The 57,671-nt window shown below is 40.6% G+C and carries 45 protein-coding genes, 3 tRNA genes, 3 rRNA genes, 3 pseudogenes and 1 riboswitch (1 of these 55 running past the window's edge); of the genes and pseudogenes, 47 read left to right on the plus strand and 7 right to left on the minus strand.

The window, feature by feature from the left end:
* The first annotated feature begins 15 nt into the window (after positions 1 to 15).
* The 4 genes from AC3XNE_RS07420 to cydC are packed head-to-tail and all read left to right on the plus strand — an operon-like array spanning position 16 to position 6,000.
* Positions 16 to 1,443 carry a cytochrome ubiquinol oxidase subunit I gene (locus AC3XNE_RS07420; protein ID WP_489831463.1) on the plus strand — a complete coding sequence of 476 codons (1,428 nt, stop codon included), beginning with the start codon at positions 16 to 18 and terminating at the stop codon, positions 1,441 to 1,443.
* Positions 1,443 to 2,468: a cytochrome d ubiquinol oxidase subunit II gene (gene cydB / locus AC3XNE_RS07425; RefSeq protein ID WP_489831464.1), complete on the plus strand. Its 1,026-nt coding sequence runs from the start codon at positions 1,443 to 1,445 to the stop codon at positions 2,466 to 2,468. The genes AC3XNE_RS07420 and cydB overlap by 1 nt, the downstream gene beginning before the upstream one ends.
* A gap of 40 nt (positions 2,469 to 2,508) precedes the next feature.
* Positions 2,509 to 4,221: a thiol reductant ABC exporter subunit CydD gene (cydD, locus tag AC3XNE_RS07430; RefSeq protein WP_489831465.1), complete on the plus strand. Its 1,713-nt coding sequence runs from the start codon at positions 2,509 to 2,511 to the stop codon at positions 4,219 to 4,221.
* Positions 4,222 to 6,000, plus strand: coding sequence for a thiol reductant ABC exporter subunit CydC (gene cydC, locus AC3XNE_RS07435; RefSeq protein WP_489831466.1), 1,779 nt, complete (start codon positions 4,222 to 4,224; stop codon positions 5,998 to 6,000).
* Positions 6,001 to 6,114: 114 nt separating this feature from the next.
* On the opposite strand, the gene AC3XNE_RS07440 is transcribed toward cydC, so the two are convergent.
* Complete coding sequence (locus AC3XNE_RS07440; RefSeq protein ID WP_489831467.1) at positions 6,115 to 7,095, minus strand: polyprenyl synthetase family protein; 981 nt, start codon at positions 7,093 to 7,095, stop codon at positions 6,115 to 6,117.
* A gap of 190 nt (positions 7,096 to 7,285) precedes the next feature.
* Between AC3XNE_RS07440 and AC3XNE_RS07445 the strand changes: the two genes are divergently transcribed.
* The 23 genes and pseudogenes from AC3XNE_RS07445 (at position 7,286) to AC3XNE_RS07555 (ending at position 29,702) form a co-directional block, all read left to right on the plus strand.
* A complete protein-coding gene (locus AC3XNE_RS07445) occupies positions 7,286 to 8,194 on the plus strand; it encodes a prenyltransferase (protein ID WP_489831468.1) in 909 nt (302 codons plus the stop codon).
* 12 nt (positions 8,195 to 8,206) lie between these two features.
* Positions 8,207 to 9,418: an NAD(P)/FAD-dependent oxidoreductase gene (locus AC3XNE_RS07450; protein WP_489831469.1), complete on the plus strand. Its 1,212-nt coding sequence runs from the start codon at positions 8,207 to 8,209 to the stop codon at positions 9,416 to 9,418.
* Between the two features lie 219 nt (positions 9,419 to 9,637).
* Positions 9,638 to 10,591 carry a D-2-hydroxyacid dehydrogenase gene (locus tag AC3XNE_RS07455; protein WP_489831470.1) on the plus strand — a complete coding sequence of 318 codons (954 nt, stop codon included), beginning with the start codon at positions 9,638 to 9,640 and terminating at the stop codon, positions 10,589 to 10,591.
* Positions 10,592 to 10,716: 125 nt separating this feature from the next.
* On the plus strand, positions 10,717 to 11,394 hold the full coding sequence (locus tag AC3XNE_RS07460; RefSeq protein ID WP_489831471.1) for a metal-dependent hydrolase: 678 nt from the start codon (positions 10,717 to 10,719) through the stop codon (positions 11,392 to 11,394).
* 156 nt (positions 11,395 to 11,550) lie between these two features.
* Positions 11,551 to 12,764 (plus strand): annotated as a pseudogene (locus AC3XNE_RS07465) (MFS transporter).
* 238 nt (positions 12,765 to 13,002) lie between these two features.
* Positions 13,003 to 13,677, plus strand: a complete 675-nt coding sequence (locus tag AC3XNE_RS07470) for a hypothetical protein (protein WP_489831472.1) — start codon at positions 13,003 to 13,005, stop codon at positions 13,675 to 13,677.
* Positions 13,678 to 13,834: 157 nt separating this feature from the next.
* Positions 13,835 to 14,791 (plus strand): Dyp-type peroxidase, encoded by a 957-nt coding sequence (locus AC3XNE_RS07475; protein WP_489831473.1) that lies wholly within the window; start codon positions 13,835 to 13,837, stop codon positions 14,789 to 14,791.
* A gap of 85 nt (positions 14,792 to 14,876) precedes the next feature.
* The gene (locus tag AC3XNE_RS07480) at positions 14,877 to 15,236 is read left to right on the plus strand and encodes an iron-sulfur cluster biosynthesis family protein (RefSeq protein WP_489831474.1); all 360 of its coding nucleotides are present in this window, start codon (positions 14,877 to 14,879) and stop codon (positions 15,234 to 15,236) included.
* Positions 15,237 to 15,454: 218 nt separating this feature from the next.
* Positions 15,455 to 16,642 carry an aminotransferase-like domain-containing protein gene (locus AC3XNE_RS07485; RefSeq protein ID WP_489831475.1) on the plus strand — a complete coding sequence of 396 codons (1,188 nt, stop codon included), beginning with the start codon at positions 15,455 to 15,457 and terminating at the stop codon, positions 16,640 to 16,642.
* A 265-nt stretch (positions 16,643 to 16,907) separates the two neighbouring features.
* On the plus strand, positions 16,908 to 17,732 hold the full coding sequence (locus AC3XNE_RS07490; RefSeq protein ID WP_489831476.1) for a hypothetical protein: 825 nt from the start codon (positions 16,908 to 16,910) through the stop codon (positions 17,730 to 17,732).
* Between the two features lie 623 nt (positions 17,733 to 18,355).
* On the plus strand, positions 18,356 to 19,573 hold the full coding sequence (locus AC3XNE_RS07495; protein WP_489831477.1) for a betaine/proline/choline family ABC transporter ATP-binding protein: 1,218 nt from the start codon (positions 18,356 to 18,358) through the stop codon (positions 19,571 to 19,573).
* A gap of 5 nt (positions 19,574 to 19,578) precedes the next feature.
* Positions 19,579 to 20,205 carry an ABC transporter permease gene (locus AC3XNE_RS07500; protein ID WP_489831478.1) on the plus strand — a complete coding sequence of 209 codons (627 nt, stop codon included), beginning with the start codon at positions 19,579 to 19,581 and terminating at the stop codon, positions 20,203 to 20,205.
* A gap of 11 nt (positions 20,206 to 20,216) precedes the next feature.
* Positions 20,217 to 21,164, plus strand: a complete 948-nt coding sequence (locus tag AC3XNE_RS07505; protein ID WP_489831479.1) for an osmoprotectant ABC transporter substrate-binding protein — start codon at positions 20,217 to 20,219, stop codon at positions 21,162 to 21,164.
* A complete protein-coding gene (locus AC3XNE_RS07510; RefSeq protein ID WP_489831480.1) occupies positions 21,164 to 21,820 on the plus strand; it encodes an ABC transporter permease in 657 nt (218 codons plus the stop codon). The genes AC3XNE_RS07505 and AC3XNE_RS07510 overlap by 1 nt, the downstream gene beginning before the upstream one ends.
* A 62-nt stretch (positions 21,821 to 21,882) precedes the next feature.
* The gene (locus AC3XNE_RS07515; protein WP_489831481.1) at positions 21,883 to 22,767 is read left to right on the plus strand and encodes a glycosyltransferase family 8 protein; all 885 of its coding nucleotides are present in this window, start codon (positions 21,883 to 21,885) and stop codon (positions 22,765 to 22,767) included.
* Positions 22,767 to 23,498 (plus strand): SAM-dependent methyltransferase, encoded by a 732-nt coding sequence (locus tag AC3XNE_RS07520; RefSeq protein ID WP_489831482.1) that lies wholly within the window; start codon positions 22,767 to 22,769, stop codon positions 23,496 to 23,498. Before AC3XNE_RS07515 ends, AC3XNE_RS07520 begins: the two co-directional genes overlap by 1 nt.
* Positions 23,499 to 23,908: 410 nt before the next feature.
* Positions 23,909 to 24,598: a response regulator transcription factor CroR gene (croR, locus tag AC3XNE_RS07525; protein WP_489831483.1), complete on the plus strand. Its 690-nt coding sequence runs from the start codon at positions 23,909 to 23,911 to the stop codon at positions 24,596 to 24,598.
* Between the two features lie 21 nt (positions 24,599 to 24,619).
* Positions 24,620 to 25,801: a sensor histidine kinase gene (locus AC3XNE_RS07530; RefSeq protein ID WP_489831484.1), complete on the plus strand. Its 1,182-nt coding sequence runs from the start codon at positions 24,620 to 24,622 to the stop codon at positions 25,799 to 25,801.
* 257 nt (positions 25,802 to 26,058) lie between these two features.
* The gene (locus AC3XNE_RS07535; protein ID WP_489831485.1) at positions 26,059 to 27,108 is read left to right on the plus strand and encodes a serine hydrolase; all 1,050 of its coding nucleotides are present in this window, start codon (positions 26,059 to 26,061) and stop codon (positions 27,106 to 27,108) included.
* Positions 27,109 to 27,137: 29 nt separating this feature from the next.
* Positions 27,138 to 27,401, plus strand: a pseudogene (locus tag AC3XNE_RS07540) (serine hydrolase); the annotation flags it as partial.
* A 204-nt stretch (positions 27,402 to 27,605) separates the two neighbouring features.
* The gene (locus AC3XNE_RS07545; RefSeq protein WP_489831486.1) at positions 27,606 to 28,373 is read left to right on the plus strand and encodes an AzlC family ABC transporter permease; all 768 of its coding nucleotides are present in this window, start codon (positions 27,606 to 27,608) and stop codon (positions 28,371 to 28,373) included.
* A gap of 3 nt (positions 28,374 to 28,376) precedes the next feature.
* Positions 28,377 to 28,721, plus strand: coding sequence for an AzlD domain-containing protein (locus tag AC3XNE_RS07550; protein ID WP_489831488.1), 345 nt, complete (start codon positions 28,377 to 28,379; stop codon positions 28,719 to 28,721).
* A gap of 156 nt (positions 28,722 to 28,877) precedes the next feature.
* Positions 28,878 to 29,702, plus strand: coding sequence for an alpha/beta hydrolase (locus AC3XNE_RS07555; RefSeq protein ID WP_489831489.1), 825 nt, complete (start codon positions 28,878 to 28,880; stop codon positions 29,700 to 29,702).
* Between the two features lie 123 nt (positions 29,703 to 29,825).
* Here AC3XNE_RS07555 and AC3XNE_RS07560 read toward each other — a convergent pair whose 3' ends face one another.
* Positions 29,826 to 30,467, minus strand: coding sequence for a phosphatase PAP2 family protein (locus tag AC3XNE_RS07560; RefSeq protein WP_489831490.1), 642 nt, complete (start codon positions 30,465 to 30,467; stop codon positions 29,826 to 29,828).
* Positions 30,468 to 30,643: 176 nt separating this feature from the next.
* Here AC3XNE_RS07560 and AC3XNE_RS07565 point away from each other — a divergent pair, with 176 nt between their 5' ends.
* The 4 genes from AC3XNE_RS07565 (at position 30,644) to AC3XNE_RS07580 (ending at position 33,587) form a co-directional block, all read left to right on the plus strand.
* The gene (locus AC3XNE_RS07565) at positions 30,644 to 31,537 is read left to right on the plus strand and encodes a hypothetical protein (RefSeq protein ID WP_489831491.1); all 894 of its coding nucleotides are present in this window, start codon (positions 30,644 to 30,646) and stop codon (positions 31,535 to 31,537) included.
* Between the two features lie 93 nt (positions 31,538 to 31,630).
* Complete coding sequence (locus tag AC3XNE_RS07570) at positions 31,631 to 32,536, plus strand: RluA family pseudouridine synthase (protein WP_489831492.1); 906 nt, start codon at positions 31,631 to 31,633, stop codon at positions 32,534 to 32,536.
* 43 nt (positions 32,537 to 32,579) lie between these two features.
* Positions 32,580 to 33,227 (plus strand): metal-dependent transcriptional regulator, encoded by a 648-nt coding sequence (locus AC3XNE_RS07575; RefSeq protein ID WP_489831493.1) that lies wholly within the window; start codon positions 32,580 to 32,582, stop codon positions 33,225 to 33,227.
* Between the two features lie 159 nt (positions 33,228 to 33,386).
* Positions 33,387 to 33,587: a cold-shock protein gene (locus AC3XNE_RS07580; protein ID WP_206463917.1), complete on the plus strand. Its 201-nt coding sequence runs from the start codon at positions 33,387 to 33,389 to the stop codon at positions 33,585 to 33,587.
* Between the two features lie 155 nt (positions 33,588 to 33,742).
* Here the strand turns inward: AC3XNE_RS07580 and AC3XNE_RS07585 are convergent.
* Positions 33,743 to 34,805, minus strand: a pseudogene (locus AC3XNE_RS07585) (LCP family protein).
* 421 nt (positions 34,806 to 35,226) lie between these two features.
* Here AC3XNE_RS07585 and AC3XNE_RS07590 point away from each other — a divergent pair.
* The 12 genes from AC3XNE_RS07590 (at position 35,227) to AC3XNE_RS07645 (ending at position 48,856) form a co-directional block, all read left to right on the plus strand.
* Positions 35,227 to 36,003 (plus strand): DUF805 domain-containing protein, encoded by a 777-nt coding sequence (locus AC3XNE_RS07590; protein WP_489831494.1) that lies wholly within the window; start codon positions 35,227 to 35,229, stop codon positions 36,001 to 36,003.
* 68 nt (positions 36,004 to 36,071) lie between these two features.
* Complete coding sequence (locus tag AC3XNE_RS07595; RefSeq protein ID WP_489831495.1) at positions 36,072 to 36,605, plus strand: GNAT family N-acetyltransferase; 534 nt, start codon at positions 36,072 to 36,074, stop codon at positions 36,603 to 36,605.
* Between the two features lie 4 nt (positions 36,606 to 36,609).
* Entirely contained in the window at positions 36,610 to 37,104 is a 495-nt protein-coding gene (locus AC3XNE_RS07600; protein ID WP_489831496.1) for an Rrf2 family transcriptional regulator, read from the plus strand.
* Positions 37,105 to 37,188: 84 nt separating this feature from the next.
* Positions 37,189 to 38,874 carry an acetolactate synthase AlsS gene (gene alsS, locus AC3XNE_RS07605; protein ID WP_489831497.1) on the plus strand — a complete coding sequence of 562 codons (1,686 nt, stop codon included), beginning with the start codon at positions 37,189 to 37,191 and terminating at the stop codon, positions 38,872 to 38,874.
* A gap of 47 nt (positions 38,875 to 38,921) precedes the next feature.
* Positions 38,922 to 39,641: an acetolactate decarboxylase gene (gene budA / locus AC3XNE_RS07610; protein WP_489831498.1), complete on the plus strand. Its 720-nt coding sequence runs from the start codon at positions 38,922 to 38,924 to the stop codon at positions 39,639 to 39,641.
* Between the two features lie 111 nt (positions 39,642 to 39,752).
* A riboswitch (Lysine riboswitch) is annotated at positions 39,753 to 39,933 on the plus strand.
* A 206-nt stretch (positions 39,934 to 40,139) separates the two neighbouring features.
* The gene (locus AC3XNE_RS07615; RefSeq protein WP_489833392.1) at positions 40,140 to 41,585 is read left to right on the plus strand and encodes an amino acid permease; all 1,446 of its coding nucleotides are present in this window, start codon (positions 40,140 to 40,142) and stop codon (positions 41,583 to 41,585) included.
* A gap of 302 nt (positions 41,586 to 41,887) precedes the next feature.
* Positions 41,888 to 43,159 carry a serine--tRNA ligase gene (serS, locus tag AC3XNE_RS07620; RefSeq protein ID WP_489831499.1) on the plus strand — a complete coding sequence of 424 codons (1,272 nt, stop codon included), beginning with the start codon at positions 41,888 to 41,890 and terminating at the stop codon, positions 43,157 to 43,159.
* A gap of 559 nt (positions 43,160 to 43,718) precedes the next feature.
* Positions 43,719 to 45,283, plus strand: a 16S ribosomal RNA gene (locus AC3XNE_RS07625).
* Between the two features lie 221 nt (positions 45,284 to 45,504).
* Positions 45,505 to 48,428, plus strand: a 23S ribosomal RNA gene (locus tag AC3XNE_RS07630).
* A 90-nt stretch (positions 48,429 to 48,518) separates the two neighbouring features.
* Positions 48,519 to 48,635, plus strand: a 5S ribosomal RNA gene (gene rrf, locus AC3XNE_RS07635).
* The 16S, 23S and 5S rRNA genes sit together here with 2 tRNA genes alongside, the layout of an rRNA operon.
* 37 nt (positions 48,636 to 48,672) lie before the next feature.
* Positions 48,673 to 48,744 (plus strand) — tRNA-Gly (locus AC3XNE_RS07640).
* 38 nt (positions 48,745 to 48,782) lie between these two features.
* Positions 48,783 to 48,856: transfer RNA gene (locus tag AC3XNE_RS07645), tRNA-Arg, on the plus strand.
* A 336-nt stretch (positions 48,857 to 49,192) separates the two neighbouring features.
* Here the strand turns inward: AC3XNE_RS07645 and AC3XNE_RS07650 are convergent.
* The 3 genes from AC3XNE_RS07650 to helD form a co-directional block, all read right to left on the minus strand.
* A complete protein-coding gene (locus tag AC3XNE_RS07650) occupies positions 49,193 to 49,792 on the minus strand; it encodes a sigma-70 family RNA polymerase sigma factor (protein ID WP_489831500.1) in 600 nt (199 codons plus the stop codon).
* 179 nt (positions 49,793 to 49,971) lie between these two features.
* Positions 49,972 to 50,044 (minus strand) — tRNA-Thr (locus AC3XNE_RS07655).
* A 93-nt stretch (positions 50,045 to 50,137) separates the two neighbouring features.
* Complete coding sequence (gene helD / locus AC3XNE_RS07660; RefSeq protein WP_489831502.1) at positions 50,138 to 52,408, minus strand: RNA polymerase recycling motor HelD; 2,271 nt, start codon at positions 52,406 to 52,408, stop codon at positions 50,138 to 50,140.
* A gap of 477 nt (positions 52,409 to 52,885) precedes the next feature.
* Between helD and trpS the strand changes: the two genes are divergently transcribed.
* Positions 52,886 to 53,902, plus strand: a complete 1,017-nt coding sequence (gene trpS / locus AC3XNE_RS07665) for a tryptophan--tRNA ligase (RefSeq protein WP_489831504.1) — start codon at positions 52,886 to 52,888, stop codon at positions 53,900 to 53,902.
* Between the two features lie 60 nt (positions 53,903 to 53,962).
* Positions 53,963 to 54,889, plus strand: a complete 927-nt coding sequence (locus AC3XNE_RS07670) for a Ppx/GppA phosphatase family protein (protein ID WP_489831505.1) — start codon at positions 53,963 to 53,965, stop codon at positions 54,887 to 54,889.
* Between the two features lie 39 nt (positions 54,890 to 54,928).
* Here AC3XNE_RS07670 and AC3XNE_RS07675 read toward each other — a convergent pair whose 3' ends face one another.
* Positions 54,929 to 55,738, minus strand: a complete 810-nt coding sequence (locus AC3XNE_RS07675) for a substrate-binding periplasmic protein (RefSeq protein ID WP_489831507.1) — start codon at positions 55,736 to 55,738, stop codon at positions 54,929 to 54,931.
* 208 nt (positions 55,739 to 55,946) lie between these two features.
* Here AC3XNE_RS07675 and AC3XNE_RS07680 point away from each other — a divergent pair, with 208 nt between their 5' ends.
* Together AC3XNE_RS07680 and AC3XNE_RS07685 are read left to right on the plus strand one after the other, a co-directional pair.
* On the plus strand, positions 55,947 to 57,221 hold the full coding sequence (locus AC3XNE_RS07680) for a hydroxymethylglutaryl-CoA reductase, degradative (RefSeq protein ID WP_489831508.1): 1,275 nt from the start codon (positions 55,947 to 55,949) through the stop codon (positions 57,219 to 57,221).
* On the plus strand, positions 57,214 to 57,671 hold the 5' end (the start) of the coding sequence (locus AC3XNE_RS07685) for an IpaB/EvcA family protein (protein ID WP_489831509.1). It continues 496 nt past the right edge of the window; 458 of the gene's 954 nt are visible here — the first part of the coding sequence; the start codon lies at positions 57,214 to 57,216; the stop codon falls past the right edge of the window. The genes AC3XNE_RS07680 and AC3XNE_RS07685 overlap by 8 nt, the downstream gene beginning before the upstream one ends.

Raw genomic sequence — 57,671 nt, forward strand, 5'->3', positions numbered from 1 at the left:
AAGGAGGGGTTGTGAATGGATTTTGTGAGTTTGGCACGCTTTCAATTTGGGATGACAACGATCTTCCACTTTTTTTTCGTACCTTTTTCAATTGGTACAGGACTTGTAGTTGCTATTATGGAAACAATGTGGGTTCGGACCAAAGATAAGATGTATCTACGCATGACTAAGTTCTGGGGAAATATTTTCTTACTTAGTTTTGCAGTTGGCGTGGTCACAGGTATCATTCAAGAATTCCAGTTTGGGATGAATTGGTCAGATTATTCGCGGTTTATGGGTGATATTTTCGGTGCTCCGCTTGCTATTGAAGCCTTGTTGGCGTTTTTTATGGAGTCAACATTTCTTGGTTTGTGGATGTTTACGTGGAAGATGGTCAAGCCATGGCTGCACGCAACTTTTATGTGGTTGGTAACGATAGCTTCCATGCTATCAGCCTTCTGGATCATTACGGCTAATGCTTTTATGCAGCATCCTACAGGTTATGCGATCAAGGGCGGACGTGCTGTGATGACTAGTTTCCCTAAACTGATCACCAATTCGCAAGCCTGGTATGAATTTGCGCATGTTCTTGCTGGTGCGATCGCCATGGGCGGTTTTTTGATCGCCGGCATGTCTGCCTTCAAACTTTTGAATAAAAAGTTAAAAGAAACGGACTTTTTCAAACGGTCTTTAAAATTAGGTTTACTCGTTGGTTTAGTCGGTTCGCTCGCTGTTTTTGAAGCCGGTGATCTGCAAATGCAGGCTTTGATCAAAGATCAGCCGATGAAATTTGCTGCAACTGAAGGTGAAAAGGAGGATACTCCTGATCCTGCCCCTTGGAAACTGGTTGACTTTATGAATACTAAAGATCATACGGATAAGTTTAGTATTAAGATCCCATATATGTTGAGTATTTTGTCTTACCATAAGCCATCTGGCTCTATTCAGGGAATGGATTCTGCTAACAAGGATCTTCAAGCAAAATATGGGGATGAAAACAACTATTATCCACCAGTAAACACTTTATTCTGGTCTTTCCATATTATGGCACTTTTTGGCATGGCGATGCTTGGTGTATCTGTTTTAGGACTCTACTTTGCTCGCAAAAAGAGTCAGCTTTTGTTTAGACAAAAGTGGATGTTATGGATCGTTGGTTTATTCACCTTTGTACCGTTTATAACAAACACTTCTGGTTGGCTTGTTACAGAACTCGGTCGTTATCCTTGGACAGTGTATGGTTTATTTACGATCAAAGATAGTGTTTCACCTAATGTGTCAGTTGGGTCATTGTTAACGTCAAACATCATTTACTTCCTATTGTTCTCCGGTTTAGCAGCTGTGATGGTCGCTTTGGTCGTCAAAGAGCTAAAGAAAGGTCCGGAAGACGAAGATGGTGAAACGACCAATGCACCATTGAGCTCTGAGCAAGACGTTGATCCATTTAACAAGGAGGCGTTTGAATAATGTCAACTTTGCAATTGGTTTGGTTTATTATCATTGGCGTCTTGTTTGCCGGATTTTTCTTTTTGGAAGGATTTGATTACGGTGTTGGGATGTCTGTTTTAACGCTCGCTAAAGACGAAGACGAACGAGACCAAGTTGTTTCTTCGATCGGGCCAGTCTGGGATGGTAATGAAGTTTGGTTGATCACTGCCGGCGGTGCGATGTTTGCTTCTTTCCCATATTGGTACTCGTCTTTGTTTTCAGGTTATTACCTTGTTTTGTTCATTATTTTATTTGGTTTGATCATTCGGGGAGTTTCTTTTGAATTCCGAAGCCGGACTGATCCAAGTAAAAAAGGTATCTGGGATTTGACGCTTGCATTGGGTAGTTTTATAGTCCCTTTCATGTTTGGTATCATGTTTATTAGTCTGATCCAGGGTATGCCAATGGATTCTCAGGGGAATGTTTGGGCAGGCTTTACCGACTATGTAAATCTTTTCTCCATTGTTGGTGGTGTAGCTTTAACTTTGTTGGCGTACCTACACGGCTTGAATTACATCGGCCTCAAAACAGAATGGCCGTTGCGTGATCGCGTTAAAAGATTCGCTGAAGTATTATACCCAGTTTTATATGTAGGTTTGGTTGTTTTTGCAGTTTTGCTGTATTTTAAGACAGACTTCTTTGAAGTTCATTTTGCAGGTACTTTAAGTCTTTTGGCAGTGATCGTTTTGTTAACGGTGATCGCACATGTTGCAGTTATCAAAAACAATGAAGGGATTGCCTTTGCTACGAGCGGCTTGACTTTGGTTGCTTTAGTTGCTTTGTTGTTCCAAGGCTTATTCCCACGTTTGATGATCAGCTCAACTAATTCGAAATTCGATTTGTTGATCACTAATGCTTCATCGTCGCCTTACACCTTAAAGGTAATGACGATCGTCGTTTGCACATTTTTGCCAATTGTTTTACTGTATATTGGATGGACGTACTACATCTTTAGAAAACGTGTTTCCGGTAAGAAAAGTAAAACTAAAAGCGTACAATATTAGTGAATAGTTAAGCTTAAAAAGAGACGGTGAACAATAAATAATGTTAGATAAAAGGATAATGGAGCTCCCAGGTGCCAAAGGAATTATGTCATTGTTGATGCTGTTAACATTGATCCAGTCTGGCGCGATCATCGGTCAGACGATCATGATCTCGCGCGCAATAGTGGGATTATGGAATGGGGATCCATTGTCTGCACAAATAACGTGGCTCGTATGGTTCGTAGTGCTATACGCGCTGCGTCATTTGTGTATATACATAAAACAGCAGCGTTTAGATAGTTTTGCGAGTCAGCGATCACAAGAGATCAGAAATCAACTCTTAGGTAAGATCTTTCATGTTGGCCCAGAGATCACGCAAAAAGAAGGGACGGGTAATGTGACAACTATGGCCTTGGAAGGCATCGATCAGGTTGAAGATTACCTGAGTTTGAGTTTGTCTAAGATCATCAATATGATGATCATTCCCTTTGTGGTTTTGATCGGGATTGCAGTTTATGATTGGAAATCAGCACTATTTTTGCTGGTTATTTTGCCAGTCGATGTTATTTTTATGATCGTTTTAGGCTATGCTGCTCAAAACAAAGCTGACAAGCAGTATGCTTCCTACCAGATCTTATCAAATCATTTTGTTGATTCGTTACGTGGGATCGATACTTTAAAGTTCTTTGGTTTGAGCAAAAAATATGGGAAAAGTATTTTCGACACTAGCGAAAAATTTCGCAAAGCTACGATCGATACTTTGAAGATCGCGATCCTGTCGACATTTGCACTTGATTTCTTTACGACACTTTCGATTGCGGTAGTGGCGGTCTTTTTAGGCCTGCATTTGATCTCAGGTAAGATATTATTATATCCAGCTTTGGTGATTTTGACGCTAAGTCCGGAATATTTCTTACCGATCCGTGATTTTTCTAATGATTACCACGCTACATTGAACGGAAAAAACGCTTTTAGTGCGATCAATGAGATCTTGGAGCTTGATGAGAACATCCCAGCCGTTAAGACTTTGCCAAAATGGGATGAACATAGCCATTTGACCGTTAACAAAATGTCTTATTCTTATGAAGAAACTAGTCAAAATAATCAGTTTTCTTTTGAGATCAACGGCTACCAAAAAATTGGTGTGATCGGCTTGAGTGGGTCGGGGAAATCTACTCTGATCAATTTGTTGAGCGGCTTTATCCAACCTAGTCATGCTAAGATCGATCTGAATGGAGTACAGTTGGACTCATTCAAACAGCCTGATTGGCAAAAACAAATTATATATATCCCTCAAGATCCATACATTTTTCATGCTAGCTTACATGATAATATTGTTTTTTATCATCAAGAAGCGACTGACCAACAAGTGGACGAGGCTATAAAAGTTGTTGGTTTGGAAGAATTAGTACGTGAATTGCCGGAGGGATCACAAACCATGATCGGTGAAGGAGCTAGGAGCTTGAGTGGCGGACAGGCGCAACGGATAGCTTTGGCTCGTGCTTTGTTAGATCAAAGCAGGCGTATTATTTTATTTGATGAACCAACAGCTCACTTAGACATTGAAACTGAAGTTGAATTGAAGGAAAGAATGTTACCGCTGATGAAGGATCATTTAGTGGTCTTTGCAACACATAGGCTGCACTGGATGAATGAGATGGATCGCATTATTGTCCTTGATCACGGACAAGTCGTTGAGACAGGGACTTTGGGTGAATTAAGGCAGAAAAATGGTGCTTTAGTTCAGTTAAGCCAAGCAATGGGGAGGATCTAAATGAGGATTTTTAAGCTATTAAAAAATGATACTTGGATCGAACCCTTTTTGTCTAAATATGCTAAGTCCATGATCCTTGCTTTGCTTTTAGGCTTTATGACGTTTTTCTGTGCTGGAGCGTTAATGTTTAACTCGGGGTATTTGATCAGTAGATCTGCGTCATTACCGGAAAATATTTTGTTAGTGTACGTTCCGATCGTTTTAACACGTGCTTTTGGGATCGGACGGCCCGTTTTTCGGTATTTAGAAAGATTAACAAGTCATAATTGGGTCTTAAAGTTGACCAGTGAACTGCGGCTTAAATTGTATAATGTTTTGGAAAAAGATGCAGTGTTCTTTAAAGATAAGCACCAAACTGGCGATATTTTGGGTTTTTTTTCAGATGATATTGACCATATTCAAAATCTATACCTGCGGACTGTTTTTCCAACGATCGTTGGTTGGTTATTATATGTTGTGATAGTCATTGCTCTTGGTTACTTTTCCTGGTTCTTTGCCTTAGTGATGCTATTGTTATTGGGGATCTTGACGAGCTTGATGCCTTTACTTTCGATGATCATCAACGGTGCTAAACAAGAAAAGCAAAAGTCGATCAAAAATACTTTGTATAGTGGTCTCACAGATAATGTTCTTGGTGTGTCAGACTGGATCTTTAGCCAACGGGGGCAAGATTACGTTAAACAACACGATGATGAAGAGGGAAAACTGCGAGCCGTCAACCATCAGTTGTCCAATAATGAAAACTTACGCAACTTTCTGGTTCAGGTCGTGGTGGCGGTCATCACGATAGCTGTATTATGTTGGACAGCTTTTCAATTTCCTGGTGATCATGGCGGTGCTGCCAACTGGATCGCTGCTTTTGTATTAGTGATCTTTCCTTTAGGTGATGCATTTACCCAGATGCCTGGAGCTGCGCAAGAAACAGCTATTTATGATGATTCTCTGGCCCGGTTGAATGATCTGTCATCTGATAATGAAGAGGATGTCCGTTATAATGAACAAGAGAAGGCACAGCCCCAAAAGCTTGCTTCTAGTATCACCATGCCATTAAAAATTGAGGTCAAAAATTTACGATTTCGCTATCAGGATGACGATGAAAAAGATGTGCTAAGAGATATTGACCTGTCTATTTCTCAAGGTGAAAGGATAGCTATTTTGGGACGAAGCGGGTCAGGAAAAACGACCTTGATCCATTTGTTGCGCGGGGATTTAAAGCCAGTTGGCGGACAGGTCCTCTTAAATGATATTCCAGTTTATGACCTGGGCGATGAGATCAGTCAGTTTGTTAGCGTGATCCACCAAGATCCTTATTTATTTAGGACAACTGTTCGTAATAATTTGAAAATCGGGAATGAAAAGGCGTCTGATAAAGAATTATGGGATGTTTTAGATCGCGTTGGGCTGACTGAAATGGTAATGCGTTTGCCGCAAAGACTTGATACCCAAGTCGATGAAGCTGGCCAGCGCTTTTCAGGTGGAGAGCGCCACCGAATGGCCTTAGCGCGAGTCTTGCTGCAAAATGTGCCGATCGTTATCCTAGACGAACCAACTGTTAGTTTAGACCCGGTCACTGAGCAAGAGTTGATCGAAACTTTTGTCAAAGAATTAGCCGGTAAAACATTGATCTGGATCACTCACCATTTGCAAGGTTTGTCATTGATGGACCAAGTAGTCTTTATCGAAGATGGTGAATTGAAGTTAAACGGCAGTCCGGCTCAGCTGGCAAATGAAAATTCATATTATCAGAAGTTACTGCAGATCGATCGTGGTGATTTCTAGTAAGTGTCGAAACCAGAATTAGTCTTTATTATGCAAATAGGATGTAGAAAATCATTTATTGATCCCTACATCCTATTTTTTAATGTTTTATTAGTTATTGAGCCGTATCTTTGCTCATGAAGCACGGCTCAGTAGTTTAATAGCGACTATTTTGATTTGACTGGCTACTTTTTGGTTGGCCAATGAGTCTATTTCATCCAAAGCTAAATCGGTATAATGTTGCGCTAGATCTTGTGCGTCTTTAACACCGTCGTGTTTTGCAACTAATTTTGCAACTTTTTGGATCTCAGCCGGACTAATGTCTTGTTTTTTATCAAGCAACGGTTTAAACTCAGCCGGAGCTTTAGTAAATGCGAATAATAATGGGGAAGAATAAACTCCTTCAGCGACATCTTCTAAAACAGGTTTCTTCAGATTTTTTATATTTCCAGTATAATCCAAAATATCGTCATAGATTTGGAAAGCAACTCCGATGTTTAAACCAATATTACCTGCCAGTTCTTCGGTTTTGGGATCAGGTTGGGTAAAGTGTATCCCTTCCATGCAAGCTAATTTAAATAGAGCCGCTGTTTTACCCTTGATGTTTTCCAAATAATCAGCAATCAATTGTGACTGTGAGTATCTGAGATGCATCTGACTGAGCTCTCCGACTAGTAAATTATACATTGCCTGTGAGTTGTAGCTCATATATTTAGAACCGTTCATGGCTTCAGTTAACAAACTGAAAAAGACTGTAAATAACAAATCCCCTGCGTATACAGCAACATCTTTGCCATATTTCGACTGCACAGTGATCTTACCACGTCTTAATGGTGAGTCATCAATAATATCGTCGTGGATCAAGGTTGCTTTGTGCAAGATCTCAACTGAGGCGGCGATTTTGATCAATTTTTCGTCACTATGTAATTTTTGATTTCCGAGTTGGCTGAATAGTAAAAATAATCCCGGTCGTAATTGTTTCCCCTGGTCTTCAGCTAGTGATCTTAATAGTTCCTCCACGTTCGGATTATTTGTATGCAGCCTGTCATCGATCAATTTTTCGACTCGATGTAGTTGTTTGTAAATTTGAGGAAATTTATCCCATAATGTAAACATGTTTGTATTCCTTCCTGCCCTAGTAAATAAACGAATATATACACTATATTAAACCATATTTTTAGACGATGTGAAAAACATTTAATTGATATTTTGTATGGTTAACTAGTAGAATGTAAGTAAGATAAGTCGTTGACGACCTTTTTGGAAATCAAATGGCTTATAATTTTTTTGAATTGGAGGTGTTATGGTGCCTATTCCTGTTTTTTTGGAATTAGTTGAGATCAAAGCTAAAACTGCTAGTGTATTGCCTTTTATTTTAGGAGCGTGTTATAGTTGGTATAATTTTCATTCTATTCATCCAGGGTTGCTGGTTGCTTTTTTTGTTTCAATGTTTCTTTTTAATATGTCAGTTGACATCTTGGATAATTACAATGACTATCATCATGCAGTTGATGAAAAAAATTACAAGCAAAATACTAACATTATCGGTCGAGAACATTTATCATTGAAAGTGGTATTTGGACTCATGTTTTCGATGATACTTGTTTCGGCAATGATCGGTATTGCGTTGGCATATGTCGCTGGTTGGCCGGTATTAGTGATGGGTATTTTTTGTTATCTGGTGGGGGTCTTTTATTCATCTGGACCTAAGCCTATATCAAGCTTACCATTAGGCGAAGTCTTTTCAGGCCCAACGATGGGATTTATGATCACCTTATTGTGTGTATATATTAATACATACCAAGATTTTACATGGAATTGGTCCACTGTTTTGGGTGTTGTTCTAATTTCTTTGCCTGATACGTTATGGATCTCCAACCTAATGTTAGCTAACAATACGTGTGATTTAGAGGAAGACGAAAAAAATCAGCGTTATACTTTGTCCCATTATTTGGGAAAAGAGAATTCTGTCAAATTATTTGTTATAATGAACGTTATAGCAGTTCTAGCACTAGTATTGGCCGTGATCGTAGGGATTGCGCCTTGGACAGTGTTGTTGTCCTTAGCAATATTACCTATGGTTATTAAAAATGTGCAGATGTTTAAGGAAAAGCAAGTTAAAAAGGAAACTTTTTCCTGCGCCGTTAAGATCCTTGCAGCCGGTTCAGCTGCACAAGCATTATCTTATCTAGTCTATATTATTTTTACACTATAAGGAGAGATTTACATGAAAGAAATCGTTATTTTAGGTGGGGGTTACGCCGGCTTGCGTGCCTTGAAGTTTTTACAAGGAAGCAAAGGCGGCTTTCACATTACTTTGGTAGATCGTAATGACTATCATTATGAGTCAACTGATCTGCACGAAGTTGCTGCAGGTTCACAACCTGCTGAAAAGATCCTTTATCCGATCGAAGACGTGGTAGACCCAGATGTTACAACATTTGTTCAGGCAAGTGTTGAAAAGATCGACCGTGATGACCAAGAAGTTAGTTTGGATAACGGGGAAACTCTTTCATACGACTATTTGGTCGTTGCTGTTGGTTTCCGTTCCGAATCATTTGGCATTCCTGGTGTTGATGAAAATTCATTACCAATGGTCGACGTTAACACTGCTGTTGCAGTTCATGATCATATCCTCGCACAAATGGAAGACTACAAAGAAACACACGACCCTGATGACCTAAAGATCATTGTCTGTGGTGCAGGCTTCACAGGTGTCGAATTGTTAGGTGCATTAAACGATAATCGTGAAGATTATGCGGAGATCGCTGGGGTAGCCCCAGAACGTATCGAAATCTATGTCGTTGAAGCTATTACTCGTTTATTGCCTATGATGCCTGAAGATTTGGCTGACTATGGTGTTGCTAAACTCGAAAGCTGGGGGATCAAGTTCTTGACCGGCAAACCGATCAAAGCAATCAAGCCTCAGACAGTTGTTTACCAAACAAATGCTGAAACAGGCGATACAGATGAATTAACTGCTAATACGATCATCTGGACGACAGGTGTTTCCGGCAGCAAGGTTATCGATGATTCCGGCTTCTCAGCAAAACGTGATCGTGTGATGGTCGATAGCGATCTGCGTGATCCAGATTACCGTAATGTCTATTTGATCGGTGATTGTTCTGCAGTGATGGATCCTGAATCAAGCCGTCCATATCCAACTACAGCACAGATCTCATTGGTCATGGGTGAGTTGGCAGCTAAGAACATCTTGGCTCAGTTGGCCGGACGTGAAACTGGTGACTTTACTTATGATTCACTTGGTACAGTTGCATCGATCGGCAACACACATGCCTTTGGTATCTTGGGTAACGGCAAGCCGGTCAAGGGCTATGCAGCATCCGCTTTGAAGAAGATCATCATGGACAAATCATTGATGGAAACTGGCGGTTCAAAAGAGCTCTTTGCTAAGGGTCGTTTTGATCTGTACCACTAGAATAAAAATAACAATTAATAAAATGTTGTCTTCATTGAATGGAGGCAACATTTTTATTTTGCTTAATGCAAAATAAAAGAGAAATTGCCAGAGCTGTACTATACTCTTAGTTAAAGAGAGTGCAGCATGGCGTTCAGAAGTTGGCTAGGCACAACCTTCTGCCATGCGTAGCTCGACTAATAAAACAGAGCGCAGCTCGAATAAAAAGAGGTAGATAAAATGAAAATATTGAGTTTGCAAAAACTTAGCTCAGAAGATGAGGAATTGTTAAAAAGTACAGGGACTGTTGAGTATTCATATGTGCCGGCTGACGAATTAAATCAGGACAGTTTGGCGGGAGTTGACGCTATTTTGGGATATAATGATAAAGTTACTGAGCTTTTAAAAGATAATGATTCCGTCAAGTGGATCCAAGCCTGGTCTGCAGGTGTTGATCAGTTACCCCAACAGCTTTTTAAAGAAAAGAAGATCAATTTAACGAACGCTTCCGGGGCTATGGTACCCGGGTTGGCAGAGCAGATCATAGGAGAAATGATCACTTGGGATCGCCACTTGCAACATTCTTTTGCCGCACAAAGCAATCACAAGTGGGATGAATTACCAACTTCGCAGTACCAAGAATTATCAGGTAAGAAACTTTTACTGTTAGGCGTGGGGCATATCGGACAACAGGTCGCTAAGTTGGCTGTGGCATTTGGGATGCGTGTTAGCGGTGTACGTCATAGTGACAAGCCGGCACCTAATGTTGAAAAAGTTTACTCGATGGCAGATATGAACGAGGTGGCGGGTCAAGCTGATTTCATTTTAAATACTTTACCCGTTACGAATGAAACTGAAGATGTGATCGCCAGTGAGTTTTTCTTTCAAATGAAAAGTTCGGCAGTCTATATTAATTATGGCAGGGGCCAAACTAATAACGAAGATGACCTGGTGAAAGCTTTGCAAAATGGGCAAATTGCTGGAGCGATCATGGATGTGTTCAAGGAAGAGCCCTTGACGACTTCATCACAATTCTGGAAATTAGATAATGTTTTACTTACTCCACATACAGGTGGGGACACAGCCTTGTATAATCATCGTGTGGTTCAGATAGCTGTACGTAATATTCAACAAATGACAGCTGATAGGATCATTCCGGTAGAAAATGTTGTCGACTTAGGCCAAGGTTATTGATCTTTCAGTTCAAATACTTGATAAAAATTGGTCTTAGCGAGTAAAATATTTATTCGAAAAAGGTTATTGCCGTTGAGTTAGTTAAAAGCTAATAATGTTTATAAAAATTATGAGGAGGAATAAAATTGCAAATAATTTGGCACGGACATTCTTTTATTGAAATTCAAACTGCAGGTAAACGAATTTTGATCGATCCGTTTATCGATGGAAATCCGTTTACTGAGGTCAAGGCTGAAGATTTTTCTCCGGATTATATTTTATTGACACATGCTCATGGGGATCATGTTGGCAGCACTGAAGAAATAGCACAACGTTCTGGTGCCAGCATTGTTGCTATGACTGATCTCGCTGGTTATTTTGAGGAAAAGGGTTTTAAAACGTATGGGCCTAATATTGGTGGGACAGAAAAACTTGATTTTGGTGAAGTAAAGATCACTCCTGCTTGGCATACGACTGCTATACCTGTGAATGGTATCAACCTGCCCTTAGGCGTAGCAACTGGCTTGGCTTTAAAGATCGAAGGTAAGTTGATTTATGTTGCTGGTGATACAGGGCTCTTTTCTGATATGCAATTAGTCGGTCGCAAACAGCCGGTTGACTTGGCATTTTTGCCGATTGGTGATCACTTTACGATGGGAAGCGATGACGCAGCGTATGCCGCTAAATTACTCCAAGCAAAGACGGTCGTTCCAGTCCACTATAATACTTTTGATGCGATCAAAGCAGATCCGAAACAATTTATACAGCTTCTGGATAAAGATCAGGGTTATATACCGGAAGTTGACCAGCCATGGACGTTGTAAGAGAGAACTTTATTGAAGAATGAAAAGATATTTTAACTTGCTGGACGTAACTTTTACGAGTTTACGTCCAGATGTTTTTTTAAAACATCATGGTTAAATGATCATGGTCTGGGACTTTTTAGGATATGTATTTTGGTTAGTTAGGAAGTTAGTTTAATGGAATTTGGATCACAGAAGCAACGACCATTGTGGAAGCAAAACCTTTATGTTCTCTGGTTTGGCGTGTTCATGACTGGTGTTGGTATGAGCGAGATCATGCCATTTCTTTCGCTTTTTGTTAACGAATTAGACGGTTTTTCTAAGAATGAACTCTCTTTTTACAGCGGGATAGTCTATGCTGTAACTTTTTTGGTCATGGCGCTTGTTTCTCCATTGTGGGGGAAGCTTGCTGATCGAAAAGGCAGAAAATTGATGTTGATCCGTGCCTCACTCGGAATGGGGATCGTCTTTTTTTGATGGGCTTTGTTACTAACGTTTGGGAACTTTTTATACTTCGTGCTTTACAAGGGGCTTTTGGCGGTTATGTTTCGAACTCGAACGCTTTGGTTGCGGCCCAAACGCCTAGGCAGCATTCGGGGAATGCTCTAAGTATTTTGGTGACTGGTATTACAGCAGGTAATTTGTTGGGACCGTTACTGGGCGGCTTTTTGGCAGATGCTTTCTCTTACCGAGCTTCTTTTCATATTACAGGCGTGATCATGTTAGTGGTTTGTTTGTTAACATTTTTCTTGGTACGAGAAAAACCAGTCGAGAAAACACAACCGAGCGGCAAACAAAGGGATTCCTTGACCTTCAAAGATATCAGAAGTGATAAGGTGATTTTGTTATTGATCACGACTACGATGCTGGTCCAGGTAGTAACGATGTCGATCAATCCGATCTTGAGTTTGTTTGTCAAAGAGTTAACGGATCCAGGACAGTCAGTCACAATAGTGGCTGGGTCAGTTGCTGCTATGCCAGGGATCTCAACTGTTATAGCAGCTCCACTTTTTGGGCGTTTAGGTGATAAGATCGGCACACACAAAATATTGGTTTTCGGGTTTGTTTTTGCAATGCTTGTTTTTGCGATCACATTTTTCGTGAAGAATGTTTACGTGTTGATGTTTCTAAGGTTACTAACAGGAGTATCTGACGCGGCTATTTTGCCGTCTGTGCAGACTTTGTTGACCAAAAATACAGCGCCAGAAAATACCTGTATTGTTTTTTCGTATAATCAGAGTTTCCAGTCTTTAGGAAATATGTTTGGTCCGTTAATGGGTTCGGCAATTGCTGCGCTCTTTGATTATCGCCAGATTTTCCTATTTTGCAGCTTGATAATGGTGATCAATTTTGTATCTTTTACAAGAAGCGAACTCTTCCGTACTTCCTGAACAATTATGCTTCCCAGCATTTTATGTTGACCGCGGTGAATAAAAGGGCTTAACTAAGGATGACCTAGGTGCAATAGCAACCTTTAAGAAAGTTAAAATGTTTGTTTTCAGATCCAGTATTTGGTTTGAAAATTTTTGTGTTATTTAAATTTAAGCTACAATCAATTGGAAAGGTTTTTGAAATTAGTTTTTAATAGCTTTTCACGCTTGACCAGATAGAAAATGGAGGGAGGCCAACATGGCAGAAAAATTTACTGAACAAGATATGCTCGATCTTCAAAATGACACAATGCGCGAATTTGCTGAGCAGTTTGAAAAACATTACGCCGCAGGTTTGGCTAAGGTTTTGCAGGTCTCCGAGATCCATGCAACTTTAGCTCAAGATTTTGAGGATGAGCTATTAGAAGAATTAAAACAGTCACATGGTCAGCGAAGCGTAATGTTGCAAACTAATGGCAACATCGCACCTTATTCGTTGATAATATATCTAGGGGATGACCCATTAGTTGCTTTTTCTGAGGGAGATTATGCTTTTGCAGAGGAATCTGGATTGGAAAGCATCGTCACCAAACTCGTTGATCGTGATACCAAAAGAGATGCACAAGAAAAGGGCGTCTTAGAGGAAAACTTACTAATGGGCTTATCGACGACGTTTTTATTAACGAGTGTTTATATGACGGAAGATCCAGTTATTGGTAAATATTTGGAAAAGCCCGAGCCGCCTAAGGTTGAAGAAAACGTTCTGGAGTATTCAGCTAACGGACGTAATATCGTTAATATTCCGACACGTCATGCTCTAAGTGATGATGAACAAAAAAGCTTGCAAGTGATGTTGAAGTTGCGGCCGGAGATCGATGAAACAACGATCGATGTTCAGCCAGAACGGGCGCGCTACAGCGTTTTTGATTTTTAATAACACATTTGGTCTTCTTAGTATTTTAACAGTGCTAAGGAGGCTTTTTATTTTGGAATAAAAGAGATAAATGAAATTGCTTGAGTTGTCGTCAGTAAAAATGATATCTTTACTTATGTTACATATACGTAGTTCTAAATTTCAGGGGGTTCGAGAAATGAGAATGGATGCTAGTCAAGCACAAGATGTCTGGAAGGATGTCGGTGAGCATGTTCAATTTACGGTTTTGAAATTAAAGCGCCAAGATCGATCCAGTGATCAGGAAGCTATTCAGGAATTCGCTGATCGCTACCAGGCAATTTTACGTTCTTTACGGATCAGAGATGCAGATCCTAAAACGGGAGAGTCATCCTTAAAGTCTAGTTTTGGCTTTAGCAGCGATGCATTCGAGTATTTATTTCCAGATGCACCGAAGCCTAAGGAACTTGAGAACTTCGCTGGTCTCAAGGGACCACAGTATAGTATGCCTGGGACTGGTGGAGATTTGTTCTTTCACTTGCGTGCGAATAATGAAGCCGTCGTCTATGAGGCACAAACTCAATTTATGCGTTTTTTGAATGAGATCGCAGAAGTACAAGACGAAACAAAGGGATTTCGTTACTTTGAAGGACGGTCGATCATTGGTTTTGTTGACGGGACAGAAGCACCTCAGATCGATGACGCGGCAGATTATGCTTTGGTTGGTAATGAAGATGCAGATTACATTAATGGCTCCTATGCTTTTGCACAAAAATGGCTGCATGATATGGATTTCTGGAACAAGATGAAAACTGAACAACAAGAAAGAGCTGTTGGGAGAGAAAAATTTACTGACCTTGAGTTGGAAGATGACGATAAAATGGAAAATGCGCACAATGTCAGTTCAAATATTGAAATTAACGGTGAGGAACAAAAAATTGTGCGGATGAATGTGCCTTTTTCAGACCCAGCCTCCGGCAAGACAGGTACCTATTTTATTGGTTATGCTCGTCACTGGGAGGTTACAAAGCAGATGTGTCAGCAGATGGTGGACACATCGGACTTTTTACTAACATTTTCTACAATTTTAACGGGTCAGCTATTTTTCATTCCTTCAAGACCGACCTTAGATGCGATCGCTGACGGTGAACTGTAAAAATAAGACCAAGCACTTAACTTGCATACTTACAAAAAATTAGTAAAATAAAGTGTGTAAGCTTGAAGAGGAGGGAGAGATAGGTATGTATTTAACAGTGGAACCACAGGCACAAGAAAAATTACAAAAGTATCTTGATGAAGGTAAGGATCTCTTGTTAGACTTTGATGACGGTGTTGGCTCATTATCTAACGTTGGAACATGTTCTTTAGATTCTACATTCAGGGTAATTGCTGTTGATCAAGGCGCCGAGAAAAAAGATTATGATAAGTCATTGGATTCTAATATTGGTGACTTTAGATATAAGGGTTACAGTGAAATGTATTTGGATCCGCAGATGCGTTTGGTAGAGAATCCGACAAACAAAATGTTAAGCCTTCGCGGCAGTAACAGTGGTGAACTGACTGGTATGGTCAATGTTGAAGATCTTTCAGCCGAAGCCTAATTTTATTAAGACTTCCAATGGTATTTTTTTAAATACTTGTTGGAAGTCTTTTTATGTTGAAGAGATGCTTTGAGGGATGTGGCAAAGCTAGGCGGGTTTTATTTTTAAAAGTGAATTTTATTCATCTTTAACTGAATATGTTGAATTTTACTAAACTGAGAGTTAATAGTATCCTTAACATAACTTATAAATTTAAGAAAATACGAGGAGGAATCAATATGTTGCCAAAAATATCACAACGGATCTCCCAGGATCCTTCGGCAATGGATGAGCTATTAGCACTTAGTAACAATCAGCAGGTGATCTCATTTGCTGCAGGATATCCGGCAAAAGAACTTTTTCCAAAAGAACAATTAGAAAAAGCGTTTGTACATAGATCTCAAAGAAACGATTTGAATCTATATCAATACGCGTCCGTTGATGGATATGCTCCGCTTCGTAAAAAAATAGCTGAGTTAGTTTCTCGGTCTGGTGTGGCTGGTATAGATGAAAACAACTTATTTTTAACCCAAGGAGCACAGCAAGGTATTAGTCTTTTGGCAGATCTCTTCTTGGATGTTGGCGATGGTGTTGTTGTGGAGGGACCAAGTTACATTGGCGCTTTACAAGCATTTGAAACTCGGAAGCCAACTTTTTATGAAATGCAAATGCAAAATGATGGTCCAGACCTGGATCAATTAGAGGAGATCGTTAGTCACCATCCGGTCAAATTGGTTTACACTATACCTACTTTTCAGAATCCGACCGGCGTTTGTATGTCACTTGAAAAAAGAAAACGAATTGCACAGCTAGCTCAAAAATATAACTTTTTGGTCATTGAAGATGATCCATATCGTGATTTACGCTATCGCGGTGAAAGTTTGCCGCCTATCAAAACTTTTGATCAGACTGGGAATGTTGTATTACTTGGTAGCTTTTCTAAAATTTTATCACCGGCCTTGCGTGTTGGCTGGATGGTCGCTGATCCGCAGTTTCTACAGCTTATCACGGGGTTGCGCTCGGCTACAGATTTTCAGCCGTCAAATGTAGTTTTACAAATGATAGATCAGTATTTAGATGAAAATGATATTCAAAAACATATTGACCAGATCCGCGAGGTTTACGGTAAACGTAATGAGGCGATGCAAAAAGCCTTAGCTAAATATTTACCTCAAGGGTGCAGTTTTTCAAGACCGGATGGAGGTTTCTTTATTTGGGTAACATTGCCGTACAATATTTCCGCTAAAAAAATACTGCAGGCTGGCAGCCCTGTAACATTTATTGAAAGTTCCCAACTGTATGAGACCAGTCATCAAGCCAATCAAATGCGATTAAACTTTACGGGGGTCACAGAAGAACAGATCGAAAAGGGCTGCAAATTACTAGGTGAGAAGATCAAGAATATCAGTTTGGCTTTGTCAGCGTAAAATCAACTTCAAAAAAGGGGAGGTGCTCCTCTTTTTTGTTTGGAGTGAGTTGTAAAAGTTAAAAGGACAGTATTTTTTAAAATGGCGTATTTTGGCATTAAACTTATGATAATATTTAATGTAGAGGGGTTGTAGTAAAACGGTGAGACTGAGCTTGTAAGGCCATAGGAATGTTGCTGGGGTGGCGAACCTAATTATGGCAAGCTGCGACGTTTAAAGTGCAAACTTTATATCATGTATCATGTCTTTGAGGGTGGAAAAATAAATGGGGGGATTAACAATTAAGGTAAAGGATAATGATTCAATTTTCAACTGGTTTATTTTTTCGGTCGCTGTTTCATGTTCTCTTTTTATTGGCGGATCAGTCCAAGCTTCATCTTTTCCGCACAGTTTAGGCGGTGATGATCTGTACCAGGAAAGTGAGTTTTTAGATCAAGACCAAGTTAATGAAATTTCTCAAATAAACAAGCAACTTGAAAAACAAAAGCAGCCTCAGTCTTTGAAAGTTGTTATCTTAGATCACGTTCCGCTTGATTATCAAGGACCTGGAATGGAAGATTCGCGCGAAGGCGTAGGTAATCAGACGGTGGCTATGGAAGCTCTTGATGAGTTGTACGAACATTCGTCCAGTTTTAGTATGGATCCCGATGCAGGAGTTCCTTATTACAAGACCAGTAACCTTTTAGTATATTTTCGGTCCACAGGCGAAGTCAGTTTTCAACCTAGTAATTATATGTCGCCTTACTTTATCGATAGGATCTGGAAACAGACTGTTTTCGGTTTGAAGCATGGTTTAAGGAAACAAAATCCTGCTACTCTAGTAAGGTTAACTCAGCGGATCAGCAGAAAAACACTAAAATATAGTGCGACTGCTAAGAAGGCACCCCAGAAAAAAGGATGGCCTGAGCTTCTTTTTTGGCCAGGAGTGATTTTTGGACTATATTTATTCTTTAAGTTGGTTGAATTTCTTATAAAGCATGGAAAAGATGGCGGTGGCGGTCCAACGCCTGGACCAGAAGACTATTACGCGGACGGGTATTTTGACAGAATGTTGGAGGAGCCTCCTGACGATTTTGATCGAGAACTATGAGGAACATCTTGATATTAATGGAGCTGCAAAATAGTTAGAAGTTATATGAATATGTGTTTGAAAAGGGCAATTAATTTTTGCTCTTTTTTTGTGGAAATTTTTCCAAGTCATTACACAAAATGAAATAAAAAGTTAAACGTAGTATTTTCATCACCCTCTTTTATTTAAGAAGATAAAACTAATAAGCATAAAGATAGATAAAATAAAATGTTGATGTTCTTTATAAGTGAATTTTTTTCTTTCTAATTTCTCCGCAAATTTTGAGTGTAAATACTTGATATTTTTTTTGCCTGAAAATATCGATCTGCTTTCTTAATAAATAACTAGGTGTTTAACTAAGCATTGTATACCAAAAAAATTGTATTAAAAAAAGTGGGATTTAACGAGTGAGTGGAAGAGAAAAATATTTATATTGCTCTGATAGTGAAAAACATCACATAATAAAAAGGCGTATCAGCATATTTAAATTATAAGCTAAACGTTATGAAAACTGCTGGATGAAAACGGCAAAATGGGTGCCATGTGGGTTTTCTAAAATCATAACTAAATTCATATTATTTAAAAAAATGAGAGTTTTATGATATTGTTCTAGTGAGCACGATTACAAGTTAGGAGGAGAAGTAATGGAAGAACCTATTTTATCCTTTAAGGATGTTAAAAAGGTTTATCGAGGCGGAAGCATGGGTGTTGAAGGTGTTAACCTTACGATCGACAAAGGTGAATTTGTCTGTTTGATCGGAACTTCCGGCTCGGGTAAGACCACGCTTATGCGGATGATCAATCGAATGCACGATGCAACTTCAGGAGAGATATTATTTAACGGGCAAGATATCAAGCAATCTGACCCAGTTGCTTTACGGCGTCAGATCGGTTATGTGATCCAAAACATCGGGTTGATGCCGCATATGTCGATCTACGATAATATCACACTTGTCCCTCGTTTATTGAAATGGCCAGAGAAAAAGAAAAGAGAGCAGGCCGAAAGGTTATGTAAGGAAGTTGAACTTCCGCAGGAGTTTCTCGATCGCTATCCATCACAACTTTCAGGTGGGCAGCAACAACGTGTGGGTGTTATCAGGGCTTTAGCTGCTAACCAAGATCTGATCTTGATGGACGAACCATTTGGTGCCTTGGATCCACTTACTCGTGAATCGTTACAAGATCTGGTCAGCGACCTGCAGAAACGTTTGAAAAAGACGATCGTTTTTGTAACGCATGATATTGATGAAGCTCTTAGACTTGCGACTAAGGTCGTGATCCTAGATAAAGGGCATATAGTGCAAAGTGATTCTCCTGATGAGATATTACAGCACCCGGCAACCGATTTTGTCAAAAACCTTGTGGGTGAAGAACGCTTAAGTCAAGCTCGGGCTGAATTATCGACTGTTGATCAAATTATGCAGAAAGATCCGGTCAAGATCACTTTAGAGCGTTCAGTCTCAGAAGCTATTAAACTCATGCGGCAGCGAAGAGTGGATACTTTGCTTGTTGTAGACAATGATAATTATTTCAAAGGATATGTTGACATCGACACTATTACATCTCACTACAAGAGTGCAACTAGTGTGTCGGACCTGATGAGTACAGATATGCCGACACTTCAAAGTGATACTTTGGTCAGAAAAACTGTCCGGAAAATGTTGAACCGTGATTTCAAATATTTACCAGTGGTCGCTAAAGATAATAAACTTCTTGGCATCGTAACGCGGACGACGATGGTCGACGTTGTTTATGATACGATCTGGGGCGATACTGCGAACGACCAGTTGGTTGATGGGCCTGATGAAAGCCAGGAAAATAGTGATCACGACAATGACGCTTCAGCAGTCAAGGGAGAGTGATGACAATGATGGCCTTTTTAAACCAATATGGTGGCGAGTTAGTCACAAAGACTTGGGAGCAGTTATATATTTCAGCGTTCGCTTTATTCTTAGGCGTTGTTGCTGCTGTTCCGATCGGAATTATTTTGACGCGGCTTCCTAAAACGGCAAAAATCGTCGTTGGGGTCGCCAGTATGTTGCAAACAGTACCTTCACTTGCTTTGTTGGCGTTAATGATCCCGATTTTTGGGATCGGGAAAGTCCCTGCAATAGTGGCGTTGTTTATTTACTCTTTATTGCCGATCCTACGTAATACTTATATCGGCATGAACGACGTTGACCCGACCCTTAAAGATAGTGCCAGAGGGATGGGCATGACGACCATGCAATCGATCATGCAAGTTGAATTACCAATGGCAATGCAGGTTATTATGGCAGGTATTCGTTTATCGGCAGTTTACGTTATTGCTTGGGCTACCCTGGCATCTTATATTGGTGCTGGCGGCTTAGGGGATTTTATCTTTAATGGTCTGAATCTTTATCAACCAGACTTGATCATTGGCGGTACGATCCCGGTTACAATACTGGCATTAGTTGTCGACTTCCTGCTAGGCAAATTGGAGTATCATCTAACTCCGATCTCACAGCGATAGGAGGGTCACTTATGTTAAGAGATTTTACCCATAGATTTAAAAAATCAATTGTTTTGGGTCTGTGTGCTTTGTTGGTCTTGGTTGGCGGATGTTCTTTTCCCGGGCTGAGCGGGACCGGGGCTTCCGATAAAACTGTCAGGATCGCTTCAGTTACTTCTACAGAATCACAGATCATCGCAAATATAATTTCAGAATTGATCACGCATGAAACTAACTATAAGACTTCTTTAGTCAATAACTTGGGTTCGTCGTCTGTGTCGCAAGCAGCCTTACAACGTAATGATGCTGATGTAATGGCTACAAGTTATACAGGGACAGATCTAACGGGGACTTTGCAATTGCCGCCTGAAAAAGATCCTAAAAAAGCAACTCATATTGTTAACTCCCAATTAAAGAAACGTTATGGTCAAATCCGTTATCCTTCGATGGGATTTGCTGATACCTATGCTTTTATGGTGACTCAAGCAACAGCCAAAAAATATAATTTAAATAATGTTTCTGACATGCAAAATCACGCTAAGCAAATGAAAGCCGGAGTCGACAGTTCGTGGATGAACCGTAAAGGTGACGGTTATAAGGAATTTTCTCAAGCATATGGATTTGACTTCCAAAGAGTTTATCCAATGCAGCTCGGATTAGTTTATAGTGCCGTTGAACAAGGAAAGATGAATGCTGTGTTAGGTTATTCAACGGATGGACGGATCAAGAGTTACAATCTGAAAGTCTTAAATGATGATAAACATTTCTTTCCACCTTATGACTGCTCACTGGTGGTTAATGGCAAGTTTTTAAAAGCCCATCCAGATCTGCGTAAATTGTTGCACCGGTTGGACGGAAAAATCGATTTAAAGCAAATGCAAACTTTGAACTACCAGGTAGACAATAACTTATTAGAGCCGTCTGTTGCAGCACGACAATTTCTAGAAAAGAATAATTACTTTAGAGGAGCTGATCAATAATGAGTAACATGGGATTATGGCAACAATTTTGGTATTATATGGTCCATAATGGCTCATACGTGCTCGAACAATTTAGTCGACATTTTTTGATCGCTGTATATGGTGTTTTGTTCGCTGCGATAGTTGGGATACCATTGGGAATATTTATTGCACGTCATCATAAGCTCAGTTCATTTACGATCGGAGCTGCCAATGTGATCCAAACGATCCCATCATTGGCCATGTTGTCGATCTTGATGCTTGCATTGGGTTTGGGCGTAAATACTGTGATCGTGACAGTATTCCTATATTCTTTACTGCCGATCGTAAAAAACACTTATACTGGTATGATCAGTGTTAGTAACGATGTACTCGATACTGCTCAGGGAATGGGAATGACCCAAATGCAACAGTTATTTTTAGTTGAGTTGCCTTTGGCGGTTTCTGTGATCATGGCAGGTGTCAGAAATGCTTTGGTCGTCGCTATTGGGAATGTCGCTATTGGTGCCTTTGTTGGTGCTGGCGGACTGGGTGACATTATTATCCGCGGGACCAATGCTACTAACGGTGGAGCGATCATTTTGGCTGGTGCATTACCGACTGCACTTATGGCGATCATTGCTGATTCTGTACTGGGATGGATCGAAAGAAGACTTCAGCCGCACGGAGCACAATAAATATGATATAATGTTTGCGAAGTTTGATTTATAAGAATAATAAACAAAATGGGGTTCAAGACATGAATTTATTGTTTGCGGTGAATGATGGATTTGTTGATCAGATGTTGACTGTTGTTTATTCCATCTTGCAGAATTCTCGCGTTTCGCACATTAAAATGTTTGTGATTCAAGAAAAAGAGTTGGAAAAGACTTTTGAAATCAACCAATTCTGTCAAGAGAACCAAGTTGAATATTGTCCGATAATTGTAGATGGTAATGAATTTGCGAATGCGCGGATCACTGATCGCTATCCACACACGATATACTATCGTCTTTTAGCCCATAAGTATTTGCCAGCAGACATTGATAAGATATTATATTTGGATGCTGATCTGTTGTGTATCAACGACATCACACCCTTGTATAATATGGACATTAGTGAATATTTATATGGAGCATGCAGCCATAGCCGTTTAACTAATGTGACCGAAGTAGTGAATAGGGTGCGTTTGAAAAATGAGGATGCTGATGCTTATTATAATTCTGGTGTCTTGTTGATGAACTTACGCAAGATCCGCCGGGTCGTTGATCCCGGAGATGTCTTCGAATTTATTGAGAAGAATAAGTTTAATCTGTTACTGCCCGATCAAGATATTTTGAATGGCTTGTATGGTCATCAGATCAAACAATTGCCAGATGAGATCTGGAATTTTGATGCCCGCAAGAATCGGACATATGAAATGTTAAGTATGGGTGAGTGGGATTTGAATTGGGTGATGGAACATACAGCCATCTTACATTTTTGTGGGCGTGAAAAACCGTGGAAGGCTGGCTATTTTGGCAGATATTCTGCTTTATACAAGCATTATTCCCATCAGGCATTACAATTAAACTTTACAGAAAACGCACAGGATCGCCCACTGAGTACCGATACGGAATTTTCATTCAGACATGGTCGCTCATAATGCAAAAAGAGTTGGAGATCAAAAAGTATTTGGCAACAATAGCGGAATATGAAAAAGAGTACTGTGGGATTTTTCCAGTGCAAAAGAGGCTGCAAGCTGTGAGCCAAACAGTTAAAGCCTTTCGGGATAGATCTTTGCCGGAGTATCCTCTACCAAAACTAGAATTATCAGAAGGAGCTATTTTTGCACTGCTTGATCATCATGCAGACGTTTTAGAGATGGAAAATTCTTTAAATGATATACGGCAGTGTGTGATCCAAAATTTTGGTATCTGGCACATTTTTTCAATTACTTGGGTCAACGATTTACAAGAATACCTAAATGGACGGTCAACCCTTCAAGTGATGGCTGGAAACGGTATTTTGGCTAGTAAATTAGAAAATGTTATCGCAACTGATAATTTGGACTGGCATGGACAAGATATAACAAAACCATCCCCTTGGACAACGGTTAAACATTTGGATGCTTTGGCCGCTGTTGAAAGATATTACAAAGATGTTGATGTAATAATTATGGAATGGGCGCCTGATGGGGCGACGATCGACCATGGTATTTTACAGTTTTTGCGGAACGTCAACTGGTCGGGGGAGTTTTTGGTTATTGGAGAAAGAAATGGAGCAACAAATTCGTCCCTTTTTTGGCAGACCGCTAGCTTAACCATAGTTTCGCAACTAAATGTGCACCATCAGCCATTTGATTTTATTAAAGACCAAGTTTTCAGTGTCGAATGATTTTTAAGGCAATAAATTTTGTTTAATGAAAAAGTCCCTTTGGTTTGGGACTTTTTCTTTGTCTTCATTTCCGCTGAAATGTTAAACTAATCATTCAATTGTTGTGGTTAAAAACACATAAATTTAATTGTTAAATACTAGTTTCGAGTGAATTTAATGAATTCTTTAGGTACGATAGATGTAAAATTTGGTACAATAATGTATAAATAATAACTGTAAATGATAATACTATAAATGAAATAAAAATTTGGTTTCCTTAAGGACACTGAGCGTAAAAGAAAAGGTTTGAAAACCGGTGGAATGCTGAAAGTTACTATGCTTTCTTAAATAGGCAGACCATAGAGAAAAAGTTATTATTGGACAGGTGTTCTCACTTTTAGGATAACCAGCTAATAACAAGGAGAAAAAACATGAAAATTTTAGTTGTTGATGATGATAAGGATATTGTTGAATTATTAAGTATTTACATTCAAAACGAAGGTTATGAAGTTGAGAAAGCCTTTGGGGGCAAGGAAGCTTTGACTAAGCTGAATACGAATACTGATATTGGGCTGATGATCTTGGACATTATGATGCCGCAAGTTGATGGTTTGGAGGTAGTTAAAGAAGTTCGCCGTGATTCACAGATCCCGATCTTGATGCTGTCGGCTAAGACTGATGATATTGATAAGATCCATGGGCTGATCCAAGGCGCTGACGACTATGTTACAAAACCATTTAATCCTTTGGAGGTCATGGCACGAGTCAAGTCTTTGCTTCGTCGTTCTCAACATCAAGTTCAAAATGAAGAGCCCGATCAACTGGAGGTCGGTCCATTGATCATTAAAAAAGACTCGCACGAAGTAATAACGGTCGACGGGACAGAAGTGCAATTAACGGCTTTAGAGTTCGGGATATTGTATCTGTTGGCTAGTCATCCTAATCGTGTCTTTTCAGCAGATGAGATCTTTGAGCGCGTTTGGAAGCAAGAGTCAGTTGTTTCTGCCAAAACAGTAATGGTCCATGTCAGTCATTTGCGTGACAAGATCGAAGAAGCTACTGGTGGAGAAAAAGTCGTTCAAACCGTTTGGGGTGTTGGTTATAAAGTTGAAACACGCTAATTACTGGGAGAGTGACTGTATTTGAAATTTCAGTTAACTGGTAGAGAGAAAAGTGAACTTTTTGGTGAAGCGATCGTAACCATCATTTTGTTACTTTTGTTGAATATGTCGATTTTTCTGATCGTGGATCAGTTGATCGCTACTAACCCCGGTATCGAAAATGGTATCTTTCAAATTAAAATGTCACTTTCTTTTGGACCGCAGCATATCCAATTTTGGAGTTGGGGTTGGGCGTTTACTTTGCTAATGCTGATCGTTGATGCCTTTGTTTTGTATTGGCGTTTGATCAGAAGATATCGTCAGATGCAATTACGACACGTTATCGTTGAGTTGCATTATATTGCATCTGGTCATTTCGATCATCGCATCCCGTTTACTTTGTCCGGACAAATGCAACGCGTCGTTGAAAGTGTTAATGCATTGGTCGATAGTACGATCAGCTCTTTGGAAGAAGAGCGATCGATCGAACGCTCTAAGGATGAATTGATCACTAATGTCAGTCATGATATTAGGACACCTTTGACTTCGATTATTGGTTATCTGGGGTTGATCGAGGATAAACAGTATCAACATGAAGAAGATCTGTTGAAATATACACACACGGCGTTTTTAAAGTCAAAACAAATGAAATCTTTAGTGGATGATCTATTTGAATATACTAAAGTGCGGCAAACAGACGCTAAACTTGAAACAGTGCAGATCGATCTGAATGCGATGCTTGAACAACTAGGTGCAAGTTTTGAACTGGAAGCTTCAAAAAAAGACATGCAGGTCACGGTCGACGTTAGTGATAAAGCATTAATGATCGAAGCTGATCCTGAAAAGCTGGCAAGAGTTTTCAATAACCTTGTTTCAAACGCCTTGAAGTATGGACATGGTGGTAAAAACATTTATTTATCTGCCAGAAAAATCTCTAATCGTGAAGTTGAAGCTGTGGTGGCTAATGATGGTGAGCCGATCCCCCAAAGTGATCTTGGACAGATCTTCGAACGCTTTTATCGGGTCGAAGGTTCGCGTTCTAAAGAAACAGGAGGTACTGGTTTAGGTTTGGCGATCGCGCTGGGGATAGTCGAGCTTCATCATGGTTACATTTATGCCTCTTCGGATGAAAAAATCACAAAATTTATTATGCGTTTTCCAGTTAAACATAGTGATGTTTTAAAGGCGTCAGAAACAAGACAAAAAAACGGACAAGGTAAATAGGGTAGGTTATCCGCTATTTTTCTTTGTACGCTTTTCACAAAAGGCCAAATCAGCAGGTTTTTATAGATACCTGCTGATTTGTTTGGTGTGCAAGCTTGTCGGCAAATCATATAGGTAGATCCTTGCTATGACTTAAAAATTGTGTTGTCTAATGCTAAGTTTTCATTCACTGTTGCAATCTTACAGACTTTGTGTCAAAGTTAATAAGTATCTGAAATTTAAAAATAATAATATAAGCGAGAGGGACCATTTGAATTATGAAAACTTTTAGTCAATTACAAAAATGTGTGGCTGGTATTGTTACTGGCTTTGTGCTTTTTGGTGCAGGTCTGTTTACAAGTACTGCAACAAATCCGGTCAACCAAGTTTCTGCCAATACAGTGGACAACTTAAAGACTGCAGATGTGAACGTCAAGGCAAAGTCGGCTATTGTGATCGATGCTAAGACTGGCCAGGTGCTGTACGCTAAAAATGCTGACCAAAAACGGGAAACAGCTTCAATGAGTAAGTTGATGACGATTTATTTAGTCTTAGATGCGATCAAAAATAAGAAATTGAACTGGGATCAAAAGATATCTCCTTCAGAAGGCGCGGTTAAGGTCAGTCAAAACACAAATTACTCTAATGTCCCACTAAAGGCTGGTCATAAATATACAGTACGTGATCTCTATCGGGCAACTGTTATTTATTCGGCGAATGGTGCTGCAATGGCCTTGGCTGATCAAATAGGCGGCAACCAGCAGAAATTTGTTGACATGATGCGTTCTGAGGCTAAAAAAATGGGTATCAAGGACGCAGAATTTTATACTGCAAATGGCTTAAATAACGGTGATGTGAAGCAAGATAAGTACAAAGGCGCCCCAGATTCAGCTACTAATAAAATGTCTGCGAATGATATGGCACTTCTCTCCAAAAAACTGTTAACAGATCATCCTGAAGTGTTAAAGACGACGCGTATCAAAGAAGCTAAATTTGATAACGGGGATACTAAAACCGACATGCCAAATTGGAATTGGATGCTCAAGGGCTTGGCTAAATCTTATTCGGCATTACCTGTGGATGGACTTAAAACGGGGACATCTGATTCAGCTGGAGCTAACTTTGCTGCTACGGTCCATAAAGATGGGCACCGAGTTATCACAATCGTAATGGGAGCTCGACACAAGAACGATGCAGATACCGCGCGTTTTGAAGAGACTCAAAAAATAATGTCTTATGTTTATAATAACTATAAATATACTAACATTAAATCAGGCTTGAATTTTAAAAAGAACTCACATTACCGGTATATCATGGCAAAGATCTAACCGTTCAAACTAAGACTGGTAGTGGTACACATGTTTGGTTGGAAAAAGGGAAAGATGCTGATTCAATAACTGGTAAAGTTGTAGGAAATAAAAAATTGTATAAAAAAGACGGCCTGGAAGCACCGATCAAGAAAGGACAAAAAGTTGGCACTTATGAATTAAGTGTTAAGGGTCAGCAAACGCCATTTGTCGATGGTAATAATGCGTTTAAAACACAAGCTGTTGCTAGTCAGGCTGATAAGAAGGCCAATATTTTTGTAAACGGCTGGCGTGCTATCAAGAGCATATTTTAAACTTCTTTGACTGTATCTTTTGATTTATAAAGATACAGTTTTTTTAATTAGGTATAGCTTATGCCCACTGAAAGCAAGTGATAGAAAATAATGGATATTACTATAAAACAGAAGTATTAGCTGAAAAAAAGTTGCAAATAGCTTATGTTCATATGTTATAATTTACGGTGAAACTTTATATTTGGAATTTTTGGAGGCATACCTGTGAAAAAATCCGATACACGTCGTAAGGAAGTTTTCCAGATCGCTTTACCGCTTTGCCTGAGTTACATACCGATCGGTCTGGCATGCGGTGTTTTGTTACATGCGGCTGGTTTTAACTTTTTAATGACAGCTTTGGTTTCCTTACTAGTCTTTTCTGGTGGGGCTCAATTTATGATCGCTTCCATGTTGACGATTCATGCTCCAATGCAAACTATTTTGTTAATGTTATTGTTTTTGGAGATGAGATATGCATTGTTGGGGTCGAGTTTATCTCAATATGTTCGTGGAACGAGCAAAAAGTTCTTGCTGACATTTGCAGCGTCGATGAACGATGAAAATTATGCGGTAAATTATTTGAAGTTTGCGACCGATAAGACATGGTCGCCACAAAATGCTTTATTAGTTGAACACCTTTCGTTATTTTTTTGGACGGTGTCTAATTTGATCGGTAGTTTTGCAGGAGGTTTTATTTCTGTTAATTTAACTATCGTTGATTATGCACTCACTGCTTTATTTATTTATATGATCGTAATGCAGATCAAAAATCGTTTGACCATTTTGATAAGTATCGTTTCTGGCATACTTGCTGTTTTATCTATGATGTGGTTAAAGAGTACAATGGGGCTGGTTGTTGCAACTTTACTCGCTTCCTTGATCGGTTTTGCATTAGAAGATCGTTTATTAAAGAAAGTTAAAAACAGAGGCTTTTTATTGAAGAAAATAAAGCTGAGTGGTAAGCGCAAGGAAATTAGCAAATCGGGAGAATAGATTATGAGTGTAACTACTAATTTAGATCATTTCATCTTGATCATGCTATCAATGTTAGTTGCTTTTGTGCCGCGTTATTTTCCAATGAAGATCTTCGCTAGTAGGCAGATCCCAAATTGGTTTAATGAGTGGATGAAGTACGTGCCCGTTTCTTTGTTTACGGCGTTGGTAGTAAAAGATGTGTTTATGAACACTGAAACATATGAATTTATCGGTTTTGACAGTGTTGCAAAAATCATTGCATCTGTGATAGTCATGGCTGTAGCTTATTTTTCACGGTCGATGGGTTTAGCGGTCGTAGTTGGTTTGATCGCTGTGGCTGTTTTATCATTGGTCGTACCTATTTAATTTGATTAACTGAAAGACTATCTGGACAGATGGTCTATTTTTTTGCTTTCTTTTAAAAGTCATTTGATATTGATATACTGGGTGTTAGAAATAAAGAAGGTCTCTGAGTTTTGCGAATAGGGATGTCTATTTTGTGTAATGTAAGGAGGAGCAAAATTGAAATACTTTACTGAAAAAATTTCGACTTCATTCTCAAACGAAGCTACTTTGACAGGCTACATCTTGGATAATAGTGCGGAAGTCGATGCAGACAGGACTAGACCTGCTGTTTTGATCTGTCCAGGGGGAGGATATCGTTTTACTTCTGATAAGGAAGCTGAACCCGTTGCTATTAAGATGAATTCAATAGGCTGTCAAGCCTTTGTACTTCGGTATTCGTGTGCGCCGGCTCATTATCCTACAGCTTTATTTGAGTTGGCAACAGCAGTTAAGTTGATCCGGGATAAAGCAGTTGATTTTAACGTGGATCCACAAGAGATCATTGTCCTTGGCTTTTCAGCGGGTGGACATTTGGCAGCTAGTTTAGCAACGAAATGGGACCAGGACGTATTGACCTCTGCTGGTTTTGTCGCGGAAGAAATTAAGCCCAATGCTCTGGCACTTGCGTATCCGGTGATCACGACCGGAGCTTTTGCCCATGAGGATTCGTTTAAGGCTTTATTAGGTGAAAATGCTTCTGAAGAAACCTTAAATGACCTTTCTCTGGAAAAGCAAGTTACAGAACAGACTCCGCCGGCCTTTATTTGGACTATTTATGATGATGCCTCAGTTCCTGTCGAAAATACTTTGTTATATGTGAAAGCTTTGAAAAGGGTCGGCATTAATTGTGAATTGCATATTTTTTCGCATGGTGCGCATGGCATGAGCCTAGCTACTGAGGAAACAGCACCCTACGATAGTGAACACAGATCGCATGCAGTTGAGATTTGGCCGCAATTGTTTGCAAATTGGCTACAAAACAGGGTGGAACATAGCGGTTAGGACACGGATCTCGCAAACATGACCTTATAAAGTTCATGGCTGGAAAGCTTGAAAGATCATTGCAAGAAAAATACCAGGAAAGTCTCTCAGACTAACTTTTCTGGTATTTTTTAAACTAAGACTCTATGTTTTTTTGCGTTTTCTGTTGAACTCGCTGACTACGGTGAATAATTGCCAACTAGCTGTTGCTAGAAATAAACTGCCAATAGTATCACTGAGAAAATGCGCGTGCAAGTATACCCGAGTGAAAGCGATCAAAACAATTAATAACCATCCGCTAACGATCATAATGATTTGTCGCATATGGGAGAAGTCAAATCTCTTCGCCAGCGCTAGCAGAGAATATACTAAAATGATGGTGGCAAATGTATGTCCGCTCGGAAAACTGAAACCGCCGACCGAGATCAGGCGGTGTAACGGACGTGGACGTTCGATCAACGATTTGACAAGATGGTTCAACAAATTAAGTGCACTAAACAAGACTAAGAAGTTCAGTCCTGTACGGAATTGCTGCTTATGCCCTAGATATACTGCGATGATCAAAGCGTAAATCGTCATCATCACAGGGCTGGCTAAATTTGAAATACCACTAATGATTTTAGTAGTCGTCAAACCTACCAGCGGGCGTAACAGGTTGATCGTTCCTTGATCTGCAGCTACGATGAAAGCTGCATGATGTTCTACAAAAATTGACAATAAAATGAATAAAAGCAAAGAAACGCTACCTACAAACGACCTAGTATAAGCATTCGAATATTTTTGCATAGCTGATCCTTTCTAAAATAAACATGGTTTATTATAACTTAAACGATCGAAACAGCACAAACTGGAAAGTTAATTAGAGAGATCTTTTATAGAAATACGAAGAGTGGACATTTTAATTCTGACTTCACCCTGTGCTATTATAAAAACAGGGTGATTCAGTAAAAGGAAGTGGTAGAATGGCTCAACAAGAAAACGAATTCAGACGGAAAGGCAAACAGCATTTTGTTCAAAGTAAACCGCCTTCACATGATCTTAGTCAACTGATCACGTTCTTTTTGTCATTGACATTGATGTGTACCTTGTTGGGGATCATGGCTAAAAATTCTTTTCTAAGCAAGAATTTTACCACAAAAGAGTTGATCAGTAACGAAAATGTTGCAGTTTTGCATAAGGGCATTTCTGCTTCTATTAATTCTTTTACTACAGATACAGATGCAGGTTTTGAACTATCAGGTGATTTGATCTCTAAACAACAGATCAAAGAAGATCTTAGTGAGACGATCGATAACTTGTACGCTGGTAAAAAGGAGCTATTGGCTCCTTCAAAAATAGTCGGGCAAGTAGAAGACAACTTTATGAAACAAGCTAACAGGCAGGGGATCTCGACTCAAAGTGAAAATTTTTTGAGTTATAAAAGCAATTTTATCGCACAGGTCAAAGCCGCAATGAATAACCAGATCAATAATTCTTTATTGTCAAAGGCTGCTCAAATGTTTAAGAAATCGCAAAACATCCTGCAAAGTATGTATCTGTGGGGTATGATATTAAGTACAATTTTAGCGGTATTGCTTCTTGTCCAAACAAGATCAGTTTTTAGATTTTCATATTACTCCGGGATCGCCTTTCTGGTGATCGGTTTGATAGTGTGGTTGTTGACCGAACTGGTCAAAGTCAGTGGGTTAGTTGAAAACTTTGCCGCGTCGATCGGGATGTACCGATCGTTCATAATTGATTATGGCAATGCAGTAACTGCTGTCTTTACCCATTACGCTAGTGTTTTCAGTTATGTTGGACTAGGATTATTATTGATCGCTTTATTAGGGAGATTTATTAGAAAAATTAGGCTTTGAATCTAGGCTGTAATGGTTGGAAGCGAAAGAATTCTGCTATAATAAAAGAAGTGTTTAGCAAAAACAATAGTTTGAAGTGAAAGGGACTAGTTAATGAAGTTCACATGGCAAAAAGATGATCATGGAAAAGAGACTGTTAAAGTTTTTTTGTCAAAGCATGGAGTAAGCCACCGCATGTTTAGGACGATCAAGCACAGACAGGGGAAGGTTTTGGTAGATCATCATGCGCAAAATTTAGGGTATTCATTGTCGGGGCCATGTGCTGTAACTTTGATATTAGACCCTGAGAAGCCTGATAATGCTGTACCACCAAGCGATGGACAGTTAAATGTCGTATACGAAGATACGAACTGGTTAGTGATCGATAAACAGGCAGGCTTGAATAGTGTTCCAGGGCCAAGTGACCGTAGTGATACTTTGGTAAACCGAGTCAAGGGCTATTTAGTTGCTCAAAATTCAAAGGACCTAGTGCCCCACGTCTTAACTCGTTTAGATAGGTTTACTAGCGGTTTAACTTTGGTAGCCAAGCATCGTTTTGCGCAAGGGCTGATCAATAAGCAAATGGAAGATCATAGTGTAACTAAGAAATATATCGCTCTAGTGGAGGGACATATTACTGAAAAGCACGACTTGATCGATCAGCCTCTGCAGCAGGCCCCTGAAAGTTTTGCTCAGGAAGTCAATGAAGCAGGTAAGACAGCTAAAACGGAATACTGGGTCTTAGAGGACCTTGGTAATATTGCAACCTTAGTCGAAATACAGCTTCATACTGGAAGGACTCATCAGATCCGGGCGCATTTTAGTTATTTAGGACATCCGTTGATCGGTGATGAGTTATACGGAGGCCGGACTGATCTAGGTCTGACAAGGCAAGCCTTACATGCAAGCAGGCTAGGCTTTGTTGATCCGTTTACAGATAAAAGATTAGGATTTGAGAGCCACTTGCCGCAAGATTTAGATAATGTTCTTAAATATTTACGAGGTGTGGAAGATCACTAAAAGGGCAAGCAGAATTGATAAATTTATACATGAGGTGAATAATTTGACCCCTAAAAAAGAGGATTATTTAAAAATTATGTTCGAACTTGGTGGTAAGCAGCGCAAAGTTAGTAACAAGCAAATCGCTGAGGGCCTAAATGTCGCGGCTGGCTCGGTAACGGAAATGGTTGCTAAATTAGTTAGCGAAGGATTAGTTATCCATACACCGTATGCAGGGATCTCGTTAACAGACAATGGGATCAAGATCGCGGAAAATTTGATACGCCGGCATCGGTTATGGGAAACTTTCTTAGTTGATAAGTTAAATTACAAATTGCAAGATGTTCATGATGATGCTGAGGTGCTGGAACATGCCACTAGTGACAATTTGGTTCAACATTTGGATGACTTTTTGGGCCACCCCAAACATTGTCCGCATGGCGGAATGATCCCAAGCATCGATGGAGATTATGCAGAGGAAAGTTATGATCTACTAGTCGATGCTGCTGATGGTTCCACTAAGTCTGTCGATCGTTTTGTTGATAATCATGAGTTATTAACATATCTTGATGAGATCCAACTGAACATTGGCGACACATTCACGGTCATAGAGCATGTTCCGTTTGAGGGACCGATCAAGGTAAAATTAGTAGGTTCTGGTGAAGAAGTCAGTATCAGTTACAATGCAGCTCATTATATTTTTGTCAATTAGTTCAAATTAGTTGTATCAATTACCATAAGGCTGTGTTATAATTCTTTATGTAGTTTGAATAGGTTTTTTTGGTAAGGATGTTTCACGATTTCCTCCATAAAGCGCCGACTAGAATTACAATATACGTGCCGAAAGGCGCAACAAGGAGGATCCATTATAATGGAACAAGGAACAGTAAAATGGTTTAATGCAGACAAAGGTTATGGCTTTATCACACGTGAAGACGGTAGCGATGTATTCGTACATTTTTCAGCTATCCAGGGTGAAGGCTTCAAGACTTTGGACGAAGGTCAGCATGTAACATTCGATGTTGAAGACAGCGACCGTGGCCCACAAGCAGCTAATGTTGTTAAAGACTAATTAAAAAATTAAAGTTAGGAGCAGGTCCTTTTGGGCTTGCTTTTTATTTTCCAAAAAAGCTTCGTTAACCTGAAGTAAAGCACAGTCGCCAAACAATCTTCTGGTGTTGTGGGCATATGTTACTTCACATGTTAACGAAGCTCTTTATTTTGTCATTAATTGATGTTTATTTGATTATTAGGATCTAGAGTACTTCCCGTTTGAGCCGCTGATAAATCAAGTGCTTTTCTCAAAAGGTTAGTTATTCGTTGTTTTTCATTTTCTTCTGGTACTTCAAAAGATTGTCCAGAAATCATTTCCGATTGACCTTGCAAATAAGTTGAGTTCATGTGATGTGTGGCTTTGCGGTATTTTGCGGCTAACAATAACATGTCAGTAAAACTGAGATCTGTTGTCATTTGCTTAGAAACGGTATTTAAAAATTTCTCGTCCAACAGATTGTCGACTTGAGTAGCTTCCATTGCCACTGCCATTAGGACTTGACGCTGACGTCCTTGACGTCCGTAGTCGCCTTGTGGGTCAGAATGGCGCATTCTTACATAAGCCAGGGCTTTTTTTTCCATCCATATGTACTTTTTGCCCTTTAGTAAATGAATAACCTCCATATGAAAATGATAAGGAAGGAGAAACATTGACCCCACCAACTGCGTTGATCAGGTTCTCAAGACCGCCCATGTTGATAGTTGCGTAATAATCGACCGGTACGTTTAAATACTTTTGTACCGTCTGGACTGCAGATGCAGGACCGTCATAAGAATAAGCTGAATTCAATTTAGAAGGATAGTCACTTTCATGACCATAAACAGCCACTTTAGTGTCACGCGGCAAGCTGACTAAATTCATTGATTTATTTTGCGGATTTAAAACAGCTAAAACTAAAGTATCCGTTCGTCCTTTAAATGAACGGCCTAAAGCCCCGGTGTCTGTTCCCATCAATAAAATAGAAATTGGACGACCATGCTTGAGAGCTGTTTTTGCATCACGTGCTTTTTTGATCCCGCTTTCTTTATGGATCATATTGATCGTAGAATGCGCAGTTTGATATTTTTGGTGTAAATAATGCCCTCCAGCTAGGAGGATAACTACAAAAAATAATAGGAACCAGAAAAAACATCCTTTTAAACGATGGTGCGGTGAGCGATGTTTTCTTTTCAGAGGTTCCTCAGTTTGTGTGTCTTCATCAAATGGTTCATCATATTGAGATCTACGTTGTGGCATAAAATTCCTCCTGGAAGTTACAAAGTCAAAGAAAAACTGCTTTAGGAAAAAGGAGAGTGATCTTTGAACATAGTGAAACTAATTTGATCCCTACAATTTAGGATCTTGTATGTATCTAGTCTTGATCAGCTTCATTGTAAACTTTTTATTGCTGACTTGAACATCATAAGTTCTTAAATGGTAACATACAAGGTATTATACTGCATAATAAGTAAAAATTTAAAAACGCTTATATTTTTAATAGTTAAGCAGCGACTTTATAGCTGATTATCTGAGCCGGTTGAGAAACGTGATATAATACAGAGTGGTAAAGGATCCTAATGATTTATTTACATTTGATACTTTATGAAAAAGCAATATTTTATTGTAAGTTAAATTTTTTGATTTGAACACGTTGTAAGAAAGGATGTTAAAACTAGCAATGTTTTATTGCGAAAAGTGTGGTAGCAAGAACGAAAGTAGTGGAGAGCGTTGTTCTTTTTGTGGAACTAAGCAAAAGACTATGGCCAATGAAGGCGAGATGAAAAATTGCAAGAAGTGTGAAAAGCAGATCTCAGTTTCGGCTAATTATTGCTATTACTGTGGTCAAGATCAAGCCGAGATCTTATTGAAAGAATTAAAACAACCTGTTGAAAAACAGGAAAAACAAGACGATCAAAAGGAGGAATCAGAGATCCCGACGGTCGACATTAGCGATCCCCAAAAATTAAAAGAATTTATCAAGATGGCTAAAAAAGAAGGGATCGAAGTTCATGTTTTGGGGAAAAACGAATCGTTTCGACCAGGGATCGTGGCTTCCACGAAATTGTTCCTTAAAGATTGGGTAAATGTTAATAAAAGAATGGGGCGAGCTGATTTTTGGTACGGTCTTTGTGGGGGCTTTTTATTATCAATGCCAGCCGGTCTCGTTATCAGTTTATTAGCATCCTTATTGGGGCCGTTGATGTCTGGCGCTGAAGGAAATATTTATAAGCTTGGTATAGCAGCTTGGATAGCATTTTTTTATGTTGCTTTATTGACTGCTATGGTTAGAAGATTACACGATATTGAATTACCAGGTTATTTGGCACTTTTACTCTTTCTTCCAGGTGGTGATCTGATAGCCTTGGTCATCGCAACGATGCCGCAACGGCGTACTAAGTCGAATTATACATTTAAAGATCCAAGAAAAAAGAATAAAAACAAGCATGATAGATAAATTAGCGGTCGGTACCTTGGAATGGTTTTGTGAGCAAAACAACTTTTCGAGAAGTAAAGGAGCCTAGTATGATGGAGACTCGAAGATTGATACTGCGCCAATTTCATGATGCGGATTGGCGGGATATATTAGAGTATGGCTCACAAGAGCAGGTTGCTAAACGAGCTAATTTTAGACCCTTAAGAACTAAAACGGATGCTCTTTCTTTTGAAGGAGTACTTTTTCGTGACGGTGTCTTAGCTTTGGAAGAAAAAAGTTCTACTAAAGTTATAGGGAATATCGGAGCCTTCCAACTCATCAAACCGGATGGTGTGATCGATAAAGGTGGCCGTGAAGTTGGCTATGCTTTGCACCAAAATTATTGGGGTCAGGGCTATATGACTGAGGCTTTGGCAGCTCTTTGTGAAATAGAAAGAAAAAAAGCAGTTAACTTTTTACAAGCTCGCGTATATGCAGACAATCTAAGATCACAAAAGGTCTTACAAAAGAATGGGTTTGAGTTTCAAAGAAAAAGAGAAGTTTTCGATGTTTTTCACCCGGAGAAAAAAATCTTGGAGTTGTTTTATGTTAAAATGTTAATTCAAAAGGAAGAAAGGTTTTGAGATAATGCAATTGACGAAAGGATTTGAACAAGCCGCATGTATTGTTGCTTTGCTGGCTACCCAAAAAAGAGATATCCCAGTTTCTTCAGGTGTCATTAATGAAACTTTGGGAGGGTCGGCTACATATTTGCACAAAATAATGCGTAAACTTGTGGTCGAGGGCTTGATAACTTCTGTTTCTGGAAACAGCGGTGGTTTTTCATTGGCTAAAGAGCCAGATAATATTACGTTGTTAGAGATCTATCATGCTACAGAAGGGTCAGTCGATACTTTTCCAGATCTAGGTTTTTTCGTGCGCGCCTTTAAGGATTTCCCTTCATTGGCCAAACAAGCAGATAGCGCGATCACTAGTGTTTTTCATCAAGCTGATCAACAGTGGTCAGATTACATTGGGAATACCACGGTGCAAGATATTTTGTGGCAAACGTTTAAGGTCGACGAGATCCCCTTAGTCGATTGGAATGATTTGCGTGTGGAAGATATTAAAAATTTAAATTAAATATTTGTGTTAAAGTAAAAGAACAGAGCATTACGGCTTTAAAGTCTAAGAATTTTCAGTGGATCATTAAGAGGAGTAAAAATAATGACAGAAAAAGAAAAAAAGTATTATGGTGCTGATGCAGTGGTCGATAGTTTGATCAATCACGATGTTAAGTATGTTTTTGGAATACCTGGGGCAAAGATCGATCGAGTCTTTGAAAAACTTGATCATCCGACCACTAAAAATGCGCCGCAGTTTATTTTGACTCGCCACGAACAAAATGCTGCTTTTATGGCTGCGGGTATTGGAAGGATCACGGGACAACCTGGTGTTGTGGTCACTACTTCTGGCCCAGGGGCATCTAATTTAGCTACAGGTTTGGCAACTGCTACTACCGAAGGAGACCCAGTACTGGCTTTATCTGGGCAAGTACAAAGGACTGATTTATTACGACAGACTCACCAAAGCATGGATAATACTTCTGTTTTTACTGGGATCACGAAGTATGATGCTGAAGTTCAAGATCCAGATAACATTTCAGAAGTTATCGCTAATGCTTATCAAGAAGCTGAGGGAGCAAAACAAGGAGCAAGTTTTGTTTCCATTCCCCAAGATGTGACCGATAGTGAAGTAGAAACTGATGTCTTGGCACCGATCCCTTCACCGATCTTAGGCCCTGCAAGTCCGATCGAATCTACAATGTTAGCTGCACGGATCAAGCAAGCTAAATTACCAGTTTTGTTAGTCGGGATGCGTGCTTCTGATACGCGTACTACGGATGCGATCCGAAACTTAGTACGTGATACTCACTTGCCCGTTGTCGAAACTTTCCAAGGTGCGGGTATTATTTCACGTGAATTAGAAGATGATTTTTTCGGGCGTGTTGGACTCTTTCGTAACCAACCCGGGGATAGGCTGCTTAAGGAAAGTGACCTTGTGATCGCGATCGGTTATGATCCAGTTGAATATGAACCGCGCAACTGGAATACTAATGCCGATCGAAGCATCGTGGTGATAGATTCAATGCGTGCACAATTGGATAAGAATTTCCAACCACAACGCGAGTTAGTTGGAGACATTTCACAGACATTAGAATTCTTACTGCCATACATGAAAGGTTTCAAGATGCCGGAACGATCGTTGCCTTTTTTGGCACAGTTACGTGATCAGCTCAAGTCACGAGATGAACCGCCTGCATTAGAAGAAGGGCAAGTTCGGTCCCATCCTCTTTCGGTGATCCATGCTATGCAGGCACGTGTGACAGATGAAATGACAGTGACAGTTGATGTCGGCAGTTTTTATATCTGGATGGCAAGACACTTCCGTAGCTATGAGCCGCGTCATTTACTATTTAGTAATGGTATGCAAACTTTAGGAGTGGCATTACCGTGGGCGATCTCGGCGGCATTAGTTCGTCCTAAAACTAAGATAGTATCAGTTTCGGGTGACGGCGGCTTCTTGTTTTCTGCCCAAGATCTTGAAACTGCCGTTCGCCTTGATTTAAATATCGTTCACATTATTTGGAACGATGGCAATTACGATATGGTAAAATTTCAAGAAGAAATGAAATATGGAACTCCGGCCGCTGTTAAGTTTGGACCGGTAGACTTTGTAAAATATGCTGAAAGTTTTGGTGCTAAGGGATTACGTGTAGATAAAGCGGCAAACTTAGGTAAGGTCCTTGATAAGGCATTTAAAACAGCGGGTCCAGTAGTAGTTGACATACCGGTCGATTACAGTTTCAATCATGAGCTTGGTGAACAATTGTTGGACGATCAACTGCGTTAGGTTAATAACAATGATTCGAGAATTAAGATTTAGGAGGAGGATTTATTGTGGTACAAGATTATTCTAAAGTATATCAACACGGCACATTAGCGACTTTAGTTCCTGGCTTGTTTGATGGAACTTTTCCTATTGGGGAACTCTTGAAAAATGGTGATACAGGTATCGGTACAGCCGCTGGATTAGGTGGTGAAATGATCGTTTTAGAGGGTACTCCGTATTTGGTAAAAAGCGATGGCCACATCGATGTTTTACCGGCTGAAACCTTAGTTCCGTTTGCAACTGTTCATTTTGACGATCCAAATGCGGCAGGAAGCAAGGTAGCTGACCTTGCCAAAGCAGACATAGGACAACATATTTTTAACAAAAAAGCATTGAAAAATGTTTTCTTTGCTGTCAAGATCAAGGGTAAATTTTCTCATGTTAAAGCGAGAGCAGTTGCTGCTCAAAAACGGCCTTATCCAACCTTGGGAGAAGTTGCCGATAAACAGGCGATCTTTGAAGAAAGTGCTAGCCAGGGAACGGTCATTGGCTACTTTTCACCTGAACTTTTTCAAGGTATGGCTTCTGCAGGCTTTCACTTGCATTATATAAATGATGAGAGAACAATGGGCGGACATTTACTTGATTTTACAGTAAGTGAGGGTGTTTTGACTGTCCAACCTTTCGCAAGTGTTGAACAACACTTTCCATTTGATAATAAAGAATTCATGGAACATGATTTTGAATTGGGTGAGATGGACTCTGAGATCAGACACTCTGAATCTTAAGATCCTTATTTATAAAATCTGGTCAGCATTATTTTTGTTGAGATAATAAAGATAGTATAACACTTAAAATATTTTATTTGTTATTTTTACGGTGTTAGTCTTATAATATGCAATATCGAAAAGAGGTTGCGGTTTTTATCAGTACGATGATCTAGTCGGGAAAAAGGCGGAGGTTATCTGAAAGGAAAGACCGCCGAAGTTGGCAATGATTTTCCTCGTTGGTGACTGGGGCTCAACATAAAATGTTGGGAACTGTCGTGAAGGAATACTTTCACGGGGCGCTATCGAGATGTTATTTACCGTTTTTACGGGATGATTATTGATAGGATAACGGATGACGCGGTTTTCGATTATGAAAGCTGCGTTTTTTGTTACTTTATTATTTTCTTGGTCGCCTCTTCGAATGAAAAATTTTATTTGGAGGGAACAATTTTGAAGAAACAAGATCTTTCGGGAGTTGATCAGCAGGCTGCTGAGACAAAAGAAGGAGCTAATGGTATTAAAAGGTCATTGAAGACAAGACATGTTTCGATGATCGCTTTGGGCGGAAGTATCGGGACCGGTTTATTCGTTGCTAGTGGGTCTGCGATATCAACGGCGGGGCCCGGAGGTGCTTTAGTTGCGTATATAGGTATTGGCTTAATGGTTTTCTTTTTAATGACATCTTTAGGTGAAATGGCGACTTATTTGCCAGTTACTGGTTCTTTTGCAACTTATGCCCGGCGTTTCGTGGATCCAGCAATGGGTTTTGCGATGGGATGGAATTATTGGTTTAATTGGGCGATCACACTAGCTGTGGATATTTCTACAGTTGGACTAGTTTTTAAATTTTGGTTTCCCCATGTTCCTAGTTGGGTATTCAGCTTGATTGCTCTAGTCATTATTTTCATTATTAATGCCTTATCAGTTAATTCCTTTGGGGAAGCTGAATATTGGATGGCATTGATCAAAGTAGTCACTGTCATTATTTTCTTAGTGATCGGCTTTTTGACAATTTTTGGTATCATGGATGGTCATGCTACATATTTGGAAAACTTTGTCTATAAAAAAGCTCCTTTTGTTGGTGGGATCCCTTCAATTTTATCTGTCTTTGTTGTTGCCGGTTTTTCATTCCAAGGGACAGAATTGATAGGTATAACTGCTGGTGAGTCTGAAAATCCTGGCAAAAGCATTCCCAAGGCAGTTAAACAGGTCTTTTGGCGGATAATCCTGTTCTATATTTTATCGATTTTTGTAATTGCAGCTTTGATCCCATATACCAGCCCTAATTTGTTAGGGTCTGACGCTGCAGATGTTACGATCAGTCCATTTACTTTGGTCTTTCGCCGTGCGGGATTGGCTGGTGCAGCTGGAGTAATGAATGCTGTCATCTTGACGTCTGTTTTATCTGCGGCCAATTCTGGTATGTATGCTTCGACGCGAATGCTGTTTTCATTAGGTGCTTCAGGTGATGCACCAAAGATCTTTAAACGAGTGAATACGCGTGGGATCCCGATGCCTGCTTTGTTAGGAACTGCTGCTATTGGATTGATCACTTTTGCTACAAGTATATTTGGTGATCGGATCTACAATTTTCTTGTTAGTGCCAGTGGTTTGAGCGGCTTTATTGCTTGGGTCGGGATAGCGTTATCGCATTACCGGTTTAGAAGAGCGTTTAGGGCTCAAGGTCATGATCTTTCTGAACTTAGTTATCATGCCAAGTGGTTCCCATTTGGTCCCCTGTTAGCCTTAATTTTATGTATCCTGGTGATCCTTGGACAAGATCTAGACTCTTTTGCCCACTTTGATTGGCAAGCTATACTATTTTCGTACATGTCAGTTCCTCTATTTTTGGTCTTATATATTTATTATAAAGTCAAACACAAGACCAAATTGATACCTTTGGAGGAAGTCGATTTAACCCCACATGAATTTATAGCAGAAAAAAAAGGTAATGAGTCTTGAACTTTTTAAAACTTTCGCTTATATTTAAGTTAATCGAATAAATAAACGTCATATACATCTTAAGTAAGCATTAAAGAGACATAGTGGCCGGTGGAAACTGTGAAGCTGAAATTCCAATGTATTTTTTGATGGGCAGGTAATGCTGCACGGGAAACCGTTATTCAGTAGCGTGCGAAGTAATATTCGAACTTGGGTGGTACCGCGAAATAAGAAAGCCTTTCGTCCCAATTGTGGGATGAAAGGCTTTTTTTTAACGAACGAAGTATTTTTCGAAATTTAGTAAGTACTAGGAGGAATGTATTATGTTAGATGTGAAAATGATCAGACAAAGACCGGATGAAGTTAAACGCCGTTTGGGCACTCGTGGTGTTGCTCCTGAAGAAATTGATAATTTGCTGACCGAGGATAAGGAACGTAGGGAGTTACTAAGCCAAACTGAACAGTTAAAGGGACAGCGTAACGAAGTCTCGGCACAGATCGCACAAGCTAAACGCAATAAAGAAGATGCTTCACCTGCAATTTCTAAAATGCGCGCAGTTGGTCAACAGATCAAAGAACTAGATGAACAAGCTGACCATGCTGTGGAAGTAGTTAATGACATGGCCGCGCGTTTACCTAATTTACCTAACGAAAGTATTCCGGTTGGGCCAGACGAAAATTCTAACGTCGAGTTAAGGAAGGTTGGGATACCACCTAAGTTTGATTTTGAGCCCAAAGCACATTGGGATATTGGTGAAGATCTAGATATTTTAGATTTTGAACGCGGTGCTAAGGTTTCTGGTGCACGTTTTGTTTATTACAAAGGTTTAGGTGCGAAGTTAGAAAGAGCTCTATATAATTTTATGTTGGATGAGCATGAAAAAGAAGGATATACGGAAATGATCACTCCGTATATCGTGAATGACGCTTCAATGTTTGGGACGGGACAATTTCCTAAGTTTAAAGAAGATGTTTATCAGATACAAGGACAAGAGATGACAATGATCCCAACTGCTGAGGTTCCATTAACTAACTATTATCGTGGAGAAGTGATCCCCGATGAGAAGTTGCCAGTCTATGTGACTGCGTTAAGCCCATCGTTTCGTTCTGAAGCGGGTAGTGCTGGTCGTGATACTCGTGGCTTAATACGTATGCATCAGTTTAATAAAGTTGAGATGGTAAAGTACACTAAGCCAGAAGACTCATATGATGAATTGGAAAAAATGACCGCTAATGCAGGTAGTATCATGGAAAAACTCGGGTTGTCTTATCATGTTATCACGTTATCGACGGGGGATATGGGTTTTAGTGCCGCTATGACACATGATCTAGAGGTTTGGATGCCCGCTCAAAATACTTATCGTGAGATCTCCAGTTGCTCTAATACCGAGGATTTTCAGGCAAGACGTGCACATATTCAGTACCGTGACGAAAATGGTAAATTGAATTTTGTGCATACCTTAAATGGTTCAGGACTTGCTGTTGGCCGGACAGTGGCTGCCGTGTTAGAAAATTATCAAAATGCAGATGGATCAGTTACGATACCAGAAGTACTTCGCCCATATATGAATGGTGTTGAAAAAATCACTAAATAATTTTTGTAACTACTTAAATGGTTTTAGAGAAATTCTATTTTTTATTTAAGTAGTTTTTTTGTTATTAATGTTCAAAAGATATTTAAACCAGAAATGAGATCAAACATTTTAATGCGAACTTTGTAGTTAATTGTTTTATTTTTTAGATTAAAAATCGCTCATTCGTACTGTTTTTTTGTAGTAAAATTCGTCATTTAAATAGTGATGGAAATAATTAAAAAAAGTATTGACGGTCAGTCTGATGCTTGGTATGATTGTCTTTGTTGTTCGAAAGGCAAGTTTCGTTTTTTTGCTTTTTAGTCGGGCAGAAAAGTTTTTATTGACTTTAGTCAGGTTAATTGGTATTATTAATTGGTTGTTTCCGCTTTTGTTGGTAAAATTCATTGTAAATGATTTTGACAAGGCGAAGCAATTAGTGATATACTTAATAAACAAGTAGATCTTTGAAAACTGAACAAAGTTTCGACAAATCAAATGTGTGAGGTCGCTTATCCTAATGATAAGTGCAAACAACATTTGCGAAGTCAATTCGCTAGTAAAATTTATGAGTCACAAACTTTAAAATGAGAGTTTGATCCTGGCTCAGGACGAACGCTGGCGGCGTGCCTAATACATGCAAGTCGAACGCAAACTGCCGACACTGAATGCTTGCATTCAGCGTTGGCAGGGCGAGTGGCGAACGGGTGAGTAACACGTGGGCAATCTGCCCAAAAGTGGGGGATAACACTTGGAAACAGGTGCTAATACCGCATCGACCGGCTGACCGCATGGTCGGCCGGGTAAAGACGGCTTTTAGCTGTCGCTTTTGGATGAGCCCGCGGCGTATTAACTAGTTGGTAAGGTAACGGCTTACCAAGGTGATGATACGTAGCCGAACTGAGAGGTTGATCGGCCACATTGGGACTGAGACACGGCCCAAACTCCTACGGGAGGCAGCAGTAGGGAATCTTCCACAATGGACGCAAGTCTGATGGAGCAACGCCGCGTGTATGAAGAAGGTCTTCGGATCGTAAAATACTGTTGTCAGAGAAGAACACGGGATAAAGTAACTGTTGTCCCGCTGACGGTATCTGACCAGCAAGTCACGGCTAACTACGTGCCAGCAGCCGCGGTAATACGTAGGTGGCAAGCGTTGTCCGGATTTATTGGGCGTAAAGGGAACGCAGGCGGTCTTTTAAGTCTGATGTGAAAGCCTTCGGCTTAACCGGAGAAGTGCATTGGAAACTGGGAGACTTGAGTGCAGAAGAGGAGAGTGGAACTCCATGTGTAGCGGTGAAATGCGTAGATATATGGAAGAACACCAGTGGCGAAAGCGGCTCTCTGGTCTGTAACTGACGCTGAGGTTCGAAAGCGTGGGGAGCGAACAGGATTAGATACCCTGGTAGTCCACGCTGTAAACGCTGAATGCTAGGTGTTGGAGGGTTTCCGCCCTTCGGTGCCGCAGCTAACGCACTAAGCATTCCGCCTGGGGAGTACGATCGCAAGATTGAAACTCAAAGGAATTGACGGGGGCCCGCACAAGCGGTGGAGCATGTGGTTTAATTCGAAGCAACGCGAAGAACCTTACCAGGTCTTGACATCTTTTGACCATCTGAGAGATCAGCATTTCCCTTCGGGGACAAAATGACAGGTGGTGCATGGCTGTCGTCAGCTCGTGTCGTGAGATGTTGGGTTAAGTCCCGCAACGAGCGCAACCCTTATTGTCAGTTGCCAGCATTCAGTTGGGCACTCTGGCGAGACTGCCGGTGACAAACCGGAGGAAGGTGGGGATGACGTCAAGTCATCATGCCCCTTATGACCTGGGCTACACACGTGCTACAATGGACGATACAACGAGTCGCGAGACCGCGAGGTTCAGCTAATCTCTGAAAGTCGTTCTCAGTTCGGATCGTAGGCTGCAACTCGCCTACGTGAAGTCGGAATCGCTAGTAATCGCGGATCAGCATGCCGCGGTGAATACGTTCCCGGGCCTTGTACACACCGCCCGTCACACCATGAGAGTTTGTAACACCCAAAGCCGGTGCGGTAACCAGTTGGAGCCAGCCGTCTAAGGTGGGACAGATGATTGGGGTGAAGTCGTAACAAGGTAGCCGTAGGAGAACCTGCGGCTGGATCACCTCCTTTCTAAGGAAAAATTACGGAAACTCACACGATTTGTACAGAAACTTTGTTTGGTTTTGAGAGGTCTACTCTCAGATCCGTTCTTTGAAAACTGAATAACATTTATTTCTTGATCAATAATTTTATTAAACCGAGAACACCGCGTTTGAAAGAGTTTCAAACAAGAATTCAAAAATGAAGTAGTAAACGCAAACTCATGACCCATTTATCTACGATAAATGTCAGGTCAAGTTAGGAAGGGCGCATGGTGGATGCCTTGGCACTAGGAGTCGATGAAGGACGTGACTAACTGCGATATGCTTCGGGAAGCTGTAAGTAAGCAATGACCCGGAGATCTCCGAATGGGGCAACCCGATGACTGTAACGAGTCATGATCGCTGGCTGAATACATAGGTCAGGCGAGGACAGACGCAGGGAACTGAAACATCTAAGTACCTGCAGGAACAGAAAGAAATATCGATCCCCTTAGTAGCGGCGAGCGAACGGGGGACAGCCCAAACCAAGAAGCTTGCTTCTTGGGGTTGTAGGACTGGACATTTGAGTTAGCAAGAAGCACTGTAGCTGAACGGCTTGGGAAAGCCGGCGAAACAGGGTGACAGCCCCGTAAGCGAAACAGTCCTTCCTCAGTCCAGGATCCTGAGTACGGCGGAGCACGTGAAACTCCGTCGGAATCCGGGAGGACCATCTCCCAAGGCTAAATACTGCCTAGTGACCGATAGTGGACCAGTACCGTGAGGGAAAGGTGAAAAGTACCCCGGGAGGGGAGTGAAACAGTTCCTGAAACCATGTGCCTACAATTAGTCAGAGCCCGTTAAGGGGTGATGGCGTGCCTTTTGTAGAATGAACCGGCGAGTTACGTTAACGTGCCAGGTTAAGGTGGAAAGACCGGAGCCGCAGCGAAAGCGAGTCTGAACAGGGCGACTGAGTACGTTGACGTAGACCCGAAACCAAGTGACCTACCCATGTCCAGGTTGAAAGTGCGGTAAAACGCACCGGAGGACCGAACCCGTGTATGTTGAAAAATGCTGGGATGAGGTGTGGGTAGCGGTGAAATTCCAAACGAACTTGGAGATAGCTGGTTCTCTCCGAAATAGCTTTAGGGCTAGCCTCGGGAGTTAAGGATCGTGGAGGTAGAGCACTGTTTGGACTAGGGGCCCGTCTGGGGTTACTGAATTCAGATAAACTCCGAATGCCACTGATCTTGTCCCGGGAGTCAGACTGCGAGTGATAAGATCCGTAGTCGAAAGGGAAACAGCCCAGACCACCAATCAAGGTCCCTAAATATGTGTTAAGTGGAAAAGGATGTGGGATCGCACAGACAACTAGGATGTTGGCTCAGAAGCAGCCACCATTCAAAGAGTGCGTAATAGCTCACTAGTCGAGTGATCCTGCGCCGAAAATGTAACGGGGCTAAACACATTACCGAAATTGTGGATCCGACCGTCAGGTCGGGTGATAGGAGAGCGTTCTAAGGGCGCAGAAGCCGGACCGTGAGGACCGGTGGAGCGCTTAGAAGTGAGAATGCCGGTATGAGTAGCGCAAGGTCAGTGAGAATCTGACCCACCGTAAGACTAAGGTTTCCTGGAGAAGGCTCGTCCTCCCAGGGTCAGTCGGGACCTAAGCCGAGGCCGCAAGGCGTAGGCGATGGGCAACAGGTGGAGATTCCTGTACTGGACCGGTCTGTTTGAGCGATGGAGGGACGCAGGAGGCTAACGGAGCGTGCAGCTGGAAGTGCACGTCCAAGCAGCGAGTTGCAGGACGAGTCAAATGCTTTTCCTGGCGGAAGATGAGCTGTGATGGGGAGCGAAATTTAAGTAGCGAAGGAAGTCAGGTCACACTGCCGAGAAAAGCTCCTAGCAAGGATCGGTCCACCCGTACCGCAAACCGACACAGGTAGTCGAGGAGAGTATCCTCAGGTGAGCGAGTGAACTCTCGTTAAGGAACTCGGCAAAATGACCCCGTAACTTCGGGAGAAGGGGTGCTGGTCTGACGACCAGCCGCAGTGAATAGGCCCAGGCGACTGTTTATCAAAAACACAGGTTTCTGCAAAATCGTAAGATGATGTATAGGGGCTGACGCCTGCCCGGTGCTGGAAGGTTAAGAGGATGAGTCAGCGTGAGCGAAGCTCAGAATCGAAGCCCCAGTAAACGGCGGCCGTAACTATAACGGTCCTAAGGTAGCGAAATTCCTTGTCGGGTAAGTTCCGACCCGCACGAAAGGCGTAACGATCTGGGCACTGTCTCAACGAGAGACTCGGTGAAATTATAATACCCGTGAAGATGCGGGTTACCCGCGACAGGACGGAAAGACCCCATGGAGCTTTACTGTAGCTTGATATTGGGTGTTGGTGCAACTTGTACAGGATAGGTAGGAGCCGTAGAACACGGGACGCTAGTCTCGTGGGAGGCAGTGGTGGGATACTACCCTCGTTGTATGAACACTCTAACCCGCGCCGGTTGATCCCGGCGGGAGACAGTGTCTGGTAGGCAGTTTGACTGGGGCGGTCGCCTCCCAAAAGGTAACGGAGGCGCCCAAAGGTTCCCTCAGAATGGTTGGAAATCATTCGCAGAGTGTAAAGGCAGAAGGGAGCTTGACTGTGAGACTGACAAGTCGAGCAGGGACGAAAGTCGGGCTTAGTGATCCGGTGGTCCCGCATGGAAGGGCCATCGCTCAACGGATAAAAGCTACCCTGGGGATAACAGGCTTATCTCCCCCAAGAGTCCACATCGACGGGGAGGTTTGGCACCTCGATGTCGGCTCATCGCATCCTGGGGCTGTAGTCGGTCCCAAGGGTTGGGCTGTTCGCCCATTAAAGCGGTACGCGAGCTGGGTTCAGAACGTCGTGAGACAGTTCGGTCCCTATCCGTCGCGGGCGTAGGAAATTTGCGAGGATCTGTCCTTAGTACGAGAGGACCGGGATGGACACACCGCTGGTGTACCAGTTGTCTTGCCCAAGGCAGCGCTGGGTAGCTAAGTGTGGTCGAGATAAACGCTGAAAGCATCTAAGTGCGAAACTCACCTCAAGATCAGATTTCCCATTCCTTTCTGGAAGTAAGACCCCTGAGAGATGATCAGGTAGATAGGATGGCAGTGGAAGTGCCGCGAGGCATGGAGCGGACCATTACTAATCGGTCGAGGACTTGACCACAGAGTGGCGCAGGACTCGGTAAAAGCAGCGAGCAAGGATGAATGTTAGTCAGTTTTGAGGGAGCGGATCTCTCAAAGAAAGAAATACGAGTGCGGTGGTGCGGGCACGAAGGCTACACCTGTTCCCATGCCGAACACAGCAGTTAAGCTTCGTCACGCCAAGAGTAGTTGGGGGATCGCCCCCTGTGAGGGTAGGTAGCTGCCGCGCTTGTTTTTAGGTACTGAGTTTTCTCGGTATCTTTTTTGCGGAAGTAGTTCAGTGGTAGAACATCACCTTGCCATGGTGGGGGTCGCGGGTTCGAATCCCGTCTTCCGCTTCGCTGGAAGCCCCAGTGAAGCACATTATAAAAATTATGCACCCATAGCGCAATTGGATAGAGTGTCTGACTACGAATCAGAAGGTTGTAGGTTCGACTCCTACTGGGTGCATTTTTTATTAGGTTCGTTGAAGAAAAAATTATTAGAAATGAAAAGGGAGCTTCAAGCTTTATCTTACTGGCTATGCAAAGCAGTAAGGTAGGGCTGAAGCTCCCTTTTGTTAAGAGAATAAGTCTTCAACTTTAGACGTCGTTAGTTCGTCACAAATGCGAAAGTTAATATGAGCGATAAAGTAGTTGAGGAGATAATGACTAGGGTAATAATTGCGAGATACGTACTGATTTTAAAGGATTCTTCACGGCTGAAAATAAGACGCGGATCTTTACCGCGGAAAAACACAAATTTACGTTATGGTTGCAGCTGGTTTTGAATAAATTCAAATGTATTTTAACTATATAGTAGCTTCTTTGTCTTCTTCTTACAGCGGCTTGTCGCGCTATAAAGCTTTTTGTAGGAAATATTTAGTTTACTTGCGATGACTTCTTTAGAGTAGGGGTTTGGATTACAATACATTTGCATGACTTCATATTCCAAGTCTGAAAGAACGTTTGGCAGCCTAGCTAGATCCTCTTCGAGTAAAAGTTGTCTATCTGGAGCTAAATTAGTAAGATCTGGACCCAGATAACCACTTCCTTTTTCGGTCACTAACGATTCAAAAGAATTCGCAAAAAGGTCAAAATGACGTTTTTTTGCAGCTTGATTACGTAAAAGTGTGAGGAAATAATTTGTCAGATTTGCTTTAAAAAAGGACCCAAAAGGAACGTTTCTATCCGGCTCAAAATCTTGAACACTTTCGTAACAAATCATCATTGCTTCAACTTGAAGGTCATCGAAGTCATAATAACGAAAATTGAAAGCATTGATCGTAGAAAACACTAACGGACGATACTTCTGAAAAAGTATCAGTAGTGATAAACTTTCAGGGTCCGCTAAGATATCCGTAATTAACTCAAGATCATCGACAACAGGTTTTTTATTTTCGGTCATACTAATACCTCTATTCCTATGAATTAATGGAGCAGTATTAATTGTGACACCGATTATAAATTTCTAAAATAAAGCGCTTTATTTCGAACAAGAAAAAGCCAAAAAATAAAAAATAACCTAGCCATCACAACGAGTGTAATAACTAGGTTTATTCTATAAAGCTGTTTATCAAAAAATGAAGCCGTTTGCCGGATTTGAACCGGCGACCCCCACCTTACCATGGTGATGCTCTACCTGCTGAGCTAAAACGGCGTGCAATTATCAGTACCTAAATAGTATATTATATACATTTAATAATTGCAATACTCAATAAAAAAATCAAATTTTGCTACAAAGAACTTCTAGTTACTTAAGTGCTAGGGTTCGTTCGACACTATAAAGATTTGGATCCATTTGTTTGATCAACGGTGAAAATTCGCCGATGCTGATCAATACTAATTCATGCATCGCACGCGAACAAATAGTATATAAGATACCTCGTTCGTCTGTGGTCGGATATTCCTCTATCGAAACATTATTGACCACCACACTGTCAAATTCGAGCCCTTTTGCTAAATAAATTGGCAGGATCGCGATCCCCGAAGGTAGAGTACGATCTGATTCTTCAAGCAAAGTTACGGGCAAAGAACGGTGTAGTTTTTCGTAAATATACTTACTTTCAGCGACATTTTTAGTAATCAAAGCAACCGACGAATACTTTTCAGAAGATTTTTTCAAGTGAGTATATAAGGCTTTTAAAGCTGACTCTTCGTTTGATACTTGGCAGATCAAAGGGCGGTCTCCAGGCCTGTTGAATGCTTGAATAGAATCTCCTTCAGGTAGCATGGCTTTCATAAAGTCTGTGATCTGCTTGGTTGAGCGATAACTCTTATTCAATAATTTCAGGTTACTATGGCGAGCCTGTAATGTTTTAGACAAGCTCGTCAGCATTTCTTGCGGGCGTTTGGGATCTGAGTACAAGGCTTGCTCACTATCACCGAGTAAAGTAAGTTTGGCTGTGGCAAAAACGTGCTTTAAATAAATCATTTGTGCTAGCGTATAGTCTTGCATTTCGTCGATGAAAAGATGGGCGATGCTATGATTTTGACCACTGTCGGTCAATAGATCCCTTAGTAATAGCAGCGGAGCACAATCATCTACTGCAATTCGATGATATTCTAAGTTTTGTGAGTATTCACAAAATGACTTTGGAAGTTCTTTTTTTAAGAATGCACCATATTGTTCGTAGTCGTCAAAGAAAAAGTTATTGTACAATGCGTCAAAGATCATGGCATATTGTTTTTTAACGATTTGTTGTCCAAGGTATGCTTGTTCCTCGTCATAAGACTCAAAGCTTTCTTTGTTCTCTTCTCCAAGTAATTCATGATATTGTTCATCACTAAGATCTTCGAGCATGTTTTGAACTTCTTGACTAGTAGCTTTTTTACCCACCAATTTTTTCAGCTTCTTAAGTAGGCTCTTTTTCAATGCGTTGAATCGATGTGCTAAAGTCATATTACCCGGAAAGCTAGTATATATTCGACGGATCTCGTCTTTAGAAAAAATTGTTTGACCATCTAAAGCTATATCTGTAAAACAGATCTCATTGACTGGTAAATTGTTGACATATCTTTCAACAGCTTGCATAAACTGTGGTGATCTTTTGTACTCATCAAGGCTGCTTTGCTCGTCTGACAAGTCGTCTGCCTTTTCGTAATGTTCAAACAATGACTCAACATTCAAACCTTGTAAACGGCGTGAGAAAAATTCAAGCAGAGTCACCTGTCGCATATTTTTTTCGCCCAGGCTTGGAAGAACATCAGAGATATACCGACTAAATAATAAATTAGGTGAAAAAAGTACGATTTGGTCGGCATTTAATGTGTCACGACTATGATACAAAAGAAAAGCGATACGTTGTAAAATGGCGGAAGTTTTACCGCTGCCAGCAACCCCTTGAACTAACAAAAGGTCACTTTTGGTATCTCTAATTATATCATTTTGTTCTTTTTGGATAGTAGCGACAATATTTTTCATGTATTCATCACTATGTTCATCTAAAACACTCTGTAAGATCTCGTCGCCTACAGTTTCATTGGTGTCAAACATATTTTTAATGACCCCGTTGTTGATCTTAAACTGTCTTTTCTTAAGCAGGTTCGTTTCTTGTAAGCCTGCAGGGGTTTCATATTCTACGTCACCTAAAGTACCGTTATAATATACAGAAGAAATCGGCGCACGCCAGTCATAGATCAAAAAGTTTTGCTGGTCATCGTTTAAAGAAGCCGTACCGATATAGAGTGTTTCTTTTTCGTCGCCAGGGTCTTGAATATCGATCCGTCCAAAATAAGGAGTTTTTTCTAAGTCAGCGAGAGTATTCAACTGTTCTTTTAAAATTTGTTCAGTTTGAACGTTTTTGGCAACTAATTGCTTTTGTTGTTGGATCTCAGCATTAGTTTCCATGCGGTCGTCAACTTCGGTCGTGTTGACTTTTGCGTTTTGGACGTAGTTTTTCTCAACTGACGATGTTTCTTCATGCGCCTTTTTATATTCTTTATCTGTCTGTTTTAGTTGTTTTTTTATTTCGGTGATAACTTGATCCACACGCTTTTGTTCTATTTGTCTTTCGTTTTTCATGGATGCAGATCCTTCCTTTTTCGAGATGTGTTTATTTCCGCGACAAATATCAGCTTGCAAATAGGACAAGCTGGTTAAACGTGTATTTTACATTGTACGGAATATTAATATAAACTTCAATTCAAGATACCACAAAACTAGAGACTTGTCAGAATTTTAGTTTTTTTACGCTTTGACCTTTACAAGCGTGAACAGTTTGATAAAATTAAGTTAATTAGTTGAACAGGAAAAGTAGAGGCTGGTCGACAGAGATACATTGTATGCTGAAAGATGTAAACAGTACTCGAAATGGGCCTGGGATAAAAAATGATCAATAAAATGAGTGGCGGGAACCCCCGCAAGTTAGGTGGCACCGCGAGTAATCGTCCTATTGTTGAAAAACAATAGGACTTTTTGTTTATGAATTAAAAAAGACGGTTTCACTAAAGAAAACTATGGTTTGGCTCAGAAATTGAATCAGATGAAGGAGAAGATCGTATGAATAAACATGTAATTCTAACGGGTGACCGTCCGACTGGCAAATTGCACATCGGACATTATATCGGCTCTTTAAAGCAAAGAGTTGCTTTGCAAGAAACAGGCGACTATGATTCGTATATCATGATTGCTGACCAGCAGGCTTTGACTGATAATGCGCGTGATCCTGAAAAAATTAAAAAGTCCTTGATCGAAGTTGCCCTTGATTATTTGGCGGTTGGGATAGATCCGCAAAAATCAACTATTTTAGTACAATCTGCGATCCCTGCTCTAGCAGAATTAAATTTATATTACTTAAATTTGGTGACTATTTCGCGTTTGGAACGAAATCCTACTGTTAAGGCTGAGATCCAGCAAAAAAACTTTGAGCGCTCGATCCCGGCAGGTTTTTTCACCTATCCTGTTAGTCAGACTGCTGATATCACAGCTTTTAAGGCGGACACTGTGCCAGTTGGTGATGACCAAGAGCCTATGATCGAACAAGCCAGAGAGATCGTTCGCAGCTTTAACACTATTTACGGCAAGGAAGTTTTGGTCGAGCCTCAGGGTGCTTTTCCGATGAAAGGTTCAGGGCGTCTGCCTGGTTTAGATGGTGCTGCTAAAATGAGTAAATCACTAAATAATGCCATCTACTTATCAGATGACGCTGATACCTTGCATAAAAAAGTAATGTCGATGTACACTGATCCTGACCATATTCATGTTGCAGATCCTGGCAAGGTAGAAGGGAATACTGTTTTTGACTATTTGAATGTGTTTGCCCAAGATAAACAACATGTTGCAGATTTGAAAGAGCAATACCGCGCCGGTGGCCTAGGTGATGTCAAGATCAAACGTTATTTGAATGAAGTGTTAGAAGACACCTTAGCTCCGATCAGAAATAGAAGAGCACAATACGCCCGGGATCTTCCTGCAGTTTATGATATTTTAAAGAAGGGCAGCGAAAAAGCGAATGAAGTAGCAGCACAGACTTTAAAAGAAGTCAGAGCAGCGATCGGCGTTAATTATTTTGAATGATATATAATCGAAATAATTGATGTTGGGTAAATAAAAAGTAGCGACCAAGGGGTGAAAAATATGGGGAAAGTTGCATTACTTGATTTAGGGTCAAATTCTACCCGAATGGGAGTCTATCAAATCAATTCAGACCATTCTTTTCAGGAGATCAAGCGTTTTAAAGAAATGACCCGCTTGGCTGAAGGAATGGGACAAACCGCTGGTAGATCAACTTTGAAGTCAGATGCAATCGCTAGGACAATTGAAGCACTAAAATATTTTAAAGCGGAGTATGAAAAAATAGCAGATGTTACGACTGTTCGTGGGGTTGCTACTGCAGCAGTGCGTAATGCAACGAACGGTACAGAATTTTTAGAGCGTGTGAAAAAAGAAATAGGCGTGCAGATCGAAGTCTTATCAGGCAACTCTGAGGCTTATTATGACTATGCAGGAGTCATGCACGCGTTTGACATAGAAAACTGCTTGATCTGTGACATGGGCGGTGGAAGTTTTGAGCTTGCTTTGGTCAAAAAACGAGAGGCACTCAATTATATCAGTATTCCTTACGGTGCCGTGACATTAAGCGAGAAATTCCATGCAAATGATAAGATCTCCGCAGTTGATTTTTTTGCCTTACAGCGTTTTATTTTGTACAAATTTCAGCAATTGCCTTGGTTGCAGCAGGGCAAAGGCTTCCCACTTGTGTTGTTGGGCGGTGCAAATCGGACTGTTGCTCGCCAGGGGCAAAATAACGTAATGTCAAAAAATAAAACAAGCCTCCACGGACAAAAAATGTCAGCTTTTAATTTTACTGAAATTTTTCAAAGGTGGCTTGGCCAAGATAAAAGAGAACGTGAGCGATCCTTAGGTGTGGAAAAGGACCGGGCCGATATCATTGTCGCTGGTTTGACTCCAATGGTAATGATGATCCAACAGTTTGGGGTCCCTGAGGTTATTTTTTCTGAAAGTGGAGTACGTGAAGGAATCATCGCCGAATTGACCAACTAAGCAAAAAAGACTTGGGAAAGCTGAATTCTCAAGCCTTTTTTATTCCTGTGTTATATCTTTGCCAAAGTACTTGTTAGATATTTTATTTAAGCGGCCATCCTTTGTCATCTTTTCCAAGTCTTTGTTGATCTTTTGATGAATTTTTTTAGAATGGTAAGTCGCTACTGTGACTTTTTGGGCTGTGATCTGGGGATCTTTGATCCGTTTTAAAACTTGCTTTGTTTGCTCTTGGTCCGTGTGATCTTTAGCTTGTGTGTATTGCGGATGTTTTTGTAAATAAGAAGTATATTGGGGTCCCGTCAAGATCGCAGCTTTGATTTTTTTATTTTTCAAAGCTGTGACCAGTTCAGAAACTGATGAGTATCTTTTTTTCTTAAAGCAGAGTTCATTTAGTAAATTCCCCTGGGTACCGTTTTCTAATAAACCGACTTTTTTGCCAGTTAGTTTTTTTATCGATTTTTTTGTACTATCGGAACGTCGGAAAAGCACATTTTCCACGTAAAAAAATGGTTTACTCAGTTGATAGTTGCGGTTTGAACTATTCTTCTGCGAAAAACTGCCTAAGGCGACGTCAATTTTTCCGGCAGCTAATTTTTGGGTCAATTGCTTTTTGTTTTGATATGCAACAATTTTGGTCTTTTTACCTAAGTCATCCCCTAACTCATTTGCAACCGCAATGTTTGCTCCATGAATTTTGTGTGCAGACTTCTCTGAACTAAGTGGGGCGTTATTTTGTAAGACACCGACTTTAAGCGTGTTGTTGGCAGAAACAGTTGACGTATGGAGAAATACTATAGGGATCATAAGTAAAAAAAGAAGTATGAAACGTTGATAAGCAAAGTGTTTCAAGAAAAACCCTCCTAGAATTGGGGTAAGTTACTTGCCTGATAAACTACAACGGTACCAAGGTTATCGTTAAATAAAATGAGTTAGTTTGATGGTTAAAACGAACTAAAAGGTTGCAGACCTTATTCGTTTCTATTATATAATAGTAATCAAATAAAGTGGGTAAAAATCTCTATCTAATAAAAATTTGTGAAAGTAGGGCTCGAAGAAAATGAAGGGGTTTAAAAAATACTATCGAAAGACCTGGCAAGAAAGATTGGCTGTTTTGGAACAAGAACACAAGCTTTCAAAAAAAGAGGTCCAACAATTAGAGCAGAATGCTGTATTTCCAGAAATAGGTGATACTCAAGTCGAGAACTTTATCACGCAATTTAGTTTACCGGAAGGATTAGGATTAAATTTTGTGATCAATGATAAAGAGTATTTGATCCCAATGGTGACTGAAGAACCTTCAGTGATCGCGGGGGCAAGTCATGGTGCAACGATCATCAAAAAAGCTGGAGGGTTTAAGGCTAAAAGTAACGAACGTGCCATGCGCGGTCAGGTGATCGTTGAAAATGTTGCTGATGTTGAAGCGCAAAAAAATATCATAGAAGGTGCTGCCACTGATTTATTGCAAACGGCAGCCAGTGCCTATCCTTCTATTGTTAAAAGGGGTGGGGGTCCTTTAAAGTTGTCCGTTAGAATTTTAGCTGATGACCTATTGTCAGTCGACGTGAGCATTGATACTAAAGAAGCTATGGGAGCTAATATGGTCAACACAATGTTGGAGGCCGTGGCTGATAAATTGCGTTTTGAGTTTCGTCTCGACGTTTTGCTGGCAATTTTATCCAATTACACGACTGAGTGTCTGGTCAGTGCTTCATGTAAAATTCCGCTAGGTCAGTTAGCTAAGGGAAAACTTTCTGGGCAAGAGATAGCAAAAAAAATTGTCCAGGCAAGTCGGGTTGCATACTTGGATCCGTACCGGGCTGCCACGCATAATAAAGGGATCATGAACGGGATCGATGCTGCTGTGATTGCCAGCGGTAATGATTGGCGTGCAGTGGAAGCTGCAATACAAGCTTACGCTGCTAGAGATGGGCACTACAGAGGTTTGAGCACTTGGAAGGTAATTGATGAATGTTTGTTTGGCGAGTTGACCATTCCTATGCCGGTGGGATCTATCGGTGGCTCGATCGGGATCGTACCGCTTGTGCAGGTCAATTCAACTTTACGGCAAGAAAAAGGTGCCCTTGAACTTGAAAAAATCGTTGCCAGTGTCGGATTAGCGCAAAATCTGGCTGCACTATATGCATTAGTTACTGATGGTATTCAAAAGGGGCATATGGACCTGCAAATGAAATCTTTAGCGGTTTTTGTTGGAGCGACAGGTCCGCAGATCGATCAAGTCGTTCAACGTTTAAAAAAGCTGCCACGTCAAGATGCTGCTGCGGCTAAGAAGACCCTAGATGAAATTAGGAATGAGGGATTTAAAAATGAGTGAACCGGTATTAAACCAGACTACATTGAATTTAAAAAAACAGGTTACAGAAGTGGTCAAAAAACCGCTCAATGTCACTTTTAAAGAAGAAAAAAAGGGTTGGCTGTCAAGTGATCAAGCACAAATGTATTTGCACGATGGTAAGATGCAGTTGGACATATATGACGTTACGGCCCCTAACTACACAGTGTCTCACGAATTGCTGCACATCTTGACCTTGGAACAAGAAACACCGCAAATTAATTTTCATATGACGACAGGCGATCCGAAGCACGATTCGAAGATCATGAATGCAGGGATGGAGTTATATGATAGCGTAATGCATTTACAGATCTATCAACAGCAACGTGAATTGGGATTGCTTGATGATGAAATAGTTGAGCTGTTCTATAAGGGTCTCTTAGCGCAATTAAAGCCTGAGCCAACGGAACAAATTGATAGTTGGATGGTTTT

This window comes from Ligilactobacillus sp. JN-6 (Y).1 (assembly GCF_058111525.1).

Coding starts and splice junctions, on each gene's coding strand:
- AC3XNE_RS07570 (WP_489831492.1), top strand. CDS start 31,631: ATGAAGTTCACATGGCAAAAAGATGATCATGGAAAAGAGACTGTTAAA.
- AC3XNE_RS07580 (WP_206463917.1), top strand. CDS start 33,387: ATGGAACAAGGAACAGTAAAATGGTTTAATGCAGACAAAGGTTATGGC.
- AC3XNE_RS07475 (WP_489831473.1), top strand. CDS start 13,835: ATGAGAATGGATGCTAGTCAAGCACAAGATGTCTGGAAGGATGTCGGT.
- cydB (WP_489831464.1), top strand. CDS start 1,443: ATGTCAACTTTGCAATTGGTTTGGTTTATTATCATTGGCGTCTTGTTT.
- AC3XNE_RS07600 (WP_489831496.1), top strand. CDS start 36,610: ATGCAATTGACGAAAGGATTTGAACAAGCCGCATGTATTGTTGCTTTG.
- AC3XNE_RS07485 (WP_489831475.1), top strand. CDS start 15,455: ATGTTGCCAAAAATATCACAACGGATCTCCCAGGATCCTTCGGCAATG.
- AC3XNE_RS07670 (WP_489831505.1), top strand. CDS start 53,963: ATGGGGAAAGTTGCATTACTTGATTTAGGGTCAAATTCTACCCGAATG.
- AC3XNE_RS07650 (WP_489831500.1), bottom strand. CDS start 49,792: ATGACCGAAAATAAAAAACCTGTTGTCGATGATCTTGAGTTAATTACG.
- AC3XNE_RS07515 (WP_489831481.1), top strand. CDS start 21,883: ATGAATTTATTGTTTGCGGTGAATGATGGATTTGTTGATCAGATGTTG.
- AC3XNE_RS07595 (WP_489831495.1), top strand. CDS start 36,072: ATGATGGAGACTCGAAGATTGATACTGCGCCAATTTCATGATGCGGAT.
- AC3XNE_RS07520 (WP_489831482.1), top strand. CDS start 22,767: ATGCAAAAAGAGTTGGAGATCAAAAAGTATTTGGCAACAATAGCGGAA.
- alsS (WP_489831497.1), top strand. CDS start 37,189: ATGACAGAAAAAGAAAAAAAGTATTATGGTGCTGATGCAGTGGTCGAT.
- AC3XNE_RS07505 (WP_489831479.1), top strand. CDS start 20,217: ATGTTAAGAGATTTTACCCATAGATTTAAAAAATCAATTGTTTTGGGT.
- serS (WP_489831499.1), top strand. CDS start 41,888: ATGTTAGATGTGAAAATGATCAGACAAAGACCGGATGAAGTTAAACGC.
- AC3XNE_RS07565 (WP_489831491.1), top strand. CDS start 30,644: ATGGCTCAACAAGAAAACGAATTCAGACGGAAAGGCAAACAGCATTTT.
- AC3XNE_RS07500 (WP_489831478.1), top strand. CDS start 19,579: ATGATGGCCTTTTTAAACCAATATGGTGGCGAGTTAGTCACAAAGACT.
- AC3XNE_RS07680 (WP_489831508.1), top strand. CDS start 55,947: ATGAAGGGGTTTAAAAAATACTATCGAAAGACCTGGCAAGAAAGATTG.
- AC3XNE_RS07490 (WP_489831476.1), top strand. CDS start 16,908: ATGGGGGGATTAACAATTAAGGTAAAGGATAATGATTCAATTTTCAAC.
- AC3XNE_RS07510 (WP_489831480.1), top strand. CDS start 21,164: ATGAGTAACATGGGATTATGGCAACAATTTTGGTATTATATGGTCCAT.
- cydD (WP_489831465.1), top strand. CDS start 2,509: ATGTTAGATAAAAGGATAATGGAGCTCCCAGGTGCCAAAGGAATTATG.
- AC3XNE_RS07450 (WP_489831469.1), top strand. CDS start 8,207: ATGAAAGAAATCGTTATTTTAGGTGGGGGTTACGCCGGCTTGCGTGCC.
- AC3XNE_RS07455 (WP_489831470.1), top strand. CDS start 9,638: ATGAAAATATTGAGTTTGCAAAAACTTAGCTCAGAAGATGAGGAATTG.
- AC3XNE_RS07590 (WP_489831494.1), top strand. CDS start 35,227: ATGTTTTATTGCGAAAAGTGTGGTAGCAAGAACGAAAGTAGTGGAGAG.
- AC3XNE_RS07480 (WP_489831474.1), top strand. CDS start 14,877: ATGTATTTAACAGTGGAACCACAGGCACAAGAAAAATTACAAAAGTAT.
- AC3XNE_RS07560 (WP_489831490.1), bottom strand. CDS start 30,467: ATGCAAAAATATTCGAATGCTTATACTAGGTCGTTTGTAGGTAGCGTT.
- helD (WP_489831502.1), bottom strand. CDS start 52,408: ATGAAAAACGAAAGACAAATAGAACAAAAGCGTGTGGATCAAGTTATC.
- croR (WP_489831483.1), top strand. CDS start 23,909: ATGAAAATTTTAGTTGTTGATGATGATAAGGATATTGTTGAATTATTA.
- AC3XNE_RS07495 (WP_489831477.1), top strand. CDS start 18,356: ATGGAAGAACCTATTTTATCCTTTAAGGATGTTAAAAAGGTTTATCGA.
- AC3XNE_RS07550 (WP_489831488.1), top strand. CDS start 28,377: ATGAGTGTAACTACTAATTTAGATCATTTCATCTTGATCATGCTATCA.
- AC3XNE_RS07440 (WP_489831467.1), bottom strand. CDS start 7,095: ATGTTTACATTATGGGATAAATTTCCTCAAATTTACAAACAACTACAT.
- AC3XNE_RS07420 (WP_489831463.1), top strand. CDS start 16: ATGGATTTTGTGAGTTTGGCACGCTTTCAATTTGGGATGACAACGATC.
- trpS (WP_489831504.1), top strand. CDS start 52,886: ATGAATAAACATGTAATTCTAACGGGTGACCGTCCGACTGGCAAATTG.
- cydC (WP_489831466.1), top strand. CDS start 4,222: ATGAGGATTTTTAAGCTATTAAAAAATGATACTTGGATCGAACCCTTT.
- AC3XNE_RS07470 (WP_489831472.1), top strand. CDS start 13,003: ATGGCAGAAAAATTTACTGAACAAGATATGCTCGATCTTCAAAATGAC.
- AC3XNE_RS07535 (WP_489831485.1), top strand. CDS start 26,059: ATGAAAACTTTTAGTCAATTACAAAAATGTGTGGCTGGTATTGTTACT.